Source organism: Romboutsia faecis, from assembly GCF_014323405.1.
GTDB lineage: Bacteria > Bacillota > Clostridia > Peptostreptococcales > Peptostreptococcaceae > Romboutsia_E > Romboutsia_E faecis.
This window is the reverse complement of the sequence record NZ_JACRWE010000002.1, coordinates 1-57671: the sequence shown is the minus strand read 5'-3', so window position 1 is coordinate 57671 and position 57671 is coordinate 1. Positions and strand designations below refer to the sequence as shown.

The 57671-nt window shown below is 27.5% G+C and carries 53 protein-coding genes, 1 tRNA gene, 1 rRNA gene and 1 riboswitch (1 of these 56 running past the window's edge); of the genes, 10 read left to right on the top strand and 45 right to left on the bottom strand.

Translation table 11 applies throughout. The features are described 5' to 3' along the window. The 18 genes from H8923_RS03650 to H8923_RS17580 form a co-directional block, all read right to left on the bottom strand. Positions 1–870: the 5' portion of a polysaccharide deacetylase family protein gene (locus H8923_RS03650; RefSeq protein WP_153923737.1), read on the bottom strand. 144 nt of this gene lie to the left of the window's left edge; only the first 870 of its 1014 coding nucleotides appear in the window; it begins with the start codon at positions 868–870; its stop codon lies beyond the left edge, outside the window. Further along, positions 867–1838, bottom strand: a complete 972-nt coding sequence (locus H8923_RS03645; RefSeq protein WP_153923735.1) for a glycosyltransferase family 2 protein — start codon at positions 1836–1838, stop codon at positions 867–869. Before H8923_RS03645 ends, H8923_RS03650 begins: the two co-directional genes overlap by 4 nt. An 18-nt stretch (positions 1839–1856) precedes the next feature. Then, positions 1857–2600, bottom strand: coding sequence for a glycosyltransferase family 32 protein (locus H8923_RS03640; protein ID WP_317982808.1), 744 nt, complete (start codon positions 2598–2600; stop codon positions 1857–1859). Further along, positions 2587–3672: a hypothetical protein gene (locus tag H8923_RS03635; RefSeq protein ID WP_153923733.1), complete on the bottom strand. Its 1086-nt coding sequence runs from the start codon at positions 3670–3672 to the stop codon at positions 2587–2589. Before H8923_RS03635 ends, H8923_RS03640 begins: the two co-directional genes overlap by 14 nt. 25 nt (positions 3673–3697) lie before the next feature. Beyond that, positions 3698–4189 carry a glycosyltransferase gene (locus tag H8923_RS03630; protein ID WP_153923731.1) on the bottom strand — a complete coding sequence of 164 codons (492 nt, stop codon included), beginning with the start codon at positions 4187–4189 and terminating at the stop codon, positions 3698–3700. Further along, a complete protein-coding gene (gene pssD, locus H8923_RS03625) occupies positions 4186–4635 on the bottom strand; it encodes a PssD/Cps14F family polysaccharide biosynthesis glycosyltransferase (RefSeq protein WP_153923729.1) in 450 nt (149 codons plus the stop codon). The genes H8923_RS03630 and pssD overlap by 4 nt, the downstream gene beginning before the upstream one ends. Positions 4636–4653: 18 nt before the next feature. Next, positions 4654–5319: a sugar transferase gene (locus H8923_RS03620; RefSeq protein WP_153923727.1), complete on the bottom strand. Its 666-nt coding sequence runs from the start codon at positions 5317–5319 to the stop codon at positions 4654–4656. A 2-nt stretch (positions 5320–5321) separates the two neighbouring features. After that, positions 5322–6062, bottom strand: a complete 741-nt coding sequence (locus H8923_RS03615; RefSeq protein ID WP_153923725.1) for a CpsD/CapB family tyrosine-protein kinase — start codon at positions 6060–6062, stop codon at positions 5322–5324. An 11-nt stretch (positions 6063–6073) separates the two neighbouring features. Then, the gene (locus tag H8923_RS17590; RefSeq protein WP_153923723.1) at positions 6074–6748 is read right to left on the bottom strand and encodes a YveK family protein; all 675 of its coding nucleotides are present in this window, start codon (positions 6746–6748) and stop codon (positions 6074–6076) included. Between the two features lie 211 nt (positions 6749–6959). Beyond that, a complete protein-coding gene (locus H8923_RS03605) occupies positions 6960–7700 on the bottom strand; it encodes a BsaA family SipW-dependent biofilm matrix protein (RefSeq protein ID WP_153923722.1) in 741 nt (246 codons plus the stop codon). 52 nt (positions 7701–7752) lie between these two features. After that, a complete protein-coding gene (locus H8923_RS03600; RefSeq protein ID WP_153923720.1) occupies positions 7753–9852 on the bottom strand; it encodes a vWA domain-containing protein in 2100 nt (699 codons plus the stop codon). 31 nt (positions 9853–9883) lie between these two features. Beyond that, a complete protein-coding gene (locus tag H8923_RS17585) occupies positions 9884–10543 on the bottom strand; it encodes an LPXTG cell wall anchor domain-containing protein (protein ID WP_153923718.1) in 660 nt (219 codons plus the stop codon). 43 nt (positions 10544–10586) lie between these two features. Then, a complete protein-coding gene (locus H8923_RS03590) occupies positions 10587–11336 on the bottom strand; it encodes a BsaA family SipW-dependent biofilm matrix protein (protein ID WP_153923716.1) in 750 nt (249 codons plus the stop codon). Between the two features lie 68 nt (positions 11337–11404). Beyond that, positions 11405–12052 carry a hypothetical protein gene (locus H8923_RS03585; protein WP_153923714.1) on the bottom strand — a complete coding sequence of 216 codons (648 nt, stop codon included), beginning with the start codon at positions 12050–12052 and terminating at the stop codon, positions 11405–11407. A gap of 49 nt (positions 12053–12101) precedes the next feature. Further along, positions 12102–12626, bottom strand: a complete 525-nt coding sequence (locus H8923_RS03580; RefSeq protein WP_153923712.1) for a signal peptidase I — start codon at positions 12624–12626, stop codon at positions 12102–12104. A gap of 284 nt (positions 12627–12910) precedes the next feature. Beyond that, the gene (locus tag H8923_RS03575; protein WP_153923711.1) at positions 12911–13636 is read right to left on the bottom strand and encodes a hypothetical protein; all 726 of its coding nucleotides are present in this window, start codon (positions 13634–13636) and stop codon (positions 12911–12913) included. A gap of 300 nt (positions 13637–13936) precedes the next feature. Continuing rightward, the gene (locus tag H8923_RS03570) at positions 13937–17899 is read right to left on the bottom strand and encodes an MBG domain-containing protein (RefSeq protein WP_153923709.1); all 3963 of its coding nucleotides are present in this window, start codon (positions 17897–17899) and stop codon (positions 13937–13939) included. 219 nt (positions 17900–18118) lie between these two features. Then, complete coding sequence (locus H8923_RS17580) at positions 18119–19318, bottom strand: L,D-transpeptidase (protein ID WP_279235021.1); 1200 nt, start codon at positions 19316–19318, stop codon at positions 18119–18121. Between the two features lie 278 nt (positions 19319–19596). Between H8923_RS17580 and H8923_RS03560 the strand changes: the two genes are divergently transcribed. The 3 genes from H8923_RS03560 to H8923_RS03550 all read left to right on the top strand — a co-directional run bounded on the left by H8923_RS03560 (position 19597) and on the right by H8923_RS03550 (position 20274). Beyond that, positions 19597–19812, top strand: coding sequence for a DUF1659 domain-containing protein (locus H8923_RS03560; RefSeq protein ID WP_153923707.1), 216 nt, complete (start codon positions 19597–19599; stop codon positions 19810–19812). A gap of 72 nt (positions 19813–19884) precedes the next feature. Next, positions 19885–20112 carry a DUF2922 domain-containing protein gene (locus tag H8923_RS03555; protein ID WP_153923705.1) on the top strand — a complete coding sequence of 76 codons (228 nt, stop codon included), beginning with the start codon at positions 19885–19887 and terminating at the stop codon, positions 20110–20112. A 12-nt stretch (positions 20113–20124) separates the two neighbouring features. Continuing rightward, entirely contained in the window at positions 20125–20274 is a 150-nt protein-coding gene (locus H8923_RS03550; RefSeq protein WP_153923703.1) for a YvrJ family protein, read from the top strand. 72 nt (positions 20275–20346) lie between these two features. Here the strand turns inward: H8923_RS03550 and H8923_RS03545 are convergent, their stop codons facing one another. The 5 genes from H8923_RS03545 to H8923_RS03525 form a co-directional block, all read right to left on the bottom strand. Then, positions 20347–21312 carry an LCP family protein gene (locus H8923_RS03545; protein WP_153923701.1) on the bottom strand — a complete coding sequence of 322 codons (966 nt, stop codon included), beginning with the start codon at positions 21310–21312 and terminating at the stop codon, positions 20347–20349. Positions 21313–21505: 193 nt separating this feature from the next. After that, a complete protein-coding gene (locus H8923_RS03540) occupies positions 21506–22147 on the bottom strand; it encodes an AAA family ATPase (RefSeq protein ID WP_153923699.1) in 642 nt (213 codons plus the stop codon). Between the two features lie 124 nt (positions 22148–22271). After that, positions 22272–22356: riboswitch (cyclic di-GMP riboswitch) on the bottom strand. Between the two features lie 206 nt (positions 22357–22562). Continuing rightward, positions 22563–22817, bottom strand: coding sequence for a Mor transcription activator family protein (locus H8923_RS03535; RefSeq protein ID WP_153923697.1), 255 nt, complete (start codon positions 22815–22817; stop codon positions 22563–22565). Beyond that, positions 22811–24133: a replicative DNA helicase gene (locus H8923_RS03530; RefSeq protein WP_153923695.1), complete on the bottom strand. Its 1323-nt coding sequence runs from the start codon at positions 24131–24133 to the stop codon at positions 22811–22813. Before H8923_RS03530 ends, H8923_RS03535 begins: the two co-directional genes overlap by 7 nt. A 16-nt stretch (positions 24134–24149) precedes the next feature. After that, positions 24150–24947 carry a conserved phage C-terminal domain-containing protein gene (locus H8923_RS03525; RefSeq protein WP_153923693.1) on the bottom strand — a complete coding sequence of 266 codons (798 nt, stop codon included), beginning with the start codon at positions 24945–24947 and terminating at the stop codon, positions 24150–24152. 403 nt (positions 24948–25350) lie between these two features. On the opposite strand from H8923_RS03525, the gene H8923_RS03520 reads away from it, so the two are divergent. Next, positions 25351–26085 (top strand): helix-turn-helix domain-containing protein, encoded by a 735-nt coding sequence (locus H8923_RS03520; RefSeq protein WP_153923691.1) that lies wholly within the window; start codon positions 25351–25353, stop codon positions 26083–26085. A gap of 35 nt (positions 26086–26120) precedes the next feature. Here the strand turns inward: H8923_RS03520 and H8923_RS03515 are convergent, their stop codons facing one another. The 3 genes from H8923_RS03515 to galU form a co-directional block, all read right to left on the bottom strand. Then, positions 26121–26996 (bottom strand): DUF368 domain-containing protein, encoded by an 876-nt coding sequence (locus H8923_RS03515; protein WP_153923689.1) that lies wholly within the window; start codon positions 26994–26996, stop codon positions 26121–26123. Positions 26997–27129: 133 nt separating this feature from the next. Then, positions 27130–28104, bottom strand: a complete 975-nt coding sequence (locus H8923_RS03510; protein ID WP_153923687.1) for an LCP family protein — start codon at positions 28102–28104, stop codon at positions 27130–27132. A gap of 419 nt (positions 28105–28523) precedes the next feature. Further along, complete coding sequence (gene galU / locus H8923_RS03505) at positions 28524–29450, bottom strand: UTP--glucose-1-phosphate uridylyltransferase GalU (RefSeq protein WP_153923685.1); 927 nt, start codon at positions 29448–29450, stop codon at positions 28524–28526. Positions 29451–29941: 491 nt separating this feature from the next. Here galU and H8923_RS03500 point away from each other — a divergent pair, with 491 nt between their 5' ends. Beyond that, complete coding sequence (locus H8923_RS03500) at positions 29942–30280, top strand: hypothetical protein (protein ID WP_153923683.1); 339 nt, start codon at positions 29942–29944, stop codon at positions 30278–30280. Between the two features lie 185 nt (positions 30281–30465). Here H8923_RS03500 and galE read toward each other — a convergent pair whose 3' ends face one another. From galE to H8923_RS03440, 12 genes are all read right to left on the bottom strand, one after another. Continuing rightward, positions 30466–31494 (bottom strand): UDP-glucose 4-epimerase GalE, encoded by a 1029-nt coding sequence (gene galE, locus H8923_RS03495; protein WP_153923681.1) that lies wholly within the window; start codon positions 31492–31494, stop codon positions 30466–30468. 2009 nt (positions 31495–33503) lie between these two features. After that, entirely contained in the window at positions 33504–35081 is a 1578-nt protein-coding gene (murJ, locus tag H8923_RS03490) for a murein biosynthesis integral membrane protein MurJ (RefSeq protein ID WP_153923679.1), read from the bottom strand. Positions 35082–35234: 153 nt separating this feature from the next. Further along, positions 35235–36503 (bottom strand): O-antigen ligase family protein, encoded by a 1269-nt coding sequence (locus H8923_RS03485; protein ID WP_153923677.1) that lies wholly within the window; start codon positions 36501–36503, stop codon positions 35235–35237. 676 nt (positions 36504–37179) lie between these two features. Then, positions 37180–38265 carry a glycosyltransferase family 4 protein gene (locus tag H8923_RS03480; RefSeq protein ID WP_153923675.1) on the bottom strand — a complete coding sequence of 362 codons (1086 nt, stop codon included), beginning with the start codon at positions 38263–38265 and terminating at the stop codon, positions 37180–37182. A 40-nt stretch (positions 38266–38305) separates the two neighbouring features. Continuing rightward, entirely contained in the window at positions 38306–39613 is a 1308-nt protein-coding gene (locus H8923_RS03475) for a phenylacetate--CoA ligase family protein (RefSeq protein WP_153923673.1), read from the bottom strand. Between the two features lie 5 nt (positions 39614–39618). Beyond that, entirely contained in the window at positions 39619–40605 is a 987-nt protein-coding gene (locus tag H8923_RS03470; RefSeq protein WP_153923671.1) for a GNAT family N-acetyltransferase, read from the bottom strand. Positions 40606–40607: 2 nt separating this feature from the next. Next, positions 40608–41063: a GNAT family N-acetyltransferase gene (locus H8923_RS03465; protein WP_153923669.1), complete on the bottom strand. Its 456-nt coding sequence runs from the start codon at positions 41061–41063 to the stop codon at positions 40608–40610. Between the two features lie 10 nt (positions 41064–41073). Further along, positions 41074–41700 carry a sugar transferase gene (locus H8923_RS03460; protein WP_153923667.1) on the bottom strand — a complete coding sequence of 209 codons (627 nt, stop codon included), beginning with the start codon at positions 41698–41700 and terminating at the stop codon, positions 41074–41076. Between the two features lie 13 nt (positions 41701–41713). Further along, positions 41714–42850 carry a DegT/DnrJ/EryC1/StrS family aminotransferase gene (locus H8923_RS03455; protein WP_153923665.1) on the bottom strand — a complete coding sequence of 379 codons (1137 nt, stop codon included), beginning with the start codon at positions 42848–42850 and terminating at the stop codon, positions 41714–41716. A 61-nt stretch (positions 42851–42911) separates the two neighbouring features. Next, positions 42912–44810 carry a polysaccharide biosynthesis protein gene (locus H8923_RS03450; RefSeq protein ID WP_153923663.1) on the bottom strand — a complete coding sequence of 633 codons (1899 nt, stop codon included), beginning with the start codon at positions 44808–44810 and terminating at the stop codon, positions 42912–42914. Positions 44811–44841: 31 nt separating this feature from the next. Further along, positions 44842–45555: a CpsD/CapB family tyrosine-protein kinase gene (locus tag H8923_RS03445; protein WP_153923661.1), complete on the bottom strand. Its 714-nt coding sequence runs from the start codon at positions 45553–45555 to the stop codon at positions 44842–44844. Between the two features lie 11 nt (positions 45556–45566). Further along, on the bottom strand, positions 45567–46244 hold the full coding sequence (locus H8923_RS03440; protein ID WP_153923660.1) for a YveK family protein: 678 nt from the start codon (positions 46242–46244) through the stop codon (positions 45567–45569). Positions 46245–46675: 431 nt separating this feature from the next. Here H8923_RS03440 and srtB point away from each other — a divergent pair, with 431 nt between their 5' ends. Continuing rightward, positions 46676–47368 (top strand): class B sortase, encoded by a 693-nt coding sequence (srtB, locus tag H8923_RS03435; RefSeq protein WP_153923658.1) that lies wholly within the window; start codon positions 46676–46678, stop codon positions 47366–47368. 200 nt (positions 47369–47568) lie between these two features. On the opposite strand, the gene H8923_RS03430 is transcribed toward srtB, so the two are convergent. Next, complete coding sequence (locus H8923_RS03430) at positions 47569–48504, bottom strand: LCP family protein (RefSeq protein WP_153923656.1); 936 nt, start codon at positions 48502–48504, stop codon at positions 47569–47571. A 73-nt stretch (positions 48505–48577) separates the two neighbouring features. Then, positions 48578–49129 (bottom strand): VanZ family protein, encoded by a 552-nt coding sequence (locus tag H8923_RS03425; RefSeq protein WP_243139863.1) that lies wholly within the window; start codon positions 49127–49129, stop codon positions 48578–48580. A 311-nt stretch (positions 49130–49440) separates the two neighbouring features. Between H8923_RS03425 and H8923_RS03420 the strand changes: the two genes are divergently transcribed. Beyond that, a complete protein-coding gene (locus tag H8923_RS03420; protein WP_153923655.1) occupies positions 49441–50037 on the top strand; it encodes a hypothetical protein in 597 nt (198 codons plus the stop codon). Between the two features lie 313 nt (positions 50038–50350). Here the strand turns inward: H8923_RS03420 and H8923_RS03415 are convergent, their stop codons facing one another. Together H8923_RS03415 and H8923_RS03410 are read right to left on the bottom strand one after the other, a co-directional pair. Next, positions 50351–51889 (bottom strand): protein kinase domain-containing protein, encoded by a 1539-nt coding sequence (locus tag H8923_RS03415; protein WP_172976667.1) that lies wholly within the window; start codon positions 51887–51889, stop codon positions 50351–50353. A 132-nt stretch (positions 51890–52021) separates the two neighbouring features. Beyond that, positions 52022–52882, bottom strand: coding sequence for a YitT family protein (locus tag H8923_RS03410; protein WP_153923651.1), 861 nt, complete (start codon positions 52880–52882; stop codon positions 52022–52024). A 301-nt stretch (positions 52883–53183) separates the two neighbouring features. Here H8923_RS03410 and H8923_RS03405 point away from each other — a divergent pair, with 301 nt between their 5' ends. The 3 genes from H8923_RS03405 (at position 53184) to H8923_RS03395 (ending at position 55920) form a co-directional block, all read left to right on the top strand. Continuing rightward, the gene (locus H8923_RS03405) at positions 53184–54029 is read left to right on the top strand and encodes a DUF3100 domain-containing protein (RefSeq protein ID WP_153923649.1); all 846 of its coding nucleotides are present in this window, start codon (positions 53184–53186) and stop codon (positions 54027–54029) included. Positions 54030–54047: 18 nt separating this feature from the next. After that, the gene (locus H8923_RS03400; protein WP_153923647.1) at positions 54048–54518 is read left to right on the top strand and encodes a hypothetical protein; all 471 of its coding nucleotides are present in this window, start codon (positions 54048–54050) and stop codon (positions 54516–54518) included. An 88-nt stretch (positions 54519–54606) separates the two neighbouring features. Continuing rightward, positions 54607–55920 (top strand): M20 family metallopeptidase, encoded by a 1314-nt coding sequence (locus H8923_RS03395; protein ID WP_153923645.1) that lies wholly within the window; start codon positions 54607–54609, stop codon positions 55918–55920. A gap of 87 nt (positions 55921–56007) precedes the next feature. Here H8923_RS03395 and H8923_RS03390 read toward each other — a convergent pair whose 3' ends face one another. From H8923_RS03390 to H8923_RS03380, 3 genes are all read right to left on the bottom strand, one after another. Continuing rightward, positions 56008–57291, bottom strand: coding sequence for a transcriptional regulator (locus tag H8923_RS03390; RefSeq protein ID WP_153923643.1), 1284 nt, complete (start codon positions 57289–57291; stop codon positions 56008–56010). Positions 57292–57401: 110 nt separating this feature from the next. After that, positions 57402–57476 (bottom strand) — tRNA-Thr (locus H8923_RS03385). 76 nt (positions 57477–57552) lie between these two features. Beyond that, a 23S ribosomal RNA gene (locus H8923_RS03380) occupies positions 57553–57671 on the bottom strand; the annotation flags it as partial.

Below are 57671 nucleotides of genomic sequence, written 5' to 3'. Positions count from 1 at the left end.
ATTTATTGATGCAAGACCCATTTTAAATTTATTACTTTTTACTATATCAATAACTTCGTCTGATACATCATCATGAGTGCCAAATGGATAACAAAAAACATCTGTATTATAAATACCACCTACATTTTGAACACATCTTTTTATATCCTTATCTAATTTTTTGATATTCATATTTGATAAAATATTATGCATACTTGAATGTGCTCCTACTTTATGTCCTTTATCCTTCATTTGATTTATATCACTTTCTTTTATTGAATTGAATCGTAATTTATAAAATTCTTTATTGACTTCTATTTTATTAAAAGGATATGCCTCATTTAAGCTTAGCTCTACCTCTTCCATGCTGGATTTATTATTAAATATTAAATCCTGTACTTTTGACCAGCTTTGTTTTCTTTCTTCTCTATTAGATATATTGAAACTTAAGTTTAACCTATCTATTTTATACAATCTATATGGTACATAATCAAACCATAATTGAATTTTGTCTATTAATAGAATTCTATCATTATTAATTAAACTTTCTGAACAAAAGAAGTACCCTTTTATATTTTTATTATCAAGTATTTTACTACCTATACTATACTGATTTTGGTAACCATCATCAAAAGTAATTGTAACTTCGTTTGGATTTTCCAAATCCAATCCAAATTTAAATCTCTTTTCTATAAAGTCTATCTGATTTTTAAATCTACTTTCACTTATTGAATATTCTAAATTTATACTATCATCAAAATATTCATCGGGAATAATATTATGATACATTAAAATCCTCTTTCGCCCTTTATTTAATAGATAGCACAACTTATTAAAACCAATATATCTGCTTATTTTAAAAACTATTTTTGAAAGTTTTCTTCTATTCATATTCCACCTCCTCTCCAATTTTGTAAAGCTAATCTAATATTAAATACTATTAGTGCTAATTTAAACTTTATTGATACACTTTTATGACTAAGATAATACATAGATTCTTTAGTCAAAATATTAAATATATATTTATTTGCTTTTCTATTTATATATTTATTTTTAATCATCATATAATAAGTATCTATATTAGTTTTTACGCTCTTAACTCTAATTAAATCGAGTATATTACTATCATTCGTAAAAATTCCAGATATCCTTTCAAAAGCATCCATGTATTTTAGCTTACCATTATCCAAAAATAAATTATCCAAATTTTTAGTAGCTCCATTTAAGTTATTTCTATAATTGTATAGAGGCTGTGATATATAAATAGTATTAATTTCTTTTGATAATATTTTGCATACTATATATAAATCCTCACATATATCCATATCTTCTAATAATCTTATATTCTCAAAAAGTTTTTTTGAGAATACTTTATTCCACAAAAATCCATTTATATAATTAGTTGTGAATATTTTTTCTAAAGTCCTATTACTGTTCATAATCATAGTTGCATTATCTAAATAATTTTTCTTTCCTTTTGTAGAATCATTGTAAAATATACTATATCCACAAACCCCCATATCACATTGATTTTGCTCAAGATTATTAATCATAGTCTCGTACATATTTAATTCTAAATAATCATCACTATCAACGAAAGCTATATAATCACCTGTTGCTATATCTATCCCCGTGTTTCTAGCTGAAGATACTCCTCCATTTTTTTTGTGGACAACCTTAATTCTTTTATCTATTTCAGAATAATAATCACATATATTTTTAGAATTATCTGTAGATCCATCGTTCACAAGTATAATTTCTAAATTCTTATATGATTGATTTATAATACTATCAATGCACTGTTCTAAGTATTGGTCTACATTATAAATTGCGACAATAATACTTATTAAATTTCCCATATAAATCTCACCCTACTCTTATTCTCCTTTTATCAATTTGACCAAAATAATTCTATTTTCTTCACCAATTATCCTAGTAATAAAAGCTAAAAAGCGATCTTTTAATTTAGTAATAGGAGACTTCCACATACCCCCATAATGATGTATCGCATAAGTGTTTTCAGTTAAATTCATTTTCATAGTCAAATAATTCTTTGGAGAAAAATATTCTGATGGGTATATCGTAAGATTACAGCTTAAGCTGTTAATTTTATCATTATCTATGACATAATTATTATTTAAGAATTGATATATATATTTGGAATTAGGTGTTAAATCCATATTTCCATTATTTTTAATAAAACATCTTTTGTCATACATGTCTATAAGCTCTTTAATCCACTCTTGTTTTCTTTTAGAGCCTATTACTGCCGTGCATACTGTATTCAAACTTTCTAAACATATAAATGAATTATTCCCCAATAAATCATCAATACTTCTAAGTAACTCTACATCCGTATCTAGATAGATTCCACCTTCATTATATAAAATCTTTAATCTCATATAGTCAGTTACAAATGCCCATTTATTCATCTGTAATGCTTCTTTAATATATTCATTACAATTTTCAAGTTCAAAATTATCTTCATTCCATTCAATAATTTCATAATCTGGAGCAAATTTTCTCCAACTATCTATGCATAATTTAACACTTTCAGGTTTTTCTTTTTTACCAATCCAACAGTAATGTATTTTTTTAGGTATAAATTCAATATTCTCCACTCACTACCCCCACTACATTATTCTTTTTATATAAAATAATAATCATCAATATAATTAAATCAAATTTAAATAAAACAGTTTCTGCTAGTGCCGCTGTAAAGTATCCAAATAAAATTATTCCATCACATGTACTCAAATGCTTTGTTTTTGTTATTAAAATATAAATAAAAATTAAATAAGCTATTGAGAATATCACTCCTTTAGATAAAAACATATGTAAGTATGAATTATCTAACATGGCATTTTCCTCAATAAATGAGCTTCCAAACCAATTTAATCCAACTAGGTCAGTATATATTTCATATAATACAAACCTTCCAGAAAAAAGATTGTTAATATATTCAAATTTAGATAAGTATATAGATGCATAAGATACAAAAGTATATACTAAAGGAAGTATTCCTATCATTTTTTTTAATAAATTACCTAAATCTTTATCTAATTTATTTTTAAATAATATTTGTAGTCCTGCTACTAGTAGTAAGACCATCATTGAAGTCCTACTAGCTGTGTATTTATATAACACTATACTTATAGATAAAACTAAAAATATTGATTTATATACATTATTTTTGTTACATAACGTTAATATCCCCAAGGCTAATCCAAACCATTTAAGCATACCTTGATTAGCATGTTCAAATCCTAACGATGATCTAACTATTGTTGATTGACTTGCAACCCTCCATATATATGTATCTGCACTTTTATTAAAGCCTAATATGAAGTAGCTAAATATAGTAATTGTAAAGCAAATTATACTTAGTTTTATATATTGTTTTATAGTTATATTATTATTGTCTGCTATTATACATATTAAAGCTATTAATAATAACGAAATTAAATTAAATCTCTTCGTTAATATAACTAATGATACAGATATATAAAGCAATACAAATCTACTTATTTTTATTGGTTCATTATATCTTAGTATCCATAACGTACTTATAAATAAAATCGAAAGTGCTAATAATGCATTTATTATTGATGAGTATTTGAGAAATGTAACGCTAAGATATGATAAAACTACTATTACAAATATTAGCACATTTAATACTGATATCTTTTTCATTTATTTTCTCTTCCTATATTTTTATTTAATTCATAATACCAATTATAAGTTTTTCAAATTTCTTAACAAATATCGAATTATCATTTGAAGCAATACTACAATTTTTTATTAATTTATCATAATTTAATATTATATTTTCTAAATCTTTTTCTTCATATATTCCTATAACCTTAGACTGTTTTTCTAATCTTTTTGTAAATAGAATTTGATGATTATCTACATGCTCCTTAAACTTAGGGTTTCTAGGAAAAACCAATGGTATTTTTCCATGCTGAATAGCTTGAAATATACATCCAGGACCACCATGGGTTATAACTATATTACTATTCTGAATCATTTTATCCATTTCATCATACTCAATTAAATCTTTATAATTATAGTATTTAGGTTTATAGTCACTATATCCTATTTGAGCAAAAACTACTTCATTTATCACTTGCTTTTCAATAAGCTTATCTATTGTTATTAGTAATCTATCTAACCCTTGTTCATGAGTCCCTACCGTAATAAATATCAAAATATACCTCCTAATAGCTTACCTTTTGGATAAAACTTTCTTTGCTCTTCCCACTGAATTATAAATAAGTCACTTATATGATATACCAACTTTCCAGTTATAGTAGGTTTTTCAATCCTATCGTAAACCTCTATATATACAAGTTTAATTCCAAATAACTTTCCTATAAAGAAAAACGGTATTGCCACTGCTGCACCTGTGCTTACTATAATATTTGGTTTCTCTTTTCTTAATATCTTTAATGCTAAAAACGTGTTTTTTATCAGGTTTTTTATATTTCTATTAGTCGGAAAATAACACCAGTATTTCTTTTCATCTTCTAATATAGACTTTGAGTCAGCTTTTTCAAACGTAACCCAAAATCGTTCCTCATTCTCCCACCAATCTCTCAATTGAAGTAAGTGGGTTAAATGTCCACCACTAGAAGTCGGAAAACATATCTTCATATATATACACCGTCCTTTTCAGCTTGCATTCTTATCTCCAAATAAAACAAATACTGTCTTTAATATTAACTTCACATCTATCCATAAGTTTCTTTCCTTTATATATTTAATATCTAGTTCAACCCATTCATCAAACTCAATTTTATTTCTACCTCCGACTTGCCAGTAACAAGTAAGTCCTGGTTTTACTAAAAGCCTCTGTAACTGATACGATGTATATTCTTCAACTTCGCTTGGTATAGGTGGTCTTGGTCCTACAATACTCATCTCTCCTTTTAATACATTTAACAATTGAGGTAATTCATCAATACTAGTTCTACGTATAAATCTCCCTATTTTTGTGACTCTTGGATCGTTCTTAATTTTAAATACTGGTCCACTTTGTTCGTTATATTTTTTTAGCTCATCAAGCATTTCCTCTGCATTTTGAACCATACTTCTGAACTTATACATCCTAAAAACCTCTCCATATTTTCCATTTCTTTGTTGAGAATAAAAAATACTCCCCTTGGGATCTTCTATTTTAATTAATATAGACACGATAATAAATAAAGGTGACAATAATATTAAGCCACATAAAGACCCTATAATATCTATTAATCTCTTAGTAGCTAAATATAATTTCTTTTCTTTTGTCTGTTCTATTTTTAAAATATCTCTATATGTGTCTATCGTTTTCTTCATATTCATCCCCCATTATATGATTTTTTAGGTAATTTCTTAATTTTATTTCTAAATAGACTATACTTTTTCTTTTTCTTACTTTTATCTAGGTCATTATAGTAACCATATCCACGTCCATTTATTTTAAATTTATTAAGTATTGCACCAATAATATTCGCATTTACATCTTCTAATCTTTGCTTGGCAATTCTTATAGATTCTATATTACTTTCTTCACTTCCAATTAGTATTATTGTTCCATCAGTATACTGAGCTAATATACTTGCATCTGTAACTATCCCTACTGGTGGAGTATCTATAAATATATAGTCATATAACTCTCTAATTTCATTTATAAAGTTTCTCATTTTATTTGACTGAAGCATTTCAGATGGGTTAGGTGGTATTTTTCCTCCACATATTATATCCAAATCATTTATTATTGTTTTTTGTATGCAGTCTTCTATTTCTACTTTACCTATAAGAAAGTCTGAAATCCCTCTAATATTTTTCAAACCAAACAATTCGTGTACACTTGGATTTCTTAAATCACAATCTAATATTAATACTTTCTTATTTTCCAGATTAGCAAAAGTCGTTGCTAAATTTGATATTACTGTACTTTTACCTTCATTAGCATTTGCACTTGTTAATAATATAGTTTTTAAATTATTGTCTACACTTGAAAACTCTATATTTGTTCTTACTAGTCTATATGCTTCTGCTATATTAGAATTAGGATTATTATAACTGAATAAATTCATATTTTTCCTCCTTAAACTTCTTCTTTAGGTATTACACCAATAGTAGGAATATTCAGATACCTTTGTATATCTTCTGGTTTTTTTATTCTTGTATCTATGTATTCTGATATAAGAACTAAAAATATACCTGTTGCTAAACCTAATAATATTCCTGTTGCTATATATATCACTTTATTTGGCTTTATATGGTCACTTGGGACAATAGCTCTATCTATTACCTTTATTTCATTTGTAGTTGTTATTCTAGTAACTTCCCTCCCAAATACTTTAGGTATCGTATTTGCTATATTCATAGCTCTAGTTTTACTACTATCTTGAACTGATATATTTATAATTTGAGTATCATCTAATGTACTCACATTTATGTTTGATGATAATTCTTCATAAGTCATGTTTAAATTTAATAATCTAATAACTTCATTAATAACAGTTCTAGATGTAATTATTTTTCCATATGTTACTGCTAATCTTTGAGCAACGCTATACTCATCTCCTGTCATTGTCTTACTTTCTGATTCCTCACTCTTATTTACTATTAATGTAGTGTTAGTCTCATATACAGGTTCTATTACAAAAAAGCTTAGTGCCACACTAATTATCATAAAGACTATCATTAGTATAGATATGAGCCTCCATTTGCTTTTTATAATGCTTAAACACTCTTTTAAGTCAATTGTTTTTTCCACTGTTCTCCCCCCTACTTTTTCCTGAAAATTGTATCTATATTAAATACTATATTATTATTATTGATATGATATGATAATCTATAATGAATAATTAAAGTAATAACCCAAAACTATAATAATAAATAAAAAAAACGGTAAACTTTTATAAAGTTCACCGTTTTTAAATACAACTTTAGTATTACTGTTTAATTTTAAAACATATGATTATTAATTATTTAGTCTCTTTTGTTTCATAATCTTCCTCACAAGTTGTAGCTTCCTCATCAACTACAGCTTGCAGAGCTTTCACTAGATTTACATGTTTTGTACTGTCTAAACCAAACCCTTTTTGAGCTCCAGTAGCTCCATGCTCTACCTTTCCATCAGTAGAATCAGTTATTGCTTCTGATGTACTTTGTACACTATACGCTTCTATATCAACATTAAATGTTTGCCCTATGTAATTAGGATTAGTAGATACTGTATCTGATAAAGTAACGCTATCTAATATTTTATCTGTAAATCCACCTGCTATTACATTTCCTACATAGTAATAATAAGTTTGTCCTTCTTCAATTACTTTAACCCACTTACCTTCTCCATTCTTTACTGTTCCATCTTCATTGAATGTTATATCATTTTCAGATATTACATTTGCTTCATTAAGTTCTATTTTACTATTATCTAATCCCTCTTTTTCAAAGTTTGCATTCATTGTTACTCTTATTAATGAGTTATATCCAGCTTCATTTTTAACTTGAACTACTTTCTCTACAGCTTTTCCTGATTCTGCTACTGAGTTTTGTTCAAATTTTTCATATATATCTACACCATTCTTAAAACTATCTGGACCTTTTGTTGAGAATATATTTTGTACCTTATCTGTTGAACCTAACCACGCAAAAGTTCCTCCTACTAATACCGCTCCTAAAGCTAATGCTACTACTCCACTTTTTAATTTTTTATTATGCATATTATCCCCCTATTATTTTCAATTATAATTTTTAAATATTTTATTAATTATATTATTTGAACTCTAATTTATTTGCTTTGTCATGATTATCATGGAAATACCTATCATTTATACATTTATTAGTTATAACTATATTTATTTCGTTATTGTCTTTATTTATATTAAAATTCTGATTACTTATACTTACTAACTCATAATTCATCGGTACTATTTCGCTAACACTATAGCCTCCTACTGTTAAGAAATTTAAATTTTTATCGAATTTATAGTTTTCATTTTCTTTGTACTTTTCAGCATACTCACTTGATATATTAGTTTCATTGCCTTTTAAGTAAACAGTCATAGTTTCAGTTTCATCTGCCTTTAAACCTACACTATACTGCTCCTCATTTCCCTGAATTAAAATAGGAAATACTTCTTGTGACATATTTTCTGATGGTGTAAGATTATCAGGATTTTGAACTACCTTTTTTACTGTTATTTTTGCTTTTTTAGGGTCTATAGTTACATGAGGTATATTAAATTCCTCATTTTCAAATCTTTCATTAGGATTAATTGGATTTGTATGGTCTATAGCTGCTTTAACATTTGTAGGAATATCTTCTCCAAATAAATACGGATCATTTACTTCTATTACAAAACTAATTGTTTTATCTGGATTTGATAAATCTTCATTTATATCCTCAACATCACCTAAATTAAATTCTATGTTGTTTCCATTTATACTTATCTTATCTTTATCTATTCCTTGTATGTCATTTATGTTTATATCTACTATGCTGAAGTCTCCAGTTACAGTATCTTTTATCACTACATCTTTTCCTAAATATGCATTTAATTCTCCTGATATTTCCTTAGCAATTGAGCTGAATATATTTGTCATTGCATCAGTACTTGATGTATAATAGTTATTTACATATTTATCAAATGAAGTTTCTGCATTTTGAATACTATACAAGAAACTTTTTGCCATATCCGACTCACCTGGATCAAATTTTGATAATCCACTAAAGTCATACTTTGCTCTACTTTGTTTAATCTCTTCTATTTTAACTTCTTCCTCTACCATATCTTCTTTATTGACTTTATTTTCAGTTAAATCTACTATTTCTTTTGTAGTATCTTCTTTAACAGGCTCTACATATTCATCATCTGTTGATCCTACATTATAATTATTAATCGATTCATCTATATTATCAGCAACTTCTCTTATTGAATAAGTAGAATTAGTAAATAAGCCCATTGTATAGAATTTTATATTTGGGTCTGCAGTTGAACTTATATCTTTTGATGTTAGTTCTTCTGTTTGTGATTCTTTATTATCTTTCGAATCATATTCATATCCGCCTCTATCTTTGTTCACTTTCTGATAATATCTTCTTGGTGCTATTCCTCCTATCTTACCAGTTCCACCAACTATATCATGATAAGCACGTTGAGCAGCCATTATATCATTATTGTATGTTGCACTACCTCTATTTCCTAATCTTAATAAATCAGTTGAATTTTTATCCGGATTAGGCATATATTTATAATAATTACCATCTTCATCCATATAGTTCTTATCAGCATAATATGTATTATACGTCGGTAATCCATCTGTAAATAATACAACATATTTTTTATCTGCATTGATATTAGAAATAATATTCTTAGCTTCTTTTATACCTTCTTCTGTATTAGTTCCTCCATCTGCTTTAAGATAATTTATTTTTGAACTTAAATTATTCAAATTATTACTTGATTTAATATCTAAACTTGCAGATGATGCATAAGATACTATGGATATCTTTACATTATCACCCTTGCCATCTAATATAGTTTTACAAAAATTCTTAGCTGCATTTTTAACCTTAGTTATCTTCTGCTCTTTATCAGTATCTTTCATACTACCTGATCTATCTATTACTAAGACAATCTCAGCAGTAGGCATTGCTACTTTTGGAGCAGTACCACTTATATCAAAAGATATTCTATACTGATTATCAGTATTTTCTACTTTCGAGACACTCTTTTTTATATATAATCCAGATTCTGTTTTAATAAATCCTTTTGGAGTAGATGTTTCTGCTGTAGCAAGTGGAGAAGATAACATCCCTAAAGTCAAGCATCCTACCAATAAAGACGATATTTTTTTACTTATCTTTTTCATGTTTATTATCACCTCTTTGTACTAGACATCGTTAATCTTTTTTTCTTCGAATATTGTATAATCCTAATAAACTCGCTCCACCTAAAGCAAGATATGCATATATACCCTGATCTCCAGTTTGTGGTGTGCTATTACTTGGCTTATTTTGACTTGGATTATTAACTTCTGGTTCTATAGGTTTAGATGACTCTTTAGCCTGTGCGGTAAATATCCAATTCACTTGAACTGTTTTGTTCAAATATGCTGGATTTGTTGCACTCGGATCTAGCTCAGCTACTGCAGTTAAATTTTCTTCATCCCCTGGTTCAAATAATCCTAGCTCTATATTTTCTGTAAGTCCATCTTCTCCACTTACCGGTCCTTCATATATTACTTCATCTTTATAAGATATTTTTAAATTAATAACATCTAGTAAATCATACTTTTCTGGAGGTGTTACTCTTTCGGCTTGCATGTAAAGCTCATATACTTTATCATATTTATTTTTTATTTCTAATGTTCTCGTTACTTTGTCTCCTGGGCTCATATCCTCTCCAAATAAAAATGGCTCGTCACCAGGTACATATACTATTCCCTCTGCATTCCCCAATAACTCAACATTAGGAGGCACTTTATGTAGCGCCTCTGCTTGTATAGTCATTATCGAAAGAAGTGAAACAGTTGTTATAAGTGATTTTATCTTTTTATTCACTTTATCACTCCTCTATTTTTACCTATAATCTAATCCTCAATTATTATTGATTTAAATCTGTAGGATTTATAGTCAGATTCCCTTTTTCTGAAGGTTGTCCTACTACAGCTTTTAATGCTGCTACTAAATTTTTATGCTTAACTTCGTCAAGTCCAAATCCATTTTCATTTGTTGTACCTGTATCTCCGTTAGCAGTTATAGCTTCTACTGTACTTTGAACACTTTCAGCATTTACTATTACATCAAATGCTACACCTTTATAGTTAGGATTACTTGCTATACTAGGATCTAAAGTAACAATATCTAATAATTGAGTCGTATATCCTTCTGGAGCAACATTTCCTATGTAGTAATATTTATTTTCTGCTAATACCCACTTTCCTTTAACGTCGTTTAAGTTAGTAACATCACCTTGATCATCTAGTTTTATATCACTTTCAGATATTATAGCTCCATCAAGATAATTAAGTATTATTTTTTCAATATCTAAGTTGTTTAAAGTATTTCCATTCTCACCTTTGAATAGTCTTTCTATGTTAACTCTTATAAGAGAATCGTAATCAGATTTATTTTGAACCTGAACTTTTTTATCTACATTTACCCCTGTTTTTATCTTTTCAGCTTCTTCTTTATCAAACTCTTCTACTATGTCTATATCTCCTTTTTCTGATGCCTGTATTTTAAAATTATTTATTACACTATCATTTGCTCCTAGCCAAGCAAATGTTCCTCCTACTATTACTGTACATATAGCAAGCGCACCCATTAAACCTTTTAATTTTTTATTATGCATTTTACTTTCCCCCCTATTTAAATTTAATAAAAATACTTTTATATAAACTATTCTTTATTCATAAAGTATTATTTACATAAGCTTTCTAACATAGTTATTACATTTTGATTAGTTTTTCCTTCGCTTATTTGTATCCATGATGCATTATACGCATTTTGTGTTGCTTCTACAGCTTCTGATTTAACATTAACTATTAGTTTTTTATTTTTATAAATATCTCTTTGATTCTCTGGTATCTTATTAATATCAAATGATACTTTATCAATAATTGTCTTATTAGTATAAGCCCCTGTATCTAGTACCTTTGTATAGTAAAAGTATCCATCCCTACCATCCATCCAACCTTCTTCATTTGAGTTACTTACAATATTTTTATTTAAAACTATTGCATTTATATCTCCTGCCCATGGTTTATTATCTTCATCAAGCCATGTAGGAACTATACTTACTCTTATAAGTGCTGGTGTTTTACTATTATTTTTTACTTTTACTTCTTTTACAAATGGTGTTCCATCCCAATTTTTGGCGCCTTCTTCGTCAAAATTTTCTTCTATTTCTATATCTACGCCACCTTCAAAATGATTTACTACTGTGTCACTTGGATCTAAAAGTTCTTTGATGGCTGCATATGTATTGGATACCCATCCACTTTTAGTTAATATAATACTACCCATCAACACTAGGCAAATTATAATCCCACTTTTCCTTAATTTCACTTTATCACCTCCACACAACATATCTTTTTATTTAATACTATATTTATGATTAATTAGTTTGCTTCTTTTTTGGGCTATATTGAAATGATGTCATAATTATTAACATTACTAAAATAGCTAATACTAATTTTATATTAGATTTGATAAATTGCATGGTCGCTCCTATTATAGGTATATGAAATATAACTTTACCTACAACAAGTTCTGAATCGAGTGGCCTTGGATCTACTGCATTATTTGCATCCCCTTGTGTAATAAACTTTACACCATCCTCATGTAATACTTCTTTTACTCTATGAGTTGTTACACTTGTCCTTGATAAATCATAAAAAGTAATCACATCTTCTTTTTGTATATCTGCTATAGGCGTTTCTTTTACTAAAACCAATGTTCCCTTGCCCATAGTAGGGCTCATACTTCCTGTTAATACAGTATAAAATCTGTATCCAAATATTGACATAGCCTCATTTTGGCTATTTCCTTTCACAGAAATAACTGTAATTATTATCACAGATATTAAAAATATATAAAAAATGATATTCCATACATAATTAAAAAACCTTTTTATACTCATATTCTATTCCCCTTACCTTTTCTCCCTATTATTCTAATATTTTTTACCTTTATTTTGTATTACACGTTAGTATATTTATAAAACACAATTTTCATAATACTTTAGTATTATATTCGTCAAAAAATTACTCTCAAGTATAGTATCTTCTGAAAATAGATATTTTAATTGATACCAAATATACTATCTGTACTCATGTTATATTTGACTATATATTATATCTTTCAAATCATAAAAATGGATGAACTCTATATGAGTTCATCCATTTCTTTTTTGGAACTATCTTTTTATTTTAAATTAATCACTCTTCCATATACTATATCATTTTTATAATGCCCACTATACTCCCAGTACTCATTCTTTTCATCAGAAGTATACGCAATAATATTTAATATATCATAAGTACTTCTAACGCCTCTAGTATACGTTCCAATTGCTTTGATTTTAGATAAAGCTTCTTTTGGACTTTGCATTTCCTCTAAAACTATATCTATCTTAGTTTTTAATGTTTCATTATTATTTTCTTCATCATAAACATTTTTTACTGATACTAAAGAATACTCTGGAACTTCGACTGATTCATTATCTATATCAGAATAACGTTTATTTACACTAATCTTATCTTCATCCACAACTTTAACTACCAATTCTAAGTTCTTATTATCATCTAAATCTACTGATGATTCATCAGAATATATATTGATCTTATAATTATCTTTGATATCGCTATTTTCTTTTTTAACATATTTAACTAAGCTTATAATATCATCATCAGTAAGTTCTTTATTCTGATATGCCATGATAGTGAAATTTCCATCATCTTCTAAAGTACGTACTATTGAATATGGATCTATATTCTCTTGTAATATATCTTCACTAGTAGCCGCTTCACTTTGATAGTTATCTTTTACTTTAAATTTAACTTCCCCTTGAGATAATGTAAATCCTCCTACTAATCCAACTGTTAGTATACAGGTAATAAGGATTATCTTATTCTCATTGTTTTTGCTCATATATTCGTCCCCCTATGACTTAATTCTTTTATTATCGATATAATATTATTTTACATGTTAAATTTTTACATATATAAATATATTATATTTTATTTCAAATTATTTTTCAAATAAGTATAAAGTTCTAATAAAAGCATCCGTATTATCTTTATAAGAAAGTATCTAATATGTAATAATTGATACTCCAACTATATAACTCCCTTTAGCATAAGTCCCTAAATAACATCCTAAGTTATAATTTAGACCTAGCTTATAACAAAAAAGACTAGCATCTCCCTTGCTAGTCTTTTTATATTTACTTTATTTACGTTTTTTCTTTCTATTTGCGAATAATCCTGCTAAAGCAGCCATTCCCATTCCTGCAAATCCTGCTATACCTGCATCTGAAGTTTGAGGATTTTTACTTGGTTTACTAGGCTTATTTGGTTTTACAGGTTTATCTGTATTTCCTGAATTATCATCTGAATCATCAGAGTTACCTGGATTTTCTGGATCCACTGGATTTTCTGGATCTACCGGTTTATCAGGGTTTTCTGGATCCACTGGATTTTCTGGATCTTCTGGATCTACAGTTGTATCTTCTTCTATAGTAAGAGTTCCTTCATTAACTGTATAAGTGTAGTTTTCAAGTTCTTGATCTACTACAGTTACTATGTATGTTCCTACTTCTTCTCCTTCTTCTCTTACTAATTCAAAGTCTACATTATCATCTCCAACTAAACCACTTATAGTATATTCAAAATCTGGATCTTCTTCTCCGTATACTTTACTTGCATCTTCTATAGTTACTTCTAATTCAGCTTTATTTATTGTGAATATTCCTGGATTAACTGAATAATTATAGTTATTTAAATTCAGATCTGTACTTACAACATTTATATCGTAAGTTCCTACAGTTTCCCCAACTGATCTCATTAATTCTATATTAATAGTCTCACCTAAAGCTAAACCTTCTACACTATAAGTAAATTCTTCTGGATCAGCTTCTCCATATACTTTTTCTAGGTCATCTATATTAATAGTTACATCTGCCTTTGTTATATTAAACTTGCTTATATCCATACTCTTGATATGAGCACTGTCGCCCATGAAAGTAGCTACAACTGTATATGATCCCACTTCTGTAGGTGCAGATTCTAACTTTTTCTTACCGCTATAGTAAGTATATTTAACATTAGCATTTTCAACTATTTCACCATTCTTATCCTTAACGATAGCTGTTGGTTCATATGCTAATCCGTCATACACCTTATCTGTAGATACTATATCTGTTTTTGTTGTAAACTTAGATATAGCGAATGTTCTCATTGCTAAACCTACTTTGTATTGAGGATCATCATATGAATAAGCTGTTGCAACATATACACCTTCCTTAGTTGGTTGTTTTGATGAGAAATGTACACTTCCATCTATAGCTACTCCAGAGTACATTATTTTAGCTTTATTTGTTGTTCCTTTGTATACAGCTTCGTGATTATAAGTTGTTCCAACCTTAATTACAGTTTTATCAGCTAATGAATCATCTGTAAACACAACCTTACTTTGTTCTCTAACTATTGTGAAAGTTCTCATTGCTAATGCTGCTGTATAAGCTTCATCTCCACAATCATAAGCTGTTGCAACATATACACCTGCATCTTCTGGCTTTTTAGTTGACTTATATTTTTCTCCTGATAAAGTTACCCCAGTGTATAATATGTTAGCATCTTTTCCACTTTCTGTTATAGTTGCTTTATGAGTATAATATTGTCCAACCTTTATTACAGCCTTATCAGCTAATGAATCATCTGAGAAAGATACATGTGAAATTTCTTTTACAATTGCAAAACTTCTCATAGCTAGTCCAAAACTATACTCAAGGTCATCATATGAGTAAGCAGTTACAACATATAAACCTTCTTGAGTAGGAGCATTTACACTGTGGTAAGCTTGTCCTGAAGAAGTAATTCCTGAGTAAACTAATTTAGCCTCATCTTCACTACCTTCAAATACAGCTCTATGCTTATATTCTTGATTTACCTTTACAACACCCTTATCTTTAAGAGAGTCTTCAGTAAATACTACTTTACTTAACTTTCTATGTACAAGTAAGCTTCCTACACCTACTGATACTTCAGCATTTTTATCTATTACTATTGCAGTAGCAACGTATGCTCCAGCTGCTTTAGGAGCTCCTAGTGAAACTCTTAAATTAGTTGGTAAGTAATCTAAAGCTTTGATTATTCCACTTACATCAACACCTAATCCTGATAAAAGTGATTCCATTTCAACTAAAGCTTTCTTTAAATCTGCAACATTTCCTATTTCTATTTTATTGATAACACCCATTATGACCTTAGATATTTCATCATCACCTAAGTTTAAGTCTATATATACAGAACCACCTAAATCATAATTAACTCCAGTATATAAAGATATATAACCACAGTTATAATCTACTGATACATTAGTTTTTATAGCAGAACCTGTATATTCAGCTACAGTGTTTCCAACCCTTACCTTTGGTTTACATTTTAATATTTCAAGCTCTCCACTTACAGTAAGAGGCTTATAGTTTTCATTACCTTTGAAAGTAGCAGTAAATGAATGCGTTCCTGCATCTTTAGGCTTGTACGGAACTGGTATGCCTAATATTGTCTTTTTAAATTCAGCTTTTCCAGTTTCTAAAACTTCTCCATTCTTACCTTTTACTGTATACTCTAATTCTTTCTCAGTATTATCATATACAGATGTAGTTGATCCAAATTCTATAGTAGCTTCTTCTCTTGCATCATATATTTCAAATACACCATTTTCATAATTAGATGGTTTGCATTGTTCATTTCCCTCATATGAAATGCTAAAATTATATGATCCTTCATCCACTGGATTAAACTTAACATTTTGACCTAACCAGTTTTTCTTGTAGAAATCAACATTTCCTTCTTTTACTATATTTCCATTTGAATCCTTAACTTTATAACCAACTATCTTTTCTTTACCATCATACGGTACTCTTAATTCATCTACTTCTATAGTAGTTTCTAACTTTTCTGAGAATACAACACTTAAATTTCCACCTTTAAAATCTGCAGGTATTGTATAAACACCATTTACAGCTTCTAAAACAGTATCCCCTAACTTAACAGAAGAAACAAATTGACCATCTTCAGCTTTTATAGTAAATCTATGCTCTTTACCAGCTTCTATCTTAATATCTTTTCCTTCTTCTAATTTTTCACCATTTATAATTATATAGCCATTTCCTTCTAAAGATATATTTAAATCATTTGTCTCTACAACAGGTACATCATCTTTAAACTCTACTTTTAATACACCAGCACCAACTGTAACTTGGTTATTAACTATATCCACTACAGGCTCTCCATCTAAAGTAACACTTCCTACAACTTTGCCTTCTGCTGGAATAAGGTTAAATGTATGTTTACTTCCTTTGTCTATATATGTTTTATTTTCTTCATGGAAGTATAAATTATCTTTTACAGGAACTATCGCTCCTTCTCCATCTTTTTCTATCGTTATTTCTTCTCTATCACCTTCATTTTTAAGTGAATATTTTATATTGATATTTCCAGTGATATGCTCTAATATACCATTTGACCATGTAGTAGAATCAATAGGTTTTATCTTAAGTAACTTCTCATTGTTTTCTCCATTTTCTACAGATGCTTGAGTAATAACAGTGCCTAAGTTAACATCTACTTCATAACCACTCTTAGGAGTTATCTTGATAGTCTTAGTACTATCCGATGTTTCTTTATCTATAACACCTGTTGTATTTTTATATACAGGCTTTCCAAATATATTCATATAATGGTCTTCAACATTAGTATAATTTGTATTTAATACCACAGTTTCTTCATCTAAGTCTAAACCTTCCATATTACCATAGTTGCTATTGTCAACTTTAATATTTGCAGTTACTTTTCTAGTATGATTTCTACGTGCTTCTTTAGTAGTAACTACATTTTTATTTTCAATATTATTTATTGTTGATTCATTTGTAACATTAGTTTCTTCTTTTATTTCTTGATTATTTTGTTCAACTTCATTTTTTTCATCTTCTTGTTTCACTTCATCTTCAATAACTTCTTCTTTAGTTATAGCTTCTTCTGTACTTTCAACTTCTTCTAATATATTTTCCTCTGACACGATTTCAGTGTTAGTATTTACTTCGTCTGCATATGCTTGTACTAAATTTACTGGCATTAAGTTTGCCGTTATAACAAAACTCAGGACAAGTGATACTCCCCTTTTATGCATATAATCTCCCCCTTAATTAATAACATTTATTACTTCTGCATTTTTATATTATCATAATGTAATTTGAATTAATTCTATTTTCAATCGCAAGTTATGACAGTGAAAATCGAATATTATTATATATTGTAGGTAATAAAAAAAAGTAGAAAACTATTTTATAGCTTTCTACCTTTTTTCTTAAATTTCTTCATATTATTACATATTTAGCATATATTTGGATTATTGTACTTTTGCTGTATATGATTCTAATTCCTTGATTACATTATTGTATTTCTTTATATAAGGATTATTTATTTGCATAGTATATTTATTTGAAGCTGTTGGCATAGTAACTTCTAACCCAACCTTAACCATTGATTTATGTGTTATATAAGCAGTTTTACCATCCTTACTTAGATAAGAATATTGAGAGTACTTATTTCCATTTGCATATGTTAAATACTTTCCTTTTCCTGCATTATTAATATAAATATTCTTTAGAAGTGTTTTCTTAGATGAAACTTTAGGTACATTCTTTTTAGCATCAGAATAAGAAACCTTGGAAAGCTTGCTTAACTCTTTTTTTATTTGTTCTGATGTTAATTTACCATCTTTAGCTTTTTTTAATATAGCATTAGCATCATTGTATTTTTTAATATAACTATTAGTAATAGTCGCCTTATATCCATTTTTTGAGCTTGGATTTGAAACAGTTAACCCAGCTTTAGTAGCCCACGTTGTTGGTATAAATCCTGTATCTTTCTTTTTACTAATATATGAATACCTAGAATAACCTTTACCATTTATATATGTTAAATACTTTCCTTTTCCTGCATCATATTTATACATTTCATGTATAGACCTTTTAGTTCCACTACTAGTACTTGTACTAGTTTGTGAACTAGACTGCAATTTTACATTATAGCTTTTAGCAATTTCTACAAATGATTTACTACTCTTAGCTATAATTACAGTAGTACCTTTTGGAACTTGATCATATAACCATCTTACATCCTTATTATGCATTCTTATACATCCACCACTTATATTTTTACCTATAGAGCTTGAATTATTATTACCATGTATGGCATAGGTAGTACCGTAAGTTCCTTTTAAATGTAATCCTAACCATCTATCCCCTAATGGATTTCGTGGACTACCTCCAGGTATCCCCCCTGAATAATATGGTCTATTTTTTATTTTATTAACAATTTTAGTTTTTCCTGTAGGTGTCGGTGAACTTGATTTTCCAGTTGCTATACTAAATTGTTTTACCATTTTACCCTTTTTATAATACCCCATTTTATTAGTTTTTGTATTAATCACTATGCAGTATTCTGGCGTAGATGAAGCTGCAAAAGAACTATGTACTCCTAATCCAATTATCATTGTTAATGACAGTAAAATACAAATAAACTTTTTCTTAAACTCTCCCAACATTTTTTCCCCCAAGTTAATATATAAATTTTCTTTATATATTAACTTTAACATCCTTTAATTAGATTTTTTATAACTTTCAATCGCCTTTTTCTTTTATTCTATGTAGTAAAATAACAAATTTCATCATTAATAATAAATATTATCTTCTTATTTTATGTTTTCTTTATATTTTCTCAAAAACTTCTAACATTGGTTAGTACTACAGGAGAACTCACTCGTATTATCATTAAATTAAACAAGGCACAAAGCCTTAAACAAATTCCAAGGAGGTACACACTATGGCAACAGAAATAAAAAATGCTTCATCTTTAAAGCTTCAATTTAACAAAGGGCTTGGCACAAATGGAAAAGCACAAATAGGCAGCAAAACATTCTCTAATTTAAAGGAAAGTGCAACTGCTGATGATGTCCTAGAAGTTGCAAATGCAATAAGTGACTTACAAAAGCATGACTTATACGACATTATAAAAATAGACTATACATCTATATCATAAAACTCACTATGTTAGTGTCGCCAACGGCTTAACCCGTTGCTCAAAATAATAAAATTATAGGGGGAATTAATTATGGAAACTTCATTAAAATTAGTAATGACTTTTAAATCTGAAGGAGATAAAACTGTTAATTTAACAATTGATGATCCTAGAGATGATATAAGTGAGACTGAGGTAATATCTGCTATGAACTTAATACTAGATAAAAATATCTTCTCACCAGATAATGTGGATTTAAAAGAAGCTGTTAAAGCTAAGGTTATTCAAACAGAAACTACTGAATTTGACCTTAAAGCATAGGAAGTGATATAAATGACAAATGAGTTATCAACTATCATAGCTAATGTTGGTTTTCCTATTGCTATATCAATGTATCTTTTGGTTAGAATTGAAGGAAAACTTCAAGTACTATCAGATAGTATTGCAGAACTTTCTAAAACATTGTTAGAATTTAATAAATAAAAATAAAAAATAGGAGTAGTTTAAACTACTCCTATTCTAATTAAAAATCCTAATATAAATCTATTGAATTTATCAATTTTCACCATATATAAAACTATGCCAAGCACTTAAATTAGGTTCTTTATCCCATTCTATTACCCAGCCTTTTTTATTGTTTATTATATGACCATTTCTATACTCTTCTAAAGGGAATTGAAATTGATCTATCTCTTTATCCTTAATATTAAGCGCTGTAAATCCTAAATTAATCATTTCCATAGGACTTATATTTGTTTTTGTATTTTCTATAATAATCTCAGCTGCCTTTTGATATTCTTTTACTTCACTATGTAAAAATTCTTTATATACACTTTCTGCAACTTCTCTATGTCTATTATCCCTTGCATAAGCACTATCAGTATATCTTATCCTACTAAATGCAAGCGCTTGATATCCATTTAATCTTTGCAGACCTGGCTTTTTTATGTACACCTTTTCAACTTTATCTTTTCTATTATAGTAATAATCATAACAAGCATCTATATATTTATTAACTTCATCTACATCCTTTTCTTCAACGGTTACTTCTACTCCACCTATTTCATCTATTATATCCATAAAAGAAACAAAGTTAACTGCAATATATTTATCCACTTTTATATCAAAATTCACATCAAGAACTTGCTTTAATAAATCTATTCCACCATATGCATAAGCATGAGTTAATTTTTCAGTTGAATGACCTGGTATATCTACATATGTATCCCTTGCTATTGAGCTTATCTTTATATCTTTATTTTTATTGTCAATTGTTACTAACATTACTGAATCTGATCTATTACTTCTTTCTACATTTTCACCATCAGTTCCTACTAATAGTATATTTACTATACCTTCCACTTCAGTTCCTTGTACTTGATCCTCTTTTTCTTCTGTATTTACTTTTTCATCTTTTACATACATTTTACTTAAATTAGAATATATAAATCCAAACCCGCTTAATACTATTATAAATATAATACTAAAAGCTACTATTAGTATCTTTTTTGCATTTTTCATAATTACTCCCCTTTTTTATTCATTTTGTTGATACTGTATATTTCTGTATCATTCATACTGATGGTTATCAATAATATAGAAATATACAATATATCTATGATTTTATATAATAAAAAATTCGTTTAACAAAAAAATCTAAGGTCTATCTTCCCTTAGATTCTTTATTATCTTATCTATTTTGTATATATAATCATTAAGCTATGGAAGCCTTATATCCTCCATTTATAGCATTACTAGTATATTCAACACAATTTATGAACTTAGTTCTAAACACATCTGCCCCAATCATAGAAAGTCTAGATTCAGCTTCTATAAGAGCTTGCTTGTCTTCTCCTTCTATAAGAACTGTCTTCTCTACAAAATTAGATAGCATCCATGCATCACTATACATACTTATAGCTGGTGTATTAATAATTATATAATCATATATTTTTTTAGCATTATTTATTAATGTCTTCATATTAATTGTTCCAATTATTTCAGATGGCTCTTCACAAATACTGTTGCTACAAAGCACATCAACCTTGTGATTTATAATACAGGATTCTATAGACTTACCTTCTGATAGTACTTCTATTAGTCCATTAGATATATTCTCCCTAAATCTCTTATTTGTTTTTGTATTTCTTAAATCTGCATCTATTATTAATACTCTTTTATTTAATTTGACAAGATTATCACTAAAATCTGATATAAAATTTTCTGTTATTATTTTGTTATCAGAACCAGTAACTACAATTGTATTTACATTTTTATAAAGTTCATAATAACCTTTCTTTTTTATGTAGTTTTTATACAATCTACCTAAAAAACAATTACTACTCATTACTCTCATTTTTATTTCTTCTCCTTATAAGAATTATTTTTAAGAAAAATAAAAAAACCATCTAAAAAGATAGTCGCCATAACAAGATAGTACCTGTACATATAGTACTATACAATAAAAATTAGTATTCTTTATTGGCAACTGGCTAGCATAGTAAAAAAACCTTAGCCCCTGTAGCTTTGCGTCCCTAAATTTCCTTAGGTTTGCCTATTTTATTTTCTTCATAGAATTACCTCATCATCTAGTATAAAGATATATTTTGACTATCGGCATTTCTTAATAATAATTTAATATTAATTTTAAAAGATGCTATATCAGATTGAAGCTGAAATAACATCTTTCGACAATATATTTCATGAATAATATAATACTATATTTTATATTGATTTGTATAGTTAATTTAGTCATAATCAGTGAATGATATTTATTTCTCCTTTAATATTCTTCTCAAATGTGCTTCACTAATTCTATAGCTTCTTGCCATACTTTTGTAATCTCCTTTAAAAGTAGCTTTCAAAATCCTATTTCTAACCTCTCTGACAATACAATTCTCCACAGGTACATAAATAGTAGAACCTCCAGCATACTTTACTAACTTCTTAAAAGCATCTAATCCAATCAAATCCGCTAACTCTCTATGAACCTGAGGTATATCCTCTAATTTTACCTTATTTAACATACATATCCCCCTATATTTTCTTTCATCTCCTGAAAATGAAGTCTTTGACCATTATATGCAAAATATTTATACCTTTTTTCTCCATCCCTACATTTTGCAATAATTACCTCTAAAATCTTAACTCCATTTTCATTAGCTTTTAATACACTTTCCTTCGTACGTCCTAATTTTTTACATATTTCATCTAAATCACTATCTATTGGCTCATGAATATATATAACATTATTACTATCGTGAAATAAAGCCTTAGATTCACGCATAGGCCTATCTCCTCTTGGTCTAAAATCTTTCATTTCATCATTCAACTGACTAAGCTGTATTACACTCATGTCAAAATCAAGTGTAATATTTTTCAAATCTCTAGAAATACTAGCAACTTCTCTTTCTCTATTAGTCATAGAAGTTGACGGTGACATAAGTTGAACATAATCTACTATTAATAAATCTGGTTTTATTTCTCTTATACGCTTTCTAATTTGCGCTACAGTATGTATTTTATCATTTATATAAATAAGGTTATTTTTATTTAAATCTGATAAAACTTCGATTATTATCTTCCATTCCTCAGCACTAATATCATTAGATTTCATTCTATTAGTATTTATGCCAGTCTTTTTAGTAATATTTCTCATAATTATCTGTTCCTTTGACATTTCCCGAGTAATAAAAAGAATCTTCTTTCCCTGCTTAACAGCATTTAACATAATCTGTAGTGCAAATGAAGTCTTACCAAGTCCAGATTTTGCTGCAATAGTTGTAAGCTCCCCTTTAAATAATCCTCCTACAACCTCATCCAAAAACGTTATCCCAAACTTTATTTTAGGACTCCCATTCCCCTCTAATAAATCAAGAACAGACTGACTTATGGAAACTATATCATCATTATACTTATTATCAGATACCAACTTTTTCATTTCATTTTCAAAATTAAATATACTTAAGTCCAAGTCTTCTCCAACAGTAACCTTCTTTAATAAAGACTGGCACTTATTTATGATAAATCTTCTATCAGCTTTTTCTTTTAATGTTTCTATATATGAATCTATACTATAAGTTCTACAAATAGAAGTTAAGTCAAGCAAGTATAATATCTCTACTTTTATTTCACTACCATCTAACTTTGTTTTTACATTTACCAAATCAATTGTCTTGTTTTCTCTTAACAATTCAACCATTGATAAATATATTTCTTTATTAAGATTATTATAAAAACAATCTTCATAAATTTCATCTAATTTGCTTGAAAGTGAATTATCAAGTAAAATACAACCTAAAAAAGCTTGCTCTATTTCAATAGCACTAACTAACTGAGACATATAAAAATATTCCTTTCTAATCATAAATAAAGTCTGGGTTCCAAGGATTATCATTTTCAGCAAAGTTTATTATTTCTTCTTTTATAATAGATTTTTCATTTAAATAACCTTCAAACTTGCTACTAAATAAAGTCTGCGGTCTTAGGTACTGCTCTCTATCGGTATTCTTCCATTGTTTTGTTTTATTTTCTATAACAATATAAAAATCTTCTAATATAAAATTCTCTCTTAATCTGGCATCGATTAGTGATTTGGTTTTTGGTGTGGTTGCTTTGAAGTTCTTTCCGGTTTCATTATTTAACTTATCAATAACCGCCTTATATATCTCTTTTTTATTTTTATTTAATTCTTTTTTAGATGTGTGTTTTTCCGTATCATTTGTAGTATCAACCTTAGTGTAATCCACTAGCTCTTGAGTATTGGAATCACTTAAGTTTATAGTATCTGATGTAGTATCAGGAGTAGTGTTGTTTGTAGTGTCACTAATAGAGTTATTTGTAGTGATATCTGTAGTCTTTTCTTTATTATCAAAAATGTATCTGTATATTGATGGTTCATTGGAACAATTACTTTTTCTAATACATTTTATAATTTCCATATTCTCGAAATCTTTTATTAATTTTCTTACTGTATTTATGCTAAAGTTTAAATCTTTTGCTAAATTTCTTATTGTAATCTTAAATTGACCTCTTTCTAATTCCCTACTTATTCTCTGAATATTTTCAAGTCTTATTATGTGATGATGAAATATTATTTTTTTAGAATCATCGTTCCTAAAGCTTAAAACAGATGGATTTATAGTATAAAATCCCATTATATAAACTCCCCCTCAATTGTAAATTATAAATTTATATTAATAAACTTTATTTAATATAATGGTAGTAATTTTTCGCTTCCATGTCAACATATTATACCTGTAATCTTTAATATTTTACAATGTATTTACTTAGTTTACTTTGTAATCGATAGGATTACATATTTTATCTACTTTATTTTATATCTACATAACCGTCCGCTTTTGTTAACATATTTTCAAAAAATTATTGCTGTTAACAAATGTTAACACTAGATAAATACACGTGTTAACATACTTGAGCATGTATAAATATAGTGTTAACATATTGTTAACAAATATAAATTGGTTTATAAATAATTACAGTTTTATGTAATTTTTGATATACTATTTATATATTATACAAATTCAAAAGGGGGAAAAAATGAATTTAGATCTCAAATACAGCCATCCTGGAGAATACCTAAAAGAAAAAAGGTTAGATATGAATCTATCTTTAAGAGGATTATCTTCTAAATCAGGTGTAAGTCATACAGAAATTTCAAAAGTAGAAAATGGAGAAAGAGAAAAACCAAGTAGTACTACTATTTTTAAAATGTGCAAAGCATTAGAATTAGACTTTATAGATATAGCACCTTTATTTAATATAGATCCAGCTATAGAAGAAGAGCTTATTGAAATTAGTTCATATTCCGAACTAGAATTAAAACCAAATACTAAACTTAATACAGATCGCATTAGACAATCAGAGATATATGCATTAAATCAAGTTTGTAAAGAAATCTCTGAAAAATATAGTATAAATATAAATTCAGATAACTTTAAAGAAGGATATAAACTTAGCAATAAAAGTGATGTTGATTTTCTATGTCTTACTGATAATGATATGGTCATTGGTATAGAAGTTAAGGTTATATCGAATAGACTTTTACCTCATCATTTACAGGGAATTAAGGGAACATTTGCTGATTTTTATTTTAGCTTTTATAATTCTTATAAGCCTGATAATATGCTATTTTTCGTTTGTTTTATAAGTGAAAGCGATGAAGCTTACGAGGCAATTTCGGATATTTATAAAGATGACTTTTATAAGTTTATGCCCATTTTAAATACTAGACTTTATAAGATGTCAATTGCACTAAATGAAGAGCAAAAATAAAACCCAAGTTCAAAAGAACTTGGGTTTTATTTTTGCTAAGTTGTTATAGATTCTATATTTTTCTTTTCTAATATAACTTTAAGTTTCTCAAGCGCTGGTACTAATGTACAACCTATCGCAAAAAATACTATGCTAAATGTCGCTGGGTTCATTGGTGGTTTAGGAATCTCAAGAGATGTAGGTCCCATAATTACTGCATATATAGATCCTATCATAAGACCTATTATACAATATATAGTCTGCGCTCTAAACTTTCTAAGTAAGCTCCTTACAGTTCTTACTGTTAAGAAAATTCCAGCCAAAATACCAAATCCAAATATTATTATTGAAGGCAAGTATTCAAAATTAAATTTAAGTACTTGTTTTATAGCGTTAAGTATTGGTGTATAAAGCCCAAATATTAAAAGTATAGTAGATCCTGATATACCAGGTAAAACCATAGCTGATATAGCTATCATTCCAGATATAAATATATATGCTCCAAATGCTAAACTTAAATTATCCGCTCTAACAGAAAAACTGTGTCCTTTACTTGTAATTGGATTAAAGTATGTTATCCCACAAACTACAATTATCCCTATTATTAAAAATATTATATTTTTATTATTGCTTAATAAAGTTTTCTTTTCTGACTTAACTATTATTGGAATAGACGCTATTATAAACCCTAAAAATAAAGAATTTATTTCATATATATTTTTTTCAAATATAGTTGTTATAAATAATACAGATAGTATAAAACCTACTACCCATCCTACTCCAATTTTAGTTAAAAACTTTAGTGCATTAATTCTTCCTATTTTGTCTCCAGAGATTATGTTATTTAATGAATTTACAAAATTATCATAAAACCCTAATATAAATGCTATGGTACCACCTGATACGCCTGGTACACTATCTGCTAGTGCCATACAAAATCCTCTAATAAAGTTTAAGATGTATATAAAACCACCTCCTATTAAATTTATCAATCTTATCCATTATACATTATATAACAGAAAAAATATGTCGTTTTTTGCTAGGAATTTTATTTATATAAATATTTTATTCAGCATCTTCTCCATATATGAAACTATGCCAAGCATTTAAGTTCGGTTCTTTATCCCATTCTATTACCCAACCTTTTTTCTTACTTATTATATGACCATTTCTATACTCTGCAAGCGGGAACTGGAACTGTTCTATATCTTTATCATTAATTTTAAGAGCTGTAAATCCTAGATTTATCATCTCCATAGGACTTATATTTGTCTTCGTATTTTCTATAATAATTTCAGCAGCCCTTTTATATTCCTTTGAACCACTATTTAAAAACTCCCTATAAACACTTTCCGCAACTTCTCTGTGTCTATTATCCCTTGCATAAGCACTATCTGTATATCTTATTCTACTAAAAGCAAGTGCTTGATATCCATTTAATCTTTGTTTTCCAGCTTCTGTTATATACTGCTTTTCAACTTCATCTTTTCTATCATAGTAATAATCATAACAAGCATCTATATATTTATTAACTTCTTTTACATCTTTTTCCTCAACATTAACTTCTACTCCACCTAACTCATCCATTATATCCATGAATGAAACAAAGTTAACTGCTATGTATTTATCTACTTTTATATTGAAATTAACTTCAAAAACTTCTTTTAAAAGATCTATTCCACCATATGCATAAGCATGTGTTAATTTTTCAGTTGAATAACCTGGTATATCTACATAAGTATCCCTTGCTATTGAACTTATTTTTATATCCTTATTTTTATTATCAATAGTAACTAGCATTACAGAATCTGACCTATTACTTTTCTCTACATTTGCTCCATCAGTTCCTACTAATAGTATATTTGTGATACCTTCCACTTCAGTACCTTGTACTGTATCATCTTCTTTTTCTTGTGCATTTACAGCTTCATCTTTTACATACATTTTATTTAGATTAGAATATATAAACCCGAATCCTCCTGCACCTATTAAAAGAATTACCGACAGTGTTGCTAGTAATATTTTTGTTATCTTTTTCATGATATTCCCCTTCTTTATTTAGTTACATTTTACTTTTTGTTATTTTACCAATATATTGTAACAAACTTCGGCTAATTTAGAAATTAATTTGTATAATTCTTCATAATATCTTCATATTATTTTTGAATATTATAAAAGCCAAAGAAATACTTCTTCAGCCTTTAATATCATTTCTATAGTGGTTATTATTTATTTTATAAATCCATTAGAGTTTTTGCTATGCCAATTCCATACATCTTATATTAACTTTTCTAAAGAATCAAACTTAGGTTAATCCAAGAACAGCTATGCTTTTCGCTAGATACTATAAATACTACTGGGTCATCCGCTCTTCTTAGTTCTTCTATTTCATATATTATAAATATTAATTATATTAATTTATAAAAGGCCTGTATGCATCACAAGCCTTTTATTTCTATTTATTCTACTGTAATAGCTACTTCTTCTACATTTTTGTTTTCATTAGAAAATTCTTTTGATTTACCTTTTGATCTTAAGAATTCCATAAATCCATCTCTAAGCTCTGGCCTCTTAAGAGCAAAATCAACTGTAGCTTCTAAGAATCCTAATTTATCACCTACATCATATCTTCTTCCTTCAAAGTTATAAGCATATATAGCTTCCTTAGTAGCTAAAGTTTGAAGAGCATCAGTAAGTTGGATTTCTCCACCTTTACCTGGTTCTTGATTTTCAAGAATATTGAATATCTCTGGAGTTATTATATATCTTCCAAGTATAGCTATATTTGATGGGGCTTCTTCAACACTTGGCTTTTCTACCATGTCTTTTACTTTGTATACTCTATCTTCTATATGCTTAACATCAAGTATTCCGTACTTATCAGTATCTTCCTTTGCTACTTCTTGTACTCCAAGTACTGTAGTTTTGTACTCATCATATGTATTTATAAGTTGCTTTAAGCATGGTACCTTAGCATCTACTATGTCATCCCCAAGTAAAACTGCAAATGGCTCATTTCCTATAAAGCTCTTTGCACAGTATATTGCATGCCCAAGTCCTTTTGGTTCTTTTTGTCTTATGTAGTGTATGTTTACCATGTTTGATATGTCTTGAACCATTTTTAACATTTCATTCTTTCCTTTTTGCTCTAGTTCAAGCTCTAATTCTACTGATCTATCGAAGTGATCTTCTATAGATTTCTTGCTACGTCCAGTTACTATTAGTATTTCTTCTATTCCTGACTCTATTGCTTCTTCTATTATGTATTGTAAAGTAGGTTTATCTACTATTGGTAACATTTCCTTTGGTTGTGATTTTGTTGCTGGTAGGAATCTTGTTCCTAATCCTGCTGCTGGTATTATGGCTTTTCTTACTCTTTGTTTCATATTGCTCTCCCTCAATATTAAATTTATTTTTTATATTAATTATTAAACTTATATGAATTATCTCTGTTAAAATACAAAAGTGCTACCTTATGTATACGTTAAGATAGCACCTTTTACTCTTACTTATTTTCAGAAAATATAATTCTTATAATACCATTTTCATAATCTATAAAAATCGCGCCAGAAATTCTTATAGATTAATTTAATAAGTAATAAATAATAGAAATATAATAAATATTATATTTCTATTATACGCTATATATCGACTATTTTCATTAATAACAACTCATCAAATATCGACAATTATTGATATATTTCTCTTTTTAACATAGATACTTGTTCAGCAATTATCTTAATATTAATCCTACCATATTTATAGACTTTAACTGCTTTATTCAAAGTAACGTGTTTTTTGATATTTAATTATTTATTTTTATATACTCTCATATACTCTGTATAAAGTAGATATATATTCTTTAAGGAGATTTTTTATGAAAATTAGTGATTCTAGGAAGATTAAGGTATTAAGTTTAGTTTGTTTGATGCTACTTAATATGATACTTTTCTTTGTATGCTTTAGGTTATTTGTTCGTATTATTAATGTGTTTGTTTATTTTACTGGTTTGGTTACTTTATTTTTGTGCACCATATTTTTTATCGTTGTTATTATTTTTATGATTTATAGGATATCTATTAAATTTAGACATTTTAAGAGAGTTGGTTTAAGATTAGATGAAGTTTTAGATATGGCTTTATCCATTCAATATAGATTGGTCTTAGCTTTTTCTTTGATTGATTTAATATTGTTTTGTGCTTATTATAATCACTAAAATAACATAAAGAAAGGCTAACATTTCCGCTCTCTGTTAGCCTTAACTTTACAATAAAAAATTATATAATAAGTGGATATATGAAATTGAAATATAAAAATAAAATAAAAAATTATGAGTTATATTTTAATCTTTAACAATAATTAAAAGTTTTATACATCTATTTTCATAGTTTATTATCAATGCTATAACGATTCAATTACTTGCTTATATCCATTAGGATTATTACTTTGCCATCTCCATGCATCCTCACACATCTCTTGTATTCCGTACTTAGCTTCCCATCCAAGTTCTTTATTCGCTTTAGTTGGATCTGCATAGCACATGGCTACATCTCCAGGTCTTCTATCAACTATTTTATAAGCTACTTCTCTTTTACTAGCCTCACTAAATGCATTCACCATATCTAAAACACTATATCCATTTCCAGTACCTAAGTTATATGTAATTAGCCCACAATTTGTATCTAGTTTATCTAATGCTTTTAGATGACCATTTGCTAAGTCAACAACATGTATGTAATCTCTAACACCAGTTCCATCAGGTGTATTATAATCATTACCAAATACATTTAACTCTTTTAATTTCCCTACTGCTACTTGAGATACATAAGGCATTAAGTTATTTGGTATATCATTAGGATCCTCACCTATTAATCCACTACTATGAGCACCTACTGGATTGAAGTATCTAAGTATAGCTATATTAAAAGTACTATCTGCTTTTGCTATATCTCTTAACATATCTTCTATCATTAGCTTAGTTGCTCCATATGGATTTGTTGTACTTAATGGAAAATCTTCTGTTATTGGACATGTATGAGGATCTCCATATACTGTTGCTGATGAACTAAATACAAACTTCTTAACATCATACTTTTTCATTAAGTTTAATACACTTAGTGTATTTACTATATTATTTGTGTAATACTCTAATGGTTTTGCTACCGATTCCCCTACCGCTTTATATGCAGCAAAGTGTATTACTGAATCTATTTTATTTTCTTTGAATACTATTTCTAATTCGTCTTGGTTTGTTGTATCTATTTCATAGAATTTAAAATCTTTATTTGTTATTTGTTTTACTCTATCAAGAACTATAGGATTACTATTTGAAAAGTTATCTACTATAACTACATTTTTATTATTTTCTAAGAGCTGAATTACTGTATGACTCCCTATATATCCAGCCCCTCCTGTTACTAATACTGACATATTTTCTCTCCTTTTATTATACCATAATAAGTTTAAAATCTTTTTTATTATACTTGATTCATTTCGAGAAAATTGTCACTTCTTGTAGATAATCAAAGCTTATTCTCTAATATTTCTTATATGTGCCTCACTTATACCATAACTCTTAGCCAATACCTTATAATTCCACTTAAAAGTATGCCTAATCAACCTAGTAACACAAGTCTCCTTCGGAACATAAATCACACATTCACCTATATACTTAACCAACTATTCACCTTATTTCTCCCAAATGGTACTACCTTTAATTTTAAAATCCTAGCAAATTCGCCTATACTTAATGCTTCCTCACTTATAAATTCTTTACTTATAACTTTTTTATTTCTCTTACCGTCTATATTTTCTTATATCATTCTTAGACTTAGATCTAAAACTTCTCTTAGCTTGTCCAATACTTCTAAATTACTTTTATATTATTTCATAAATTTAACCTATTTTATTCCTCTAAGTTTCTAACTTATATCTAAATTATATGTGAATAGAGGTTCATATATAATTTAATTTTAGTTCTTTTTATATCAATATATCTACTCTTAGACATATAATTTAAGTAATCGTAAATACTAATTCCATTGCTTTCGAACTCTTTTGTATCAAAAGCTTCTAAAAGATTTAATTTTATATTTTTATAATTTTGCAAATATTTAACTCACACTCCATAATCTTTATCTAGCATTTTATTAAAATATTTCTTGTCTTTATTATATATACTCTTAATATTTCTAACTACTAAAATGTAATCATCTATATTTCTTATTGATTCTATTGTTTCACTTCTTTTTCTTTCAAGTATATATTCTAAAAGCTAAAGTCTAAAGGATAAAACTTACCAAATAACTTTCTTGCCCCTTCTATACTAATATTTAAATTTATTATAATTTATCTTTCAATATCCTCATATTGTTTATATATATGTTCTTCTATAAAATTTATTAGTCTATTAAATTTATCTAAAGAATTTTCTATGTCTTTAGAAACATTTTTAAATTTACTCATATTCTTCTCTACTCCCAAACCCATAGCTTTTTTATTTTATATTTTTATTTCATTCCACATTGGTTAACAACCCATAAACAGGCAAAATTTAGAATAATCTCTTATTAATTTATATATATATCTTTTTATTTTTATCTATGTCATTTTGAATTATATAGCTAAATATAAATATGTTTGTATCCCTATTCATGAAAACTCACCATTAATTTATGCATGTAGCGCCTCATAAATTAATCCATCTAAAGCAGTTTTGCAAGTCTCATATGACTTAAAAATACCTTGTTTTTATATTTTAAATAAATATCTTTTAAAGAAAGATTTTTATTCTTTCCTTTTTTATATCTAATATTACATTAAATAATATACGGTAATGGCACTTTCACTAATTTCAATATTATTTGTCAATTTGCCATAAAAATGTGTACCTAAATACTCTTTAGTTTTCTTTATCAAAGTCTTATATTTAGATAAATCATCATATATATACTCACTCATCAATTGTAGATTTATTATATTCAAAAATCTCTTTAGTACTATGCTCTTCTGTAAAATTAGGATAAATCAATAAACTATCTTTAAATGTAAAGTCTAATATCACTACTTCCATCTTCATATATACATATTTTCTTAAATTTATTATCTAGCGATATTCTTGATAAGTTGTAGCTAATTATAATGCCTTTTATTATATCTGAAGTGTTATTGTTTATATTTTCTTTGATATAATTTACGTATTTGTAAAATTCTAGTATTTATGCTTTTATTGCTTTAAAGTTTATTTTATCTTCCTTTTATTTTGTAATACTATTATATAATAAAACTTTAGATAAAATTTTCTATAGCTCATTGATTTTTCCAAATTTCTATTATTTTTTTCTAAAGGTAGATTCTTTAATAAAAAGTAACCCCTTAGAGTATTATTAGGTAAGCATTTTTTACTTATATCTACTTTAAAGGGGAAGTTAAAGTCTACATTAATTTTTAATTTTTTTCATTCCATTATATTCAAATTTTCTATTTGATTTACTCTTAACCATATTGACTACAACATTAACTTCTTCTACTTTAAATAATACTACTAATACAAAATAAACCATAGCTCCAACACCTATAGAGCTAAATAATACAACTACATCTTGTATAAGCCCTGATCCTATTATATTATTATCTAATAAATTATAAACTAATCTTGTAATCCCCCCCATACAAACTGCAGCTACCAACGATTTAGCCATAGTACTTATGATCTTATCTTGTCCAAAGTATCCTATTTTTTTCTTCAAACTATTAAATAATAATGCTATACATATAAGTGCCGAAATACTAGTTGCTAATGCAAGACCTACGTGACCTAAAAATCTTATTAATATAAAATTTAAAACTATATTCATCCCCATAGCAAGAGCTCCATTAACCATAGGTGTCTTAGTATCTTGTAAAGAATAAAATACCTTATTCAGTATCTCTCTTAAACTAAATCCTATCATTCCTATGGAATAACATGATAAAGCTATAGCTGTCATATTGGTAGCATCTGAATTAAACGCTCCTCTTTCAAATACAACCCTTACAACAGGATTAGCTAAAACTATAGCTCCTACAGATATAGGAATTATTAAAAGTACAACAGTATTTACACTTTGAGCTACAGATTCTGCAAATTTTTTCTTATCACTTTCATTAGATAACTTAGATAAATTAGGATATATAACTGCTGCTATAGTAGATATAAACAGACCTAATACAAATGAGTTAAGCCTATTAGCACTATTTAACACTGTTATAATACCATCTCCTAATGTAGATGCTAAGCTTCTATCAACAATAGAATTAATTTGATTAACACCTACTCCAATAAAAACTGGAGTAATTAACCATAGCATTTTTTTCAAATACTCATCATTTAAATTTACATATAACTTGTACTTATATCCATTCTTTATTGCAAAAGGCAATTGAAATAAAAACTGACTTACCATAGCTATCAATGTTCCTATAGCCATTATATTTATATTACCTTTGCTACTTATAATAATACCTAGTATTATACATATATTAAAAGGAAAACCAATCATACCTGGTATAGCAAACTTTCCACTTATTTGTAACCAAGCTGTCATCATCTGACTTAGTGCTATAAATACTATTCCAAATATCATTATTCTAGTAAAATCAACTGCTATTTTTAACTTATCCCCCGAGAAATCCATTGCAAATAATTTTACTAACGGTTCAGCAAATATATATCCCAATATAGATACAATTATTGTTATAAGTGTTACTATATTAAAAATATTATTTGTAAACTTAAGTGATTTTTCTCTTTGATTATTTTTATCTAATTCATAAAATAAAGGTATAAATGTTGTTGCAAGAGCTGTTCCTACAGATGTAAACAGTGTTATTGGAATAGTCGAAGATGTTATATATACATCTGAAATCTCCGTTGCTCCATAAACATATGTCAAAGCTAGCTCTCTCGCGAAACCTAAAATCTTAGATAACAAAGTAATTATCATAAGCACTATTGTTGTCTTAGCCACCTTATTCATAAATCCCTCCCTATATAATACTTCATTCTATCAGCTTATTTTTAGTTAAATCTTATTACCGATAGTATTTTTTCAAAACACATGCTCTATCTATGAAAATAAGTCAAGAAAATTTAAACCAATTCATCTCTATAACTTTATAAATTAGAAAACTTAACTTTTTATATATTTTGTATCTGATCGATATTTTTCTAATTGTTTAAATATATTATTAAAGATGAATATATAAAATACCCACATTACTCTAAAGTTTTCTAGATTCAAAGTAAAAAGTGTTACAAATATACAATTCATAGAAAATAATAAACATACATTCTCTTTTCTATTTAAATTATATACTCTTATTAAATCTACATAAATCTTAAATGGAAACCACATAAAAGCTACAAATCCTATAATACCTAGTTCAGCTAAAAAACTTAAATATGTATTATGAGTTAATATCTTCATTGTACTTAAACCCAAATCAATACTTGTATCTATATACATCCCTATACCTGCACCTAATATCGGATAATTCATCCAAATTATAATAGCTCCTATCCACTTAGAAATACGCGAGTCACTTCGTATTGTTTCTGACATATCTCCTAATCTATCCATTGATAATTCTAATATGTTGAATCCAGTCATTATGTTTACACTTAGTATAATAAGAAGTACCAATACCAAACAATAAATAATATTTATAGATATTTTCTTTATTGCTTTAAAATCATGATTAATAAAGCTTATAAATATAGTTATTGTTGTAGCAACTACTACAGTTATTATTGCTGCTCTTGATGCAGTTAACAATAGTGCTACAATACTTAAAATTATATTTATACCTATTATTTTATTCTTAGTATATATATTATAAATAATAGATATACTAAGAGATATCAATAAATATATTGCTAGTAAGTTTGGATCGTTAAATGTACCTGTAGCTCTAAAGTCCATACTCCAGTTTGTCCTTATTCCTATAAGATATAATACAACACCCGCTATTGATGTTATGCTAACTATAATAGTAATTTTATTCCAACTTTTTATAAATATTTCTTTGAACTCATTTCCATAAGTCATAAATAAATAGTTAAAACATATAAAATAAAATATGTTTATAGCTATTTTAAATGTATTTGTAATTCCTCTTATTGTTTGACTTGTTTCATAAATTATATTTGTTTTTAACAAGTTTATTAGTAAAATAAATACTATACCTATAATATATAGTGTAGGTAAATTATCATATGTACCCTCAAATTTTTTTATACCATTTCTCTTGGCACTAGGGTTCATTATTATCTGAACTAAAATCATCGGCAATATTAAGTCACTAAGAGCTATGTTAAACTTTGATCCTGACTGTAATCCTACCATAATTGGTAAAGTAATTATCATAAGTGTACTCATGTTTTTTAAAGTTTTTTGCATGTTACTAACCTATACCTTCTTTAAATATATATTCTAACTCCTTGATGATTTATATAATATTGTATTTTCATACTATTTTTTTACATATTTTTTAGCAAAATAATCTATTTATCATGTATATTTAATCACTTTAGTAGTTTTATTATAACTATTTATTTCAACTAATTTAAGATTTTATTTTAGATATCAATTTTCTTATATAAATTTAAATGATAAATTTACTAATTTCCATAAATTGTATTATACTTGTAAATAATACTACTATACAATATAAATAAATAATCTAATATTTATAATTTCGAGATTAAAATGCGTATTTTATTTCTTTATATAATCTAAAATATTCACTACCCTTAAATCAATTATTAAATATACATTAAATTCATCTATTATTTACTTGACAAAAATATGTTTATAAGCTCAATTAATATCTTAGTTATTTCCAAATAGCTCAAATTTATAGTATTAGTTATACTGATTAAGAAAAAATAAATTAGCTTATTAAATGTTAATTGAATTTTTAAACTAAAATTTTATAATTTTACTATACTTGTTTACTTTAAAATTTTTTAAATATAAATCAAGTTTAATCTATTAGTTTATTAACTTCTAAAAAAGTATTTCTATAATGTCCAATTAATAGAAACTATGATAAATATTTTTAATCTAAAACAGATTAATTATTAAATATATTCATCATAGTAATGTTAACTACATCAGCTTTATTAAAATATTTTTCTATATGATTTCTCGATTCTTTTCCCATATTCATTTTCTCTTCAAATGGTAACTCTATAAACCTTTTTATTTTTATATATAAATCTTTCTCATCTTTAGGAGTACATAAGAAACCATTTTTATTTTTGTTTACAGCTTCTCTACATCCGCTTATATTATTTGTTATTATCGGTCTGCCCATAGATGCTGCCTCTAAAAGAGTATTTGACATTCCTTCATGGTATGAAGGTAACACTATACATTGACTACTTTTTATATATGGCTTTACATCGTCTACTCTTCCATAATATTCAATAATTTTATCTCTTGATAATTTTTCTATTTCATCCTTATAGCTTTCTTCAAAATTGCCTAGTATTTTAAATACAGTTTCCGGATAAATTTTTTTTATATTTTTAGCTACTGAGAATAACTCTTCTACTCCTTTTTCTTTCATAATTCTACCCATAAAAAGAAATATTGTTTTTTCATCATTTTTCAAATTATAAAATTTAAATTCATCCAGGTTAACCCCAGCACCATTTAATACTACAGATTGCCTGGAATTTACAATTTTATATTTAATCATTACATTTTTATTTTCCTCATTTTCAAAAAAAACTTTCTTAGCTTTCTTTAACCCCTGTCTATATAAAAGTATGATGCTTTTTTTTAATAGTTTATTCCTCTCAAAAGCACTTCCGAGACCTGTTATATTAGGATAATATTCTATATTTTTTAATCTACTCGCTATTCCCCCGTATATATTACATTTAATTGTGTATGTTATTATTTTATCTGGTTTGAAATCACTTAATAAATCTGAATATGCTTTTAATAATTTAAAGTCACTTATAGGGTTGATTCCTCTTCTATCTATTTTTGTATTTATAACTTTACATCCTATTGCCTCTAATTTTAAATTGTATACTTCATTATAAGGAACCGATACAATTACATCATGTTCATTCTTTATTTCTAAAATTAATTCTTTCCTAAACTTATATAGACCTTCTGCAGAATTTGCCAAAATCATAACTTTCATTTAATTTCCTCCTTAAGCAGCATATAAAAAATATAATAGCCTATGAAATATATATTTCACATAAATTCTCTATATATTTACGTTTTCCTGATTCTAGTACAGGAATTTCATCTACACGTTCTATTTCAATTTTTACATCCATGCCTAATATATTCCTGAATTTATCTGATATATCTTCGAAATTATCAAACTCTCTTCTAGAGTTTATAAGTATTTTGTATAACTTTTTATCTTCTTGTATAAATTTAAACTGATTTATCCCTTCAATCCCCCACATATTGTTAGTTATTACATGTGGAGAAATAGGTTCTCCTTTAGAATTATATATAATATCTACCCTTCTACCATATAGCTCTTTTAAAACAATATGATCTTTTCCTCTATCATTTATTTTCTCTAATATACCTGTATCTCCTGTATCATATCTAATAACAGGAAATGCATAGTTATATAAATCTGTAATAACTATTCGCCCTAACTCTCCATAATCTGCAGGTTCATCACTATCTAACTTTAATATTTCTATATGGTAACTTGATGAATCAATGTAGTATATATTGTTATTATTATATTGTTGACCCATTATTCCATTTTCCATATTTACATATCTAGATACTACAGGACAATTAAATCGTTCTCTTAAATTTGCTTGGGTGTCATGATATAACATTTCTGCACACGATATAATTGATTCAACATTATTATTTATTTTAATTCCTTTTTTTGTCATATATTCACTAATAGTGTTTAACGCTGATGCATAAGCCAATATACTCTTAACATTATTTTTTGATATATCATCTAATATCTTTTCTAGTCTTTTATCATTCATATCAGATATATCTACCATTACTAAGTTTTGTTTATATGCATCTAATGGAGTTTTTCTTACCTTTTCTGTCCAAATTCTAAATGCAGCCTGTTTCATACCAATTTTATACCCTACCATTTCACCAAAGAATATAACTGCTGCATGGCATCTTTTTATTTTACTTTCATCTTGAATTATAGTAAATGGAGTTCCTGTTGAACCACTAGTACTCATATTTCTGTTCGTGTTAGAATTTTTATACTTTTCTGATATAAATTTGTTATATTCCATTTTATAATTCATTTTATTTACAACTGGAAATTTATCTATTGTATATACACCTTTATATTTAGAATAAAAATTTGTTGTTTCACTAGCATGTTCTAATAATTTTTTAACCTTTTTTTCTATATCTTTTTGATTTACTCCTTCTAAATAATTTTTTTCTATATCCTTATAATGATTATATATTTTCTTTCCTTTTAGATAATCTTTTATCCAAAATCCATATCTTCTTATTGATTCATCAATTTTCATTTATTCTACCTTACCTTTCTATATGCTGGAAAATATACATCATCTATATCAGATTTGTTCAGTTTACAAAGTTCATTATAAATATCCATATTCCATATTTTCTTACCTATATAAAAATCAAACTCTGTATTTTGAGAAAACTTTTTCTTAAATTTATAAAGAGAATCTTCTATACTATTAGTAGTTCCTCCACCATAGTGTATATAATCTATTCCATTTTCTATAGCCCATAACGCTGTTGCATATTTCGTTATGTATGCTGGTGACATCTCTAAATATTCATTTAATGTTCCTGATAAGTGTGCTTGTAATATATTTCCACAAACAAAATATAGTCCTGATGCTATAACTTTATCATCATATATTACTTCAATAATAATTAAATTTTCCCTAAAATATGTTAAGCATTTTTCAAAGTATTCATCATCAAAATAATAGTATTCACTAGCTTCATTTCTATCCATAGTTGAATAATATATTTCTTTAAAATCTCTTATATTCTCTGGTTTTTCTATTACTCTATATGTTATTCCCTTTTTTAAAACTTGCCTTATAGTTTTCCTAGAACTTTTAGAAAATTCTACTTGTATTGGATCTGTGTAATCTTTTAAGTTTGTTCCTAGTGTTTTTCTTATATTTTTAACCTCATATACATCCTTAAAATCATTAACGTTTCCAATAATTGGATGAAATCTTATAAATTCACTAACAATATTATTTTTTTCACAGTATTCTTTAAATGATTCTATATATTTCTCTACTAAATCATTTATTTTTTCTTTATCTTTTATTTCTGTTATTAATGGACCTCCATAACCATAAGGTGTAACTATATCAAAATACGTAGTATTATTGATTTTATTAGGAATTTTTCTTTTTATAAACTGATTTTTGATTTTACCTAATCCACATGTAAATTCAAATACTTCCGATTTACCATTTTCTATAGATTCATAAAGTTTTCCATAATCATCATTAAAATATATATCCATCGCTAATCCAACCTTTTTAACATAGTGTATCTTTCTATAAAAAATTCTTTATTATGATAAAACTCAACTGACTTACTATTGTCTTTAGTAACTAAAAGCTCTATAAGATTTATATTTACTTCATTTGCATACTCTTCAATCTTCTTTATAAGCATAGATCCTATACCATTATTTCTTTGTTTTTCTTCTACAACAAAATGAACAACATGCAACATTTTTTCATCAATCATATTTTTTTCAAAACACCATATAAACCCTAATAATATACCCTCTTCTATTAATCCAAATATAATAGCTTTATTGTCTTTAATATATTCTTTTGCTACATTCATTCTTTGCTCTAAATACTCATATGGAATATTCTTTTTAAAGCTTAATTTTAATGATTGATTTAACAAATCTATCATATCATCTCTATACTTATCTATCTCTTGTACTCCAAATCTAAATATATCCATACTATCTCCTTTATGTATTAGACTCTTGTAATTCTCTATGTTTATCAAAATCTAGTAAATTAACTTCTCCTCTAGTAACAACATCTGACCCTAAAATAACTTTCTTTACTGTTTTAATAGAAATTTTTATATCTTGAATTAATGATATATTCTCAACATAAAATACATCCAGTCTAAACCTATCTTCCCAATTTAAAGTATTACGCCCATTTATTTGTGCTAATCCACTAATTCCTGGTCGTACATTATGTCTCTTAATTTCTTCTTCATTATAGTAATCAAGGTATCTTACTGGTAAAGGCCTCGGTCCAATAAAACTCATTTCACCTTTTAGTATATTTATCATTTGCGGCAACTCATCTATACTTAACTTCCTTAAAATTCTACCAACCTTTAACATCCTCTCTTCATCACTTAACTTCTTGCCTCTTTTTTCAACTTCAACTCTCATTGTTCTAAACTTGCACACTTTAAATATTTTATTCTTATATCCAATTCTATCTTGTTTAAATAGTATTGGCCCCCTTGGGTCATCAAATTTTATAGCAACCGATGCAATAATCATAATAGGAGTTGATAGTATAATTAAACATATAGCAATCATAATATCGATTATTCTCTTAATAATTTTATACATATACTACCTCCTACTATTTAAATATTTTCTTAATTGTATTTATTATTCTCTTTAAATCATTATTTGTCATTTTCGTATCTGACGGTAAACATATTCCCCTTTTAAATAAGTCTTCACTTACGCTTCCTGATTCTTTATTAGTAAAAAATTTATATTCTTCAAAAAATGGTTGTAAGTGCATTGGCTTCCAAATAGGTCTAGATTCTATATTTTCTTTTTCCAAGCATATATTTATATCTATTGCGCTTATATTTGAATTCTCTTTTATCGTCATGCAACTTAACCAATAATTTGGTTCATTATAACTACATATCGGCATCATTTCTATATCATCTATATCTTGAAATGAATTTTTGTAAGTTTCATATATATACTTCTTTTTAGATATTCTTTCATCTAATACAGTTAATTGTCCTCTACCTATTCCAGCTACTATATTACTCATTCTATAATTAAAGCCTAATTCTTTATGTTCATAATATTTCTCATTTTCTCTTGATTGAGTTGCCCAGAATAAAGCTTTTTCTGTATATTTAGTATTATTGGAAACCATCATCCCTCCGCCTGACGTAGTTATTATTTTATTTCCATTGAATGAATATATTCCTATTTCTCCAATAGTCCCAGTTTGAATCCCTTTATATATTGTTCCTAATGATTCAGCTGCATCTTCTATTATTGGAGTATTGTATCTATCACATATATTTTTTATTTTCTCCATATCAGCGCTTTGACCGTATAAATGAACTACTATAACAGCTTTTGGAAGTTGATTATTTAGTTTTGCATCTTCAAATGCCTTTTCTAAAGCTATTGGACACATATTCCAACTCTCATACTCACTATCTATAAATACCGGTATTGCACCTTGGTATATTATAGGATTAACAGTTGCTGCAAAGGTTAATGTAGATGCAAATACAAAATCTCCTTGACCTACACCTAAATTCTTTAATGCTAAATGAATTGCACTCGTACCACTAACCAAAGCACATGCTGATTTAGCTTTTGTGTATTCACATATTTCTTTTTCGAAACTATTAACGTTGTGTCCTAAAGGTGCAACCCAATTACTTTCAAAGGCTTCTTTTACATACTCTTCCTCTTTGCCACACATATGTGGCGATGCTAAAAATATTCTTTTATTCATTCTATTACTTATCCCTCTCTCTTAAGTTAATTAATGCAATCCTAGTCTACATAAAAATAAATCAAATGATTTTCTTAACATTTGCATCCTCGGGTCTTATATATGTAGTAACAAGTTCCCTCATAATATTATCAATAAATTCTACTTCTTCCTTCTCTACTACCTTCTTAAGAACATCAAGATGCCTATAAGTCTTATGAACATCAAACTTTATAGGATTTCCTATAAATATCTTCTTATTTTCCGTACTTGTAAGACCTTCTTCGCTCATAAGAAGTTCCTCATACAACTTCTCACCAGGTCTAAGTCCGCTAAATTCAATTTTTATATCAATACCTGGCTCTAGACCACTTAACTTTATAAGATTTTTAGCTAAGTCAACTATTTTTACTGGGTCTCCCATATCAAGTACAAATATCTCTCCACCCTTAGCCATAGCACCAGCTTGAATTACAAGACCAACAGCTTCAGGTATAGTCATAAAGTATCTAATAATATCTGGGTGAGTAACCGTAATAGGTCCGCCTTCTTCTATTTGCTTCTTGAATAGAGGAATAACACTACCATTACTTCCAAGTACATTACCAAACCTAACTGCTACATACTCAGTATTACTATTTTCATTCATAGTCTGAATAATCATTTCAGCAGCTCTTTTCGTAGCTCCCATAATATTAGTTGGGTTAACTGCTTTATCAGTAGATATAAGTACAAATCTCTTAACTCCGTAAGTATCTGATAATTTTGCAACATTCATAGTTCCAAATATATTATTCTTTATTGCTTCACTTGGACTAGCTTCCATAAGAGGAACATGCTTATGAGCTGCTGCATGGAATACTACCTCTGGTCTATAAGTACTAAATATTTCATCCATACGTACTTCTTCTCTAATAGAAGCAATTATAGTCTTAAGATTTAGTTTATTTCCATATTTTCTAACTAACTCTTGTTGTATTGAATAAGCATTATTTTCATAGTTGTCTACTATTATAAGTTCACGAGGATTAAATCCAGCTATTTGTCTACAAAGCTCAGATCCTATAGATCCTCCTCCACCTGTAACCATAACAACTTTATTTTCTAAGTAATCGCTAATCTCTTCTAAGTTAGTCTTTATAGGCTCCCTACCTAATAAGTCTTCTATTTCTACGTCTCTAATATTTTTTATATCAACCTTACCATCTATAATTTCAAATATTCCTGGTACAGTCTTAAGTTTGCATTTATTATTGCAAAGTTCTATAATTTCTCTTTTTCTTTTCTTACTTACCTTAGCCATTGCTAGTATTATTTCATCTATGTTTTGTTCTTCTACTATATTTTCTATATCTTCAGTGGTTCCAAGTATCTTAATTCCGTGTATTCTTCTGCCTAATTTATTAATATCATCATCTATAATTCCAACTACACGTTTATTAATCTGAGGATTATTCTTAATTTCTCTAATAACCATTTCACCAGCTTGTCCAGCCCCAACTATAAGAACTCTTGAAATTTCATCTTTTGATTGACTTAACCTTGTAAATCTTCTTCCTGTTCTATAAGTAACTCTCACTCCGCCTGCAAATGCTACTATAAAAATAGTATTTACAATGTAAAATAGTAAAGAATAATTAATCCCTACAGCCTTATGCGAAATAATTACTGGTATCATAGAGAATACTGTTGCTACACATATTGATAATAATTCTTCAGTTCCAGCATATCTCCATAAGCTACTGTAACATTTAAATATCCCAAACATTGTAACCGTACATATTATGTATAAAGATACAGGAAGTGTAACATTACTAAGACCTAATGTTCCTTCTATACCTGTTAAGTTAGAAGCTAATAAAAATCCAATTAAAATAATACATACATCTAAAGCTAATAGTACAATCTGCCTAACTCTGTAGGTATCTAGTATTTTTGATAATACACTACTTTCGTTAGGCTCTGTAAGTTTCATCTCCATAAATAACACTACCCCCAAAATTACCTTTTATCTATTTTCTTCTAAATAAACCTCGTTTTTGTTTCTTCTTTTCACTTGTACTACCATAGTAGTAGTTATAATATCCATAGCTCTTACTATCTGCTTCAAATTTATTAAGTATAGCTCCAAGGATATTAGCATTTACTCCCTCTAGTCTTTCTTTAGCAATTTTAGTAGCTTCTATATCAGCTTCATTAGCAGCAATTAAAAGTATTGTTCCATCAGCATATTGAGCTAATATACTAGCATCTGCAACTATTCCAACTGGTGGAGAATCTATAAATATATAATCATAGTACTCTTTTATTACTTCCATAAAGTTTCTCATCTTCTTAGATTGAAGTATCTCTGATGGATTTGGTGGTATCTTACCAGCTTTTAGTATATCTAGATTTTTTACTTTTGTTTTTTCTATACATTTTTCTATATCTTTTTGACCTGTAAGTACATCTGTAAGTCCAGATATATTACTTACACCAAACATTTTGTGTACACTTGGATTTCTAAGGTCGCAGTCTATTATTAGTACCTTTTTATTTTCAAGGTTTGCAAAAGTCGATGCCAAGTTAGATATTGATGTACTTTTTCCTTCATTTTGTTGAGCACTTGTCATTAATATTGTTTTTATGTTTTTGTCTATATTAGAAAACTCTATATTTGTTCTTAATATTCTGTATGCCTCTGATATATGAGACTTAGGATTGTTATAAGTATGTAATTGCATATTTTCACCCCCTATGCTATGTCTTCTTTAGGTATTACACCTAGTATTGGAAGATCTAAGTGTTTTGTTATGTCTTCTGGTTTCTTCATCTTTGTATCCATATATTCTAATACAAACACTAAGAATAAACCTATCATTACCCCTAGTACTGTCGCTATTGCCACGTTCATTACCTTATTAGGCTTTATTGGATTTTGTGGAAGTACTGCTTTATCTACTACTTCAGCTCCATTTGCCTTAGTTATTCTTTTTACTTCTTTTGTAAATACTTTTGGTATAGCATTTGCAATATTCATAGCTTTTGTAGGATTAGTGTCTTGTACCTTTATGTTTATTATTTGTGTATCTCCTACTGGACTTACGCTTACCATTGATGCTAATTGGCTATATGTCATATCTAATTTTAATTCGTCTATAACCTCATCAAGTACAGTTCTAGATTTTATTATTTCTCCATATGTAGTTGCTAGCTTTTGTGAAACAGTGTACTCGTCATTAGTCATATTTTGATCTTGAACAGCTTCACTTCTATTTACTATTAATGTAGTGTTAGTTTCATATACAGGACTCAACATGAAAAAGCTTACAGCTGCACTTACTAGCATTGCTATTAATGTTATGATTACTATAATTTTTGATCTTTTCTTGATAATGCTAAAATACTCTCTTAAATCAATAGTTTCTTCCATTGTCTCTCCTCCATCTTCCGAATTTTATGTAATATTATTTGTTTATAGTTCGTATATTTTTTACACATAATAATAAGCTCATAACCCTATTTGGTGTTTTAACTAGTCTCTTTCATTTAAGGTCAATAAGCTTTTTTATATAAATATCTATAATGATTATTAATATTCCTTGTAAAACAATTCCATCTATAACTACTCAAATAAATACATAAAACTTCATTTAACTGTTTTTTATGATAGCATCTTTTGTTTTTTTTGAAATAGATTCGACATTCTTAGTCATTTTTCATGTTGAATTTTTTATTTTAATCCATTTTTCGACAAATTATATTTTATTTTCTAATTATCTATTTGTCGTATTATAGGATATAAGAAAAAAATCATATAAAATCCATCTTACTTAAGCTAAAATATAATAGGGGGTGATTTAATTGAAAAAAATAATTAAAATTTTAATAAATATGATACTAATATCCATACTAATATTCTCTGGTTATAAAATTTACACAAAACTAGCAGAATATAAAAAAGCAGATACTGTATATAACGATATAAGAGAAAAATCTCAGAATAAAGATAAGACAGCTGAGCTTACTGCAATAAACCCAGATTATAGATTTTGGTTAAAAGTAGACAACACAAACATAGACTATCCAGTAGTCCAAAGCAAAGACAATGACTACTACTTAACACACGACTTTAACAAAGAATATCTAGCATCAGGTAGTATATTCATGGATTATAGAAATGATTTTGAAGAAGACAAAAGTACAATAGTATACGGACATCACATGAGAAACAAGACAATGTTTGGAGAACTAGCTAATTATAAAGATGAGAATTTCTTTAACGAAAATAATTTAATAAACGTTGAATACAAAGGAAAAAACTACACTTACCAAGTATTCTCAGTATACGTAGCAGACTTAACAGAAGACTATCTAAAAGTAGACTTTGAAAATGACGAAGACTACCAAAGCTACATAAACTACATTACAAACAGATCAATGCATAAATCAGACTTACAAGTTGGCAAAGAAGATAAAATAATAACACTATACACATGTAGCTACGAATTTAAAGATGCCAGAACAATAGTCCACGCAAAGCTAATCTCTGAATAATTACTCTTCCAATACTCCCTTCCCCATAGTAACTAAAAATATTTGTATAAATACATACTTAAATTAGCCTGTGGGGCAAAAAGATAAATAAAAAAAATTCTAGGACATTTGCAGCATTTTTTCCGCTGCATGCCCTAGAATTATTTTATTTATCCCTGCCCCCGATACCTAAATCACCCATTTATACATATATATTTGACTTATTCTACCTTTATGCTTTCGTATATGAAATTATTTAGTAAATCTAAATTATCTTCTTCATCCCATATTACTACCCATCCAGCTTCTTTTAATTTTACTTCTTCTTTATAAACTGGAAACTCTAGTGTCTTCATATTATCTGTACCTATTCTTAGTGTCTTATACCCAAGAACTATTATTTCTGTTGGACTTAAATTTGTTTTTACTCCTAATAATATTTCATTTAATGAACTTATATAAGTACTTAAACCTTTAGTTTTTAGCTTTTCCAATGCTGATTTTACAACCATTCTTTGTCTTGTATTTCTTGCATCTGTACTATCTTGATATCTAATCCTACTAAAAGCTAGTGCTTGATATCCATTTAAATTATATTTACCTGCACTATCTATAAGTTCCATTTTTCCTTTATCTTCTTTTGTATCTATCTTATAACATACTTTTATAAGTTGATTTAAAACATTAACATCATTATCTGTAACTTCAACCTCTACTCCTCCAAGTAAGTCTATTATGTTTATAAAAGAAGAAAAGTTAACTGTAGCATATTTAGATATTTTAATTCCAAAGTTTTTTTCTATTGTGTCTAATAATAACTCTGGTCCGCTATATGCATATGCATGTGTAAGTTTTTCTTTTCCGTGACCTTTTATATATACATAGGTATCTCTACACAAAGAAGTAAGTTTTATATTTTTATTATTTTGATCTATGGTCATTATAATCATAGCATCTGATCGATTACCTTTTTCTAGGTTTTCTCCATCAACACCCACTAATAAAATATTTTTTATTCCTGGTGCTTCTTTAGGTACTTCTTTTGTATCTAAGTTTTCTGTGTATCCAACTCTAGAAAATAAAACTCCTAAAAATACAGCTATAGTTAATCCTAGTAAGCTTTTTCTTAAAACAGTGTTTTTAATTATTCTATTCATGCTATCACCATTATCCTGTATTAATATTCATTAGTCCTTTATTTTAAGTTTTCCCAGAGTTGAATAAGTATACTTATATTTTTCTAAAATAATTAATACTTATTAATATAAGTCCAATTATTCCTCCACATGTATCTACCATTACATCTCTAAATTCTCCACTACGACCAGGTACGAATAATTGATGGAATTCATCACTACATGCATATAAAAATACTATCAATAAAGCTATTGCCATATTTCTAAAAATTATTTTTGAACTTAAATTTTGCTCTCTTATACTTTTTATAGATATAAACATAAATGTCAATATTGCAAGTACAAAGTATAAAAACATATGAGCTGATTTTCTTATTACAAATTCACCTATTGATGATGTTAGTATAGGTTTTGCTATTGCTCCTATTATTGGCATATTAATAATAGTATTTATAACACTACCTGATTGAGATGATGATACTGCTGATGGTTGATGTGACATATAAAATATAAATCCCATCCATCCTACTATAAGTACTAAAAGTATTATAAGCATCGTCTTTTTATCTAATTTGTTTCTTTTACTGTTATTTTCTTTATTTATATTATCTATATATCTGTCTTTTCCATTTGAAAAATCGTTCATTTTTCTACTCCTTTTTATTAAACCTTATTACTTTAGTTTAGCATTGTTTACTTTATTCACTATATTCACTATATTCATGCCTTCTTATTTTTTACTAAGTTTTTTATATAGAATTATTTATGCTTAAACTTTCTTATTTGTTATACCCACTTGTTATTGTATTCTTTTTTCTCTTATTATAAACAACTATATTATAATTATATATATCTATAAATTTTACCACTTTTCATAGTGTTATAGGTATTTATTTTTATTAAGATGTATATAATCAAACTAACCCAAATATATAAATTTACTAGAAAGGAATTAATATGTTTAAGTTTATAAAGAGAATATTTATATTTTTTATAACTACTGCTATAGTTTTAGTTGGTGGGATTATGTATATAAATTATCGCAATCAAGAGAACTTACTAAAAGATCTTACTACTGTATCTAATAAAGAAAATTCATCTGATATAAAAGATAATTCTACTACATCCTCAGATGATACCCTAGAAAATATAAAAAATCTTGCAAAAGATTATACAATAGAAACAGACTCTACAAATATTTCTCAGGCAATATCAGATATTTTGTCAGATGAAAATAAATATGATATAGCTATAAAATATGATAATTCAGGTGCTTTAGTTTCTTTAGATACTGTATCTAGAAAAGTTTCTATGATAACTTTAGATACCATAGATAATTTTAAATCTTTGGCTAGTAAGACTGATAAATATATAGATTTTGATAGCAATAAAAATTATAATATAGAAGATTTAAATACTCTTAAGGATAAATTCTTAAGTTCAGGTATGGTAGAGAAGTATGAAATAGTTAAAGATATTTTGAAAAATAGTGATACTAATATAAAAGAAAGCGACCTTATTAGTATGTATTTCAATTATATGGCAAGTAAATAATATATCCTAAAGTTAAAATAGGGATTGTATCAAAGTAAATTTCCATTGATACAATCCCTTATAATTTTTTCGTAACTATTTCTATTTTGAGCTTTTCAATTCTTGTTCTTGTGCTTGAGCTGCTTTCTTTTTAGCAACAATCTCTTTTTGCATTTTCTTATTTAATTTTCTTTTCTCTCTTTTTTGTTTTTTGGTAGCCATAATGTAACCTCCTAATATTTTTAAATTTTGGATAATTATATTAAGACAATTTTTATTGTGTAATTAAATCTTAGTAACTTCTGTACTTAAAGTCAAGAATTTAGTTTCTTCATTACTCTGCATTATTCGGAGTTTGACTCGGTGTATTATTTGTTATATTATCTGGTACTTGTTCTGGCTTTTGCTCTGGGTTTTGTGGTGTATCGTCTGGTGTTTCTTCTGGTTTTTTTTCTGGTGTATCATCTGGTGTCTCTTCTGGCTTGTCTTCTGTTTTTTCTAGTGTATCATCTGGTGTCTCTTCTGGTGTTTCATTTGGAGTCTGTTCTGGTTTTGTCTGTGGTTTTTGAGGTGTTGTATTTACTGCATCATCAGTATTATGATTAGGCTTTAATGTTGTTGTATTATCTATATCTGTATAAGTATTTTGTTTCTTTGTGTTCTTATATTCATAATTTTCTTTATCTGTATTTGGTTCATTTTCAGGTATGCTGTCAATTTGTTCTTCTTGATTTTCTTTTATATAACTTTTATCATTGTCTTTTATTGTACTATTTTTATTTAATGTATCTACATTAGATGAATCATTATTATTTTTTAATTTATCAATAATATCTGGACCTTTAAGAATTAATCCTCCAGATACAAGTGCTACTGCTGCACATGCTGACATCAGCTTAATGTATTTATATTTTTTATCTTTATAATCTTGTTCAGTTTCTTTACTTTGCTCATTCTCTTTTTTTATTTTTAATTCATTTTCTAATTTTATTTCATTTTTTAATTTAAAATCTTCATCATCGTTATTTTTACTTATTTTTATATTTTCTTTATTTACCAAATACTCATTTTCTCTATTATTTCTAAATACGCTTATATTATAATCTAAACATGACCTTATATCTAATAAAAGTACATCCAAATTTTCATATCTTTCAGCAGGATCTATATATAAACAATTCTCTAGTATGGAGACTACATTATCACTACATTTGTCTTTACCTATATAAAACTCTTTAGTCATACTTTTATATAACTCTTCTTTTCCATTTTCCCAGACAAATGGTAGTTCTTTGTTTATTATCTCATATAGTATTATCCCTATTGAATATATATCTGATGTTTTATTTATAGGTTTATCACTTGCTTGTTCTGGTGATATATATTTTATATTTTGATTATATTTATCTATATAACCTGTAGGGTCTAGTTTTAAAGTACCTTCTTCATTTACAAATATTTTATCAGTGCTTAAATTTTTATAGACTATATTCAGTCTATGTAATTCATTTAATCCATCTATTAATTGTTCTATAATCTTTAGTGATTCATTTTCATTAAGATTCTTATTTTCTATTAAGCTTTCTAAACACTTATCTTTAATGTACTCCATTTCTACAATATAATAAATAATATCATCATAGATTCCATTGTCTACATCATGTATTTTAATTAAATTGTTATTTTTATTTAAGCCTGAGAATTCAACTATTTTTTTTAATTCTTCAAATTGACTTTCTTGATAGTCAGTTTTTTTATAAAGCTTAAGTACTACTTTTTTATCTGTTTCTGTATTAGTTGCTACGTATATTAGTTTTGATTTATCATTAGAAATAAGTTCTAATGATTGATATTTGTTTGTAAAATTAACCATATCTTTATCATCCCTCATGAAAAAATTAAAGGTATGAATTCAAATTATCCTTCATACCTCTTTGAGCTAAACTATAATAAATTTTATGCTTTATTAACTTTAGCTATTCAATTTTTTTAGCATACTAATATATTAGACATTTATAGGTGTAAATCCTTCTCCTAATACTTCATGAACATCACTTACTATTATAAATGCCTTTGGATCAACTCTCTTTATAAGCTTTTTAAGATGAACTTCTTGCTTTTTACGAACTACAACTAATAAAATTCTCTTATCTTGGCTAGTGTAACCACCCTTTGCATCTATTATTGTAAGACCCCTTTTTACATCATTAACTATAGCATCTCTTAATACTTCTTCTTCTTCAGTTATAATCATAAATGCCTTTGAATAATCAAATCCAGAAACAATTGCATCTATCATTTTCACTATAATATAAAGTGCTATTGCAGAATACAGTCCAGTTTCTAAATTCCCATTTGCAATACCTGCTGATATTACTACCATACCATCAATAAATGTTAAACACTTTGATAATGGTATACTTGGAAAAACTCTATTTACCATAAGAGCTATAAGGTCAGTACCTCCTGTAGATCCATCTACACTAAATACAATACCTATACCTGATCCTAGTAAAATAGCTCCTGATATAGCTGATAATAAAGTATCTTGTGTTGCAGATATATTAGCTAATGGAGATGTAACCTCTAAAAGAAAAGATAAAGTAAGCATCCCTATTAAAGTTTTTGCAGCATCTTTTTTCCCTAATATTTTTACTGAGCATATTATAAGTGGTATCCCCATCATAAGCATTATTGTTGAAACAGAAAGTCCTGTTAATTTGCTTATAACTACTGATAAACCACTAAGTCCTCCCGGTGCTATGGTATGTGGACCTAAAAACATATTAAGTCCTATACTCATAGATAAACACCCTATTATTAATCCTAAAGCTTCAATTATTATTCCTCTTGATTTTTTTGTCATAATTCCTCAACCTCCATTATTCCTATTATAACAATAATTGAGTGCATTTTCCAAGTTATGTATCATTACTAGAAATAATTCCAATTTTCTAAACTCTTACCCAATTTTATTATTTTAAAACATTTTTTTACATTTTATATTGACAAAAAATTATCCATATCTTATTCTTTATTTACGGACACATTTTGGACATGTCACAAACTTTTTATTTATGTCAATTTTTAAATTGACCAATTTTTATTTTTTCGTTTTTGAAAACGATTGCCGTAAGTCAAAAATATTTATATTATTAGGAGGAATTATGGAAGATAACAAAAATCTTATCAAAGTAATGTTAGCTGCTTTTGCTATAGTTATCGTTACTGAATTAGTTGGGGAGTACACAGTCAACATAGGTCCTGTGGCTTTAGTTTTATTCCCAATGCTATATGCAGTTATAATAGGTATTGTAATAACACCTGATTTATTAGGTAAAAAAATCAAAGTTTTAAGAGATATTATAAATGAAAAAGAGATAAATATAGCTGGTGATATAGTTGGTATAGCACTAGTTTTATTAGGTATAAAATATGGATCTACAGTTGGTCCAAATCTTGCAAAAATAATACAAGCTGGTCCTGCTTTCTTAGCTCAAGAGTTTGGACATATATTATCACCAGTAGTAGCTTTACCTTTAGCTTTATTCTTAGGATTTAAAAGAGAAGCTATTGGTGCTTGTACTAGTATAAGCCGTGAAACTGCTCTTGGTGTTATATCTGAAAAATATGGTATAAACTCTCCAGAAGGTAGTGGTGTTCTTGGTACTTATTTAATGGGTACAGTTATAGGAACTATTTACTTCTCTGTATTAGGTTCAGTTTCAATATATACAGGACTTCATCCATATGCACTAGGTATGGCAACTGGTGTTGGTAGTGGTAGTATGATGACAGCTGCTTCTGCTGCACTTACAAAAGTTCCTAAAATAGCAGCAGATCCTGCTATGATTGATACTATACTTTCTTATGGTGCTACTAGTAACATGATGTCTAGTTTAACAGGATTAATATTCTTAGTATTTATAACTTTACCATTCAGTAATAAGTTATATGCTATATTAGAACCAAAGATAGGTAAAAAAAATAAATCTAAAAATAAGGTTGCTTAATAGAGGGGTGTATAAATAATGTTTGGAAAAATAGATTTAAAAAGAAGTTCTTACCAACTAGTAGTTATGTTAATGGTTGGTGCTATGATTCTTGTTGGTCAATTTATAAGTAGTGGAATTGCTATAACTACAGCTCTTCCAGGTATGTTAATAATGATAGCAGCTGCTATGCTTGCTATGATGCTAAAAGATTTATTTCCAAAATCAATCTTCCCTGCATTTGGATTTGCAACAATAATAGGTTTATTTTTAAGTATACCTGGTAATGCAGTATCAGATGTTTTTAATACTCAAGTAGCAAATATAAACTTTATGGCAATAACTACTCCACTACTAGCATTTGCTGGTATATCAGTAGGTAATAAAATAGAAGATTTAAAGAAAATGTCTTGGAAGATAGTTGTTATATCTTTAGTAGTTTTCACAACTATATTCTTCGCTTGTGCATCTATAGCTCATATAGTATTAAAGATGCAAGGGGTTATATAAGATTATAAGAAAAGTTTCATGTGTAAATTAAAATTAGCTTATATGCTTTATTTTTAATAATTTAATTAAATTTATGGGAGGAATACTTATGAACAAGCAACAATTAAAAGATTTAATAATAAAATCAATAGATGAAAATAGAGATAAAATAATAGAAATTGGTCGTGGAATATATCACACTCCAGAGTACGGATACAAAGAATACAAAACTACTGAAGCTGTTGCAAACTTTATGCAAGAAGAGTTAGGATTAGAAGTTGAAAAAAATATAGCTGTTACTGGGTGTAAAGCTGTTGCAAATGAAAATAAAAAAGGTCCTCATATATCTATCTTAGGTGAATTAGATGGTATATCTTGTAAAGAACATAAAGATGCAAATGAAATAGGTGCTTCTCATACTTGTGGACATAATATTCAAATAGCTGGTATGTTAGGTGCTGCTCTTGGATTAGTTAAAAGTGGTGTTTTAGATTCTTTAGATGGAAAAATATCTTTCATGGCTACTCCTGCTGAAGAATTCATTGAATTAGAATACAGAGAGCAACTTAAGAAAAAAGGTGAAATAACTTACTTTGGTGGTAAGCAAGAACTTGTCAAGAGAGGTTACTTTGACGATGTAGATATGTCTATGATGTTCCATTCATCAGATTGTGGTGATAGCAAAGCTTTAGTTGGACCAGAAAGTAATGGATTCATAGGAAAGAAAGTTCAATTTATAGGTAAAGAATCTCATGCTGGTTCTGCTCCTCATGAAGGTATAAATGCTTTAAATGCTGCAATGCTTGCAATAAATAATGTAAATGCTTTAAGAGAAACATTCAAAGAATCTGAAAGAGTTAGATTCCATCCTATCTTAACTAAGGCTGGAGATATAGTTAATGTGGTTCCTGCTGATGTACAAATGGAATCATATGTTAGAGCTAGAACTATAAACGGAATGATAGATGCTAGTGAAAGAATAAATAGAGCTTTAATAGCTGGTGGAACTGCAGTTGGTGCTGAAGTTAAGATAACTGAAATACCAGGATATTTACCAATACTTCGTTACAGAAGTATGGATAACTTATTCAGCAATAACCTTGTTGAATTAGGAATACCAAGTAATGAGATAATCGATGGTGGAGACTTTACAGGTTCATTCGACTTCGGTGATATATCTCACCTAATGCCTACTTTACATCCTATGGTTGGTGGTGTTAAAGGAGCTCTTCATACAAGAGATTTCGAAATAGTAGATGAAGAATTAGCTTACATAGTTCCTGCTAAATCAATGGCTATGACAGTAGTAGACTTATTATTCGATGGTGCTAAGGGAGCTAATGAAATCTTAGCTGACTTTAAACCAGTTATGACTAAAGAAGAATATTTAGATTTCTTAAATAAATACGATAAAACTATATAATCTTAGTTTGTAAAAACAAATAAAAAAGGTTTAGATATCATTTTGGATATCTAAACCTTTTTCTATAAATTAAATTCACTTTTAATGCTAAAAAGTAACTTCTATAAGATTCTTAGGTCTTCCGCCACCTACGCTACTTTCTTTAGCATACACTCTTCCAAATCCAGAATCAACTATTTTATTAAGTATCCTTCTTGCACTTCTATCACTTATATCTAAATAATCTGCTAGTTCCTTTGTATCATATACGGAATTATTTCGGCTTTCACTTATTGCCATAATTTTAGCTACAGACTCACAACTTAATCCCGTTTTTTCAGATATCTCCATTAAACGCTCATCAGATGCTATTAATGAATAACTTAACTCACTATCTGTTCCTAAAGGACCTTTTATAATTTCATCATCAACTAAATATATATCGAAATCTTTTGAATCTATACAACGTTTTAAAGCTTTGTATCCATTAGTCTCTGCTTGATATGCTGTAGTTCCAATACCTATACCTACCCCTAATGAGAATCCATTTAATTTTACTTCTTTTTGCAATTTAAATAATTTATTATAGTTTTCTTCATTATCTATAGCACCTTTATGAGAGAATACTATATACTCATCTCTACCAAAATTAAATATAGACCCTTGAATACTTCTTACATACTCCACTATGATCTTATCTACTTTTGATTTATTAATCATATTAGAATAATAACTTTCTTTGCTTCCTTTATAATCTATTAAACTTAATATCTCTACTGATATTTGTGAATATTGAGCTTTATTTAATGCTTCTTTAGCTTTAACTTCTTCATAACATGTTTTTATAAGTGGTCTAGTTGCTTCTAGTCTAAAAACTGGATACCCCATATTCTTTAATACATTGTATACATTACCAAAACCAGTAAGTATAACATCAATTTCACCTTTTTCAAATAAGTTCATATGCCATTTTGCATACTCCATCTCATCTATGCTATTGCTAAATGGTAGTGAAAATACTTTTTTAGGATTTACATCAATTTCATTAACTATATCTTCTAATATTTCATTCTCTACAACATCTATACTAAATTTATCTAGATTCATATTAGCTTTTTTTACCTTCCAAAAAGCTTTCATAATACTAGTACCGCCTCTAGATACAAATCCATTTGCTTTTTTTACTTCGTATTTTGATTTTACCGCTGCTGCTACACCACATCCTGTGAAAATAATTGCATCGCATTCTTCTTCACAATTAGCTATTACTTCTATACATTCCGCTGCTTTTTCTCTTATGTATAATTTTATTTCTAATTCTTTATCTATTTCCCTTAAGTATTCTTCTATTTTTTTACTCGAATCAGAAGGCCCTATAACTCCAAGTATCATATTATTCCTCCAATCACCGGTTACTCTTTTTCTATTTTAACATAAATTATTATTTGCTTTATATTTATTTTATAAATAAAAAAAGACTAAGAATTACTTAGTCTTTTGATTGGAGCTGGTGATAGGAATCGAACCTACAACCTGCTGATTACAAGTCAGCTGCTCTACCGTTGAGCCACACCAGCAAAGTGTTTATACATTTTTATGTATTTTTTATTAGTACTTTAAAAACTGAATAACATTTAATGGAATCATTTAAAATTGGTCAAGTCCTCGACCTATTAGTATCGGTAAGCTACATACATTACTGCACTTCCACCTCCGACCTATCAACCAGGTAGTCTTCCTGGGGTCTTACCCTTACGGTGGGAAATCTTATC

Bases quoted from the DNA above. Each gene is read 5' to 3' on its own strand.
- H8923_RS03645 (WP_153923735.1), bottom strand. From the start codon at position 1,838: ATGGGAAATTTAATAAGTATTATTGTCGCAATTTATAATGTAGACCAA.
- H8923_RS03635 (WP_153923733.1), bottom strand. From the start codon at position 3,672: ATGAAAAAGATATCAGTATTAAATGTGCTAATATTTGTAATAGTAGTT.
- pssD (WP_153923729.1), bottom strand. From the start codon at position 4,635: ATGAAGATATGTTTTCCGACTTCTAGTGGTGGACATTTAACCCACTTA.
- H8923_RS03620 (WP_153923727.1), bottom strand. From the start codon at position 5,319: ATGAAGAAAACGATAGACACATATAGAGATATTTTAAAAATAGAACAG.
- H8923_RS03615 (WP_153923725.1), bottom strand. From the start codon at position 6,062: ATGAATTTATTCAGTTATAATAATCCTAATTCTAATATAGCAGAAGCA.
- H8923_RS03605 (WP_153923722.1), bottom strand. From the start codon at position 7,700: ATGCATAATAAAAAATTAAAAAGTGGAGTAGTAGCATTAGCTTTAGGA.
- H8923_RS03600 (WP_153923720.1), bottom strand. From the start codon at position 9,852: ATGAAAAAGATAAGTAAAAAAATATCGTCTTTATTGGTAGGATGCTTG.
- H8923_RS03590 (WP_153923716.1), bottom strand. From the start codon at position 11,336: ATGCATAATAAAAAATTAAAAGGTTTAATGGGTGCGCTTGCTATATGT.
- H8923_RS03580 (WP_153923712.1), bottom strand. From the start codon at position 12,626: ATGAGTATAAAAAGGTTTTTTAATTATGTATGGAATATCATTTTTTAT.
- H8923_RS03575 (WP_153923711.1), bottom strand. From the start codon at position 13,636: ATGAGCAAAAACAATGAGAATAAGATAATCCTTATTACCTGTATACTA.
- H8923_RS03570 (WP_153923709.1), bottom strand. From the start codon at position 17,899: ATGCATAAAAGGGGAGTATCACTTGTCCTGAGTTTTGTTATAACGGCA.
- H8923_RS17580 (WP_279235021.1), bottom strand. From the start codon at position 19,318: ATGTTGGGAGAGTTTAAGAAAAAGTTTATTTGTATTTTACTGTCATTA.
- H8923_RS03560 (WP_153923707.1), top strand. From the start codon at position 19,597: ATGGCAACAGAAATAAAAAATGCTTCATCTTTAAAGCTTCAATTTAAC.
- H8923_RS03555 (WP_153923705.1), top strand. From the start codon at position 19,885: ATGGAAACTTCATTAAAATTAGTAATGACTTTTAAATCTGAAGGAGAT.
- H8923_RS03550 (WP_153923703.1), top strand. From the start codon at position 20,125: ATGACAAATGAGTTATCAACTATCATAGCTAATGTTGGTTTTCCTATT.
- H8923_RS03545 (WP_153923701.1), bottom strand. From the start codon at position 21,312: ATGAAAAATGCAAAAAAGATACTAATAGTAGCTTTTAGTATTATATTT.
- H8923_RS03540 (WP_153923699.1), bottom strand. From the start codon at position 22,147: ATGAGAGTAATGAGTAGTAATTGTTTTTTAGGTAGATTGTATAAAAAC.
- H8923_RS03535 (WP_153923697.1), bottom strand. From the start codon at position 22,817: ATGTTAAATAAGGTAAAATTAGAGGATATACCTCAGGTTCATAGAGAG.
- H8923_RS03530 (WP_153923695.1), bottom strand. From the start codon at position 24,133: ATGTCTCAGTTAGTTAGTGCTATTGAAATAGAGCAAGCTTTTTTAGGT.
- H8923_RS03525 (WP_153923693.1), bottom strand. From the start codon at position 24,947: ATGGGATTTTATACTATAAATCCATCTGTTTTAAGCTTTAGGAACGAT.
- H8923_RS03520 (WP_153923691.1), top strand. From the start codon at position 25,351: ATGAATTTAGATCTCAAATACAGCCATCCTGGAGAATACCTAAAAGAA.
- H8923_RS03515 (WP_153923689.1), bottom strand. From the start codon at position 26,996: ATGGCACTAGCAGATAGTGTACCAGGCGTATCAGGTGGTACCATAGCA.
- H8923_RS03510 (WP_153923687.1), bottom strand. From the start codon at position 28,104: ATGAAAAAGATAACAAAAATATTACTAGCAACACTGTCGGTAATTCTT.
- galU (WP_153923685.1), bottom strand. From the start codon at position 29,450: ATGAAACAAAGAGTAAGAAAAGCCATAATACCAGCAGCAGGATTAGGA.
- H8923_RS03500 (WP_153923683.1), top strand. From the start codon at position 29,942: ATGAAAATTAGTGATTCTAGGAAGATTAAGGTATTAAGTTTAGTTTGT.
- galE (WP_153923681.1), bottom strand. From the start codon at position 31,494: ATGTCAGTATTAGTAACAGGAGGGGCTGGATATATAGGGAGTCATACA.
- murJ (WP_153923679.1), bottom strand. From the start codon at position 35,081: ATGAATAAGGTGGCTAAGACAACAATAGTGCTTATGATAATTACTTTG.
- H8923_RS03485 (WP_153923677.1), bottom strand. From the start codon at position 36,503: ATGCAAAAAACTTTAAAAAACATGAGTACACTTATGATAATTACTTTA.
- H8923_RS03480 (WP_153923675.1), bottom strand. From the start codon at position 38,265: ATGAAAGTTATGATTTTGGCAAATTCTGCAGAAGGTCTATATAAGTTT.
- H8923_RS03475 (WP_153923673.1), bottom strand. From the start codon at position 39,613: ATGAAAATTGATGAATCAATAAGAAGATATGGATTTTGGATAAAAGAT.
- H8923_RS03470 (WP_153923671.1), bottom strand. From the start codon at position 40,605: ATGGATATATATTTTAATGATGATTATGGAAAACTTTATGAATCTATA.
- H8923_RS03465 (WP_153923669.1), bottom strand. From the start codon at position 41,063: ATGGATATATTTAGATTTGGAGTACAAGAGATAGATAAGTATAGAGAT.
- H8923_RS03460 (WP_153923667.1), bottom strand. From the start codon at position 41,700: ATGTATAAAATTATTAAGAGAATAATCGATATTATGATTGCTATATGT.
- H8923_RS03455 (WP_153923665.1), bottom strand. From the start codon at position 42,850: ATGAATAAAAGAATATTTTTAGCATCGCCACATATGTGTGGCAAAGAG.
- H8923_RS03450 (WP_153923663.1), bottom strand. From the start codon at position 44,810: ATGGAGATGAAACTTACAGAGCCTAACGAAAGTAGTGTATTATCAAAA.
- H8923_RS03445 (WP_153923661.1), bottom strand. From the start codon at position 45,555: ATGCAATTACATACTTATAACAATCCTAAGTCTCATATATCAGAGGCA.
- H8923_RS03440 (WP_153923660.1), bottom strand. From the start codon at position 46,244: ATGGAAGAAACTATTGATTTAAGAGAGTATTTTAGCATTATCAAGAAA.
- H8923_RS03430 (WP_153923656.1), bottom strand. From the start codon at position 48,504: ATGAATAGAATAATTAAAAACACTGTTTTAAGAAAAAGCTTACTAGGA.
- H8923_RS03425 (WP_243139863.1), bottom strand. From the start codon at position 49,129: ATGAACGATTTTTCAAATGGAAAAGACAGATATATAGATAATATAAAT.
- H8923_RS03420 (WP_153923655.1), top strand. From the start codon at position 49,441: ATGTTTAAGTTTATAAAGAGAATATTTATATTTTTTATAACTACTGCT.
- H8923_RS03415 (WP_172976667.1), bottom strand. From the start codon at position 51,889: ATGGTTAATTTTACAAACAAATATCAATCATTAGAACTTATTTCTAAT.
- H8923_RS03410 (WP_153923651.1), bottom strand. From the start codon at position 52,882: ATGACAAAAAAATCAAGAGGAATAATAATTGAAGCTTTAGGATTAATA.
- H8923_RS03405 (WP_153923649.1), top strand. From the start codon at position 53,184: ATGGAAGATAACAAAAATCTTATCAAAGTAATGTTAGCTGCTTTTGCT.
- H8923_RS03400 (WP_153923647.1), top strand. From the start codon at position 54,048: ATGTTTGGAAAAATAGATTTAAAAAGAAGTTCTTACCAACTAGTAGTT.
- H8923_RS03395 (WP_153923645.1), top strand. From the start codon at position 54,607: ATGAACAAGCAACAATTAAAAGATTTAATAATAAAATCAATAGATGAA.
- H8923_RS03390 (WP_153923643.1), bottom strand. From the start codon at position 57,291: ATGATACTTGGAGTTATAGGGCCTTCTGATTCGAGTAAAAAAATAGAA.